Source organism: Streptomyces sp. YGL11-2 (assembly GCF_050054615.1).
Classification (GTDB): Bacteria; Actinomycetota; Actinomycetes; order Streptomycetales; family Streptomycetaceae; genus Streptomyces.
Window position 1 is genome coordinate 1 of record NZ_JBNHIN010000010.1, and the last position, 53,473, is coordinate 53,473.

The window sequence follows — 53,473 nt, forward strand, 5'->3', positions numbered from 1 at the left end:
TGTCCGGACGTCAAGCGAAGCAGTCCGGACACCCTGCCCCGCAGGACCGTCACCGCACCCCGACAGCCCCGCGCAGCGGCCCCGCCCGCCGCAGGCGAAACGGCGCCGCACCCGGCAACGTGGGGCGAGGCAAAGCGAAGCGGAACGGCGGGAAAGCCGACAACGTGGGAAGCAGGCAAAGCGCAGCGGAGGGGCCGACAACGTGGGAAGCAAGCAAAGCGCAGCGAAACGTCACCGACTACGCCGCAGCAAATAAGCCGCCCCGCCCGCCAGGGCCAGGAGGGCCAGTCCGCCGGCCGCCTGGGTCGCGTCGACGCCCTCGGCCCAGCCGCCGCTCACCATGACGGTCTCGGTGTGGCGCGGGCCGCCCGGTGCGCATTCGACGGTGACCCGGTAGCGGCCCGGCGCCGCCCGGCCGGGGACGCGGACGTCTGCGGCCATCCCGTGGGCGCCCGGCCGCAGCGGCACCGTTCCGAACAGCGGGGAGACCGCCCGGACGTCGTGGTCGGTACCGCACCGCCGGCCGTCGCTGATCGTGACGCGCTCGCCGGCCGTCACCGGGTTCGGTGCGACCCGGGCCGCCGCGCCGGGCGCGGCGGCGCCGAGGGCGACGGCACTGATGAGGACGGCGGCGGACAGGCGTGCAGGCTTCACGGTCAGCTCCCGGGCCGGCCGGCCGCGGCCCCTCCGGCCGCCGGGGACGCACACCGGCACACGGCGAGCGAACCACCGGCCGGGACACCCGGCCAGGCGGGCGCGGCCGGTCAGGTGAAACCGGCGAGCCCCGCCACCGACTGCTGCCGGAGCGGGGCTCTGGGCCCAAATGCCCCTGTACCGGGGCTACTTGAGCGGTGTCATGTGGCCGTAGAACTCCGGGAACTCCTTCGGGAAGGTCTTGTTGCGGAGCGTCTTGATCTGGTTGTCGGCGCCTCACGTGCCCTTCGGGTCGGCGAGCTTGGTGAGGTGGCACTTGCTGTGCGCCCAGTGCGGGGACCGCAGGACGACCGCGACGGGCTCCCGCTTGTGGTACGCCCGTTCCGGTTCCGTGCGCATCGCGCTGGTGCGGGCCGTGGTGACCTCGAAGTCGGTCGCGGGGTAGCCGATGCCGGGGACCTTGCCCGCGGGCGTCCTCACGAGCACGAAGCACATCGTCGAACACCACCCGCGCACACCTGAACGCTCTTGCCGGCGCAGCACGCTGAGGCCCATACGGCATCATGCGGGGTGTGAATCGACGCCTGATGCTCCTCGACACCGCCTCCCTGTATTTCCGCGCCTACTTCGGGGTACCGGAATCGGTCAAGGCCCCGGACGGCACCCCGGTGAACGCGGTACGCGGTCTCTTGGACTTCATCGCCCGGCTCGTCCAGGACCACCACCCCGACGACCTGGTCGCCTGCATGGACTTCGACTGGCGCCCCCAGTGGCGGGTCGACCTGATCCCGTCGTACAAGGCGCACCGGGTCGCCGAGGAGGCGCCCGCGGGCTCCGCCGAGCCGGACGAGGAAGAGATTCCGGACACCCTCTCCCCGCAGGTCCCGGTGATCGAGGACGTCCTCGACGCGGTCGGCATCGCCCGGATCGGCGCGGCGGGCTACGAGGCCGACGACGTCATCGGCACCCTGACCGCGCGGGCCAAGGGCCCGGTCGACATCGTCACCGGCGACCGCGACCTCTTCCAGCTCGTCGACGACGCCCGCGGCATCCGCGTCCTGTACCCCCTCAAGGGCGTCGGCACCCTCCAGATCACCGACGGGGCGCTGCTGCGCGAGAAGTACGGGGTGGACGGCCCCGGTTACGCGGATCTGGCGCTGCTGCGCGGCGACCCCAGCGACGGCCTGCCGGGGGTGGTGGGCATCGGCGAGAAGACCGCGGCCAAGCTGCTGGACGCGTACGGCGACCTGGCCGGTATCCGGGCCGCGGCCGCCGACCCGGCCAGCAGGATCACCCCGGCGCAGCGCACCCGGCTCACCGAGGCGGGCCCCTACCTGGACGTCGCGCCGAAGGTGGTCCGGGTGGCCACCGACGTACCGGTTCCGGACATCGACCTGGCGCTGCCCGGCGAGCCGGCGGATCCGGAGCGGCTGGAGGCGCTGGCCGCGCGGTGGGGTCTGGGTGGCGCATTGCAGCGGTTGCTCGGCACACTCCCACGGTGAGCTGTTAGGTTAGGTAAACCTAACAAACGGGGGCACCCAGCGGGTCCACCCGTCGTCGACCGCGTCAGGGGAGATCGCCGTGGCAGCAGAGCGTCCGGCCCGCAGAACACCCATCCTCCACCGCGCCCTGGTGCGGCGCACCGAGCGGCTGAGCCCGCACATGCTGCGGGTGGTGCTGGGCGGCGAGGGACTGGCGGCGTTCGCCGCCGGCGAGTACACCGACCACTACATCAAGCTGGTCTTCCCGCTGCCGCACATCCGCTATCCGGAGCCGTTCGACATGGGCCGGATCCGGGCCGAGCTGCCGCGCAACCAGTGGCCCAGGACGCGTACGTACACGGTGCGCTCCTGGGACCCGGCCGCGCGCGAACTCGCGGTGGACTTCGTCGTGCACGGCGACACGGGCCTGGCCGGGCCGTGGGCGGTGGCCGCGCGGCCCGGCGACGAGATCGGTTTCCTGGGGCCGGGCGGCGCCTACGCCCCGGACGCCGCCGCCGACTGGCATCTGCTGGCCGGCGACGAGAGCGCCCTGCCGGCCATCGCGGCGGCGCTCGCCGGCATGCCCGCGGACGCCGCGGTGCACGCCTTCATCGAGGTCGCCGGCCCCGAGGAGCAGCAGGAGCTGACCGCTCCGGCCGGCGCCGCGATCACCTGGCTGCACCGCGGCGCCGGCCCGGTCGGCCGTGAACTGGTCGCCGCCGTACGGGCGTTGGAGTTCCCGGCGGGACGGGTCCAGGCGTTCGTGCACGGTGAGGCGGGCTTCGTCAGGGAGCTGCGCCGGCTGCTGCGGGTCGAGCACGGCGTCCCGCGCGAGGATCTGTCGATCTCCGGCTACTGGCGCACCGGCCAGGACGAGGACGGCTGGCAGGCCGGCAAGCGCGAGTGGAACCAGCAGGTGGAGGCCGAGCAGGAGACCCCGGCGGCGCTCGCCTCCTGAGCATCTTCCGACCACTTTCCCCTCCCGGATTCCCCTCCCGCGGCGCGGCTCACCTCTGGGCCGCGCCGCTCTCCTTTCCCGGCCGCCTCGGGACCGACCGGATCGCCGCCTCACCGCGACCGCGGCGGTCAGCGGGGCCGCGGCGCCACGATCTCGGCCAGTTCGGCCAGCGTCCGCGCCGCCTCGGGACCCCGGGCGCTGAGCACGATCTCCTCGCCGCAGCGGATGCCGATCGACATCAGCGACAGCACACTGCGCGCCGAGACCTCCCGGGAGTCGTCCCCCGGACCGGACGGCCGGGCGCGGCGGACGGTCACCACCGCCGCGCTCCGGCCCGCGGTCTGCGCGAAGACGGCGGCGGGGCGGGCGTGCAGCCCGGCCGGCTCGGTGACGACCAGGCGGCGTTCCACCGCCTCGTCCGCGGCGTCCGGTCGGGCTCCGGGCGCGGCCCCGGTCAGGATGCCGGTGAGCCGCGCCACCACCTGCTCCTCCTCGTCGGCCGTCAGCGGGCGCGGATCGACGGCCAGCCGCCCGGCGGCCATATGATGCCCCCTCAGGAAGATCGGCGGATCGCCGGCCGCCAGCTCCGCCGCCAGGCCCGCCGCGTCCCGCCCCGCCGCCTCCGGATCGACGGTCAGCTCGGCGCGGTGGATGCCCCGCCCCGCCGGGTCCGGTACGACCCGGGCCGACACCCCCGGAAGCCCGTCCAGCCGCGCCGCCAGCCGCGCCATCCTCGCCCGCTGGTCCGCCGCCCGCCCGGCCCCGTCCGCGCCGCCGGCCCCGTCGTACGCCCGGACCGCCTGGACGAGGCCGAACACGGCCTCCTTGCTCACCTTCATGGGACGGCCGATGCCCCCGTACTGGGCGCGGCAGGCGGCGATCAACTCCGCCCGCCCGCAGATCAGTCCGGAGGTGGGGCCGCCGATGGCCTTGCCGCCGCTGTAGACGACCAGGTCCGCGCCGGTGGCCGGCCAGTACCGGAGGTCCTCCTCGGCCGCCGCGTCCACGATCACCGGCACCCCGTGCGCCCGCCCGATCGCCACCACCCTCTCCAGCGGCACCTCGCCGCTGCGCGCCGCGTGGTGCGACTGGACGTACAGCAGCGCGGCGGTGCGCTCGGTGACGGCGGCCGAAAGGTGCTCGGGACGCACCGCGTTGACGCTGCCGACCTCCACGGGACGGCCGCCGCCCAGCGCGATCATCTGGGTCAGCGGGGCGCCGAAGTGGACCGCGTGCCCCTTCTGGAGCACCACCTCGGCGGGGGCGTCACCGGCGTCCGGCAGCCGCTCGACGCGCGCCGGATCCGTACCGGCGACCAGCGCGGCGACCGCGATGGCGATCCCGGCGGCGGCGCCCGTGGTGGGGCAGGCGTCCTCCGTGCCGGTGGCGCGGGCCAGCTCCCGGCCCGCGGCGACCAGCAGATCGTCCATCACCACATGGTGGCGGGCCGCCTCGCCCATCGCGGCGATCACCGTCTCGTCGAGCCTGCTGCCGCCGAGGACGGTCAGCTTGCCGGCCGCGTTGACGGCGGGGGTGACGCCCAGGTCCTCGCGGAGGGTGCTCATGGTGGGTGCCTTCCGTCAGCGGTGGTGGTCGGTACGCCGGACCGGGGCGGCACGGGCGCGCCGAGGCGGCCGAGCCGGTGCAACTCCGGTGCCTCCTCCCTCACTTCCCCGTGATCGGGAAGAACACCCCGAGGAGCATCGCGCCGAGGATCGCCCCACCGGTGAGCGGCTTGCGCCACCGGTGGAAGAGCGCCGCCCCGAGCGTGGCGCCCAGGCCCACGGGCAGCGACGCGGTGGCCGCGGCGATGATGACGAGCGGGCCGAGGTAGCGCCCCGCGGAGTTGCCGGCGCCCATCATCACGTCGGCCCCGAAGGTCGACCCGCCGCCGCCCGCGGAGTGCACCGTGGCCCGGCGGACGGCGAGGACCACCGCACCGATCAGTGCGCCCAGGACGGCCCCGGTGGGCACCGCCAGCCAGAAGTGCTGCAGCGGGGCGGTGACCCCGGCCGCCAGCAGCATCGCGGGGATCCCGATGCCGACGCCGGTCTGGAGGGAGCCGCCGATGTCCAGGATCCCGACCATCGGCCCCTCGATGACCCGGGCGAAGAGGAAGCCGGCGCCGAAGGCCGCCGCCGCCCCGTAACTCCCGGTGTCCATACCGGCCTTGAGCAGCGCGGTGACCGCGACATCGCTGAAGGTGCCGGTGCGGTGGACGTAGTACAGCTGCGTCCCGGCGAAGATGCCCGCCGCCAGGCACGCCGCGAAGAGCAGAAAGGCCCCTTCGGAGAGCCAGAAGCTCCCCTCGCCGGGGACGTCCCGCGGCCCCTTCCTCATCGTTACGACTCCCTCACTTCGCCGGTCCGCCGCCGACGGCGTCGTGCAGCTGCCGTAGCCACCGCGGCACCTCGGCGTGCATCTGGCGCAGCAGTTGGAGGTCGGCACCGCGCAGCACGGCGCCGGCCGCGAACAGCGCCACCACCGCCGCGCACAGCACCCTGGTGGTCCGGGTCCAGCCCAGTTCGTCGACGCCCCTGCCGACGACGATGCCGAGCACGATGCCGGGCACCGCGTTGCCCATCACCACCTGCGCCAGTCCGCCGAGCGCCGTGCCCCAGCCGCCGGTACGCCGCCCCGCGTCGACCGCCGCCATCCAGAAGACGATCGGCATCACCGGGTTGATCAGCCACTGCGAGGCCGGCCCGAGGACAGCGGCGGCGACCTGCTGCAGCGAGTGCGGAACGGCCGCCGCGGTGGTGTTCAGCACGGTCACCAGGACGAGGCCGACGGCCGCCCCGACCACCGCCATCCGCCGCGGGTTGTGCAGCGTCGCGGCGACCCCCCGGCCGCCGTGCCGGGCCGTCGACAGCGCTGCCGCCCAGTGCGGAACGATCCGGTGGTCCACGTCCGAGGTCAGCGCACCGGTGCCGACGGCGCTCGCCCAGGCGTGGAAGAAGAAGCCGAGCCCGAAGGAGAAGTGCGCGACGGGATCGTTCTCGCAGGCGTTCAGCTCACCCAGGGTGCGGAAGGCGCCCAAGCCCTGGACGGTGGGCGCGTGGAACATCCGAGCCACACCGGCGCCCGCCCCGAAGCCGATCAGCGCGCCGATGACCATCGACTCCAGCGCGACGGTGAGCGTACCGCCCGGCGCGACGGCCACGGTGGTGTCCCCGGCGGCGTACAGAAGGCTGCTCATACGGGTGTCCTCACCTCATACGCAGCGCGTGCTGAAGGGGCGTCAGCCGCTCCTCGCGAACGGTGAAGGCGATGGCGTCCGGATCGAGCGCGGCGACCCGCACCTCGATCCGCAGCGTCAGCTCGTACCGCCGGCACTCCCGGGGGAACAGCAGCCCCAGGAACCGTTCCGTCCACCGGTGTTCGACCGCCGACACCACCTCCACGGCCAGCGGCTCCACCCGGTAGCAGACCCCGTCCACGGCCTCCCCGACCGCCGCGGCGACCTGCCGCAACGCGGCGGCGAACGCCCGCTCCCGGGTCGGCCCGGCGCCGTCGACCCGTACCGTGCGCCGCTCCTCGTTCACGCCGGCTCCCCCAGCTTCCGCAGCAGCGCCCCGGCCACCGCGAAGCCCAGCTCCTCGGTGTCCAGGAACCCGAAGCCGAGCACGGTCCGGCCCTGCTGGACGGCGGTGACCCCGGCCTGTGCCGAGCGCAGCCCGAACGCGATGTCGTGCCCGTAGCGGGTCCGGGCGGTCACCGCCCCCGCGCCGCCGCTCCCGCAGAACGAGATCCCCAGCGCCGCCCCCTCGGCGGCCATCACGTCGCCGACCTTCATGTCCGCACCGGGCCCGGGGATCAGCACCGGTACGGCGCCGGCCGCACGGATGCCGTCGGCGACCGCCTGGCCCCTGCCGAGCCGGTGCCCGATCACGATCTTGACTGTCATGCGGTGCTCCCTTGTGGTGGAGTCGGCCGATCGCCCGGCCGGCCCGGCCGCGCCATCGCGAAGTGCAGTGCCAGCAGCAGGACTTCGGCGTCCCGGGCGCGGAACCCGAGGGGCGCGCAGTACGCGTCGATCGCCGTGCGGGCCGCGGTCAGCAGCCGCGGCGCCAGCTCCTCGGCCAGGGCCGCGTCCAGCGGGTCGAGGTGCGCGCCGGACCGCACCCGCCGGACGAACCCGAGGGCGTGCACGGCCAGCGCCAGCCCGCGCGCGTCGTCGAACGCGAGCCGCTCCGCGGCGGCCCGCTCCGCGATCAGCGGGAGCAGCCGGGCGAGGTCCCGGCGGTCCGCCTCCCGCACCGGGGCACCGCTCGCGGCGACCACGGCGGCCAGCCGCTCGACGAGGCCGGCGGCCCGCTCCGCGCCCGTCACGCGGCGGCCTCGCGCACCGGCACCAGCCGCCCCGCCCGTACGGCCGCGACCGGCACCAGCCACCGCCGCGCCGGCCGGCGCTCCCCCGCGGCGTCGACCAGCCACCGCGGTGCGGCCGCCGCACGCTCCTCCAGCACGGTCAGATCGGCCACCGCCCCGACCCGCAGCGTCCCCAACTCCCCGCGCATCCCGAGCACGTCGGCCGGATGCAGGGTGACGCAGCGGATCACCTCGGGCAGTGGCATGCCCAGCGCGAGCAGCTTGGCCATCGTGGTGGTCAGGTCGTACACGGGCCCCGCCGCGTTCCGCCGGTGCAGGTCGGTGCTGATGGTGTACGGGCGGATGCCCGCCGCCAGCGCCCGCTCCGCCGTGCCGAACGCGAAGCTCGCGCTGCCGTGCCCCACATCGAGGCGCACCCCCCGCTCCAGCGCCGCCCGCAGCTGCGGCAGGGGCTCCGGGCCGCCCCCGAACAGCCCACCGGCCTTCCCGTGGAACGCATGGGTGACCACATCGCCGGGACCGAGCAGGTCCAGCACCGCGCCCAGCTCCGGCGGCGGGTTCCCCACATGCACCATCACCGGCACCCCGCACACCGCCGCCACCTCACGGGCGACCCGCAGCGGCGCCAGGCCGCTGCCGCCGAGCGCCGAGCGGCTCATCCGCACCTTGAGCCCGCGCACCGTCCTCCGTTCGCGGACCAGCACACCGGCGGTGGCCTCAGGGTCCAGATCGACCGCGCCGCCGGCGAGTTCACCACTCCCCCGGACCAGCCCGTGCCGCGCGACATTGAGCCAGGCCAGCACGCGGGTGCCGCCCGGCGCGACGACGGAGGTGGCGAAGTCTGCCCACCGGTCACTGCCGCAACTTCCGGCATCGACAACAGTGGTGACGCCCCGTTCGATCCCCGCCCGGTCGGCCGGAAGCCCCAACTCCGTCGCCCTGTCGTAGACATGGGCGTGCAGATCGATCAGCCCCGGGGTGACCAGCAGCCCGCGCGCGTCGTACACCTCGGCGCCCGGCGCGGACAGCGTCCCGGGCGCGCCGACCGCCGCGATCCGTCCGCCGGCCACGGCCACCTCGCCAGGCGCCGGTATGCCGACCTCCGGGTCGGCCAACACTCCGCCGCGCAGCAGCAGTCGGCGGCGTACGTCGGGACCGGGCGGGGACGGCGGCATGGTTGCGGGCATACCGGCGGCCTTTCGCTGCGAGGCGTCGCGTCGTGCCTTCCGTTGGGGCCTTTCCTGGGGACCTGGCGTGGAGACCTTCCGTAGGGAGAGATTTACGCCGTGCGGCCCCGGCAAACCAGGCCCTGGCCGCCGGGTCCGGCGCCAGGCCCTTGTCCGGTAAACGGTTGACGGCGCATCCGTCCGCCTGTTCCACTGGCCGCATGCGACCTCGGCAACGGCTGGTCACCCGCGACCACATCGACTTCGGTCGGGTGTGGTCCGCCTCCTGTTGCCACTGACTTCTCGACCGCGCCCCACACCCAGGCACTTTTCACGAGAAGACGAGGCCGTACCCATGCCTGTCGAGTTCCTCGGCATCGCCGCGACCAACGACGGATCCGAAGTCACCCCCCGCTCCGGCGCCTCCTTCGACAAGGAGTACACGCTCCGGCTCGCCCGCGCCCACGAGGACCACGGCTGGGACCGGGTCCTGTTCGCGTACGGATCCGGCTCCCCCGACCCCTCCCCGGCCGCCGCCTTTGTCGCCGCCCGGACCGACACCCTCCAGATCCTGGTGGCGCACCGCCCGAACGTCTCCTACCCGACGTTCGCCGCGAAGACCTTCGCCACCCTGGACCACATCAGCGACGGCCGGCTCGCCGTCCACTTCATCACCGGCGGCAACGACCACGAGCAGCGCCGCGAGGGCGACACCCTCACCAAGGACAAGCGCTACGCCCGCACCCGCGAGTACATCCGGATCGTCAAGAAGATCTGGACCACCCGTGAACCCTTCGACCACGAGGGGACGCACTACCGCTTCCACGACTTCGTCAGCGACACCTTCCCCGTCCAACAGCCGCATCCGCAGGTCTCGTTCGGCGGTTCCTCCCCCGCGGCGTACGCGGCGGGCGGTGCCGAGGCGGACATCTACTGCCTGTGGGGCGAGCCGCTGGCGCAGACCGCCGAGCAGATCGCCTCGGTGCAGGCCGCGGCGCAGGCGGCCGGCCGCAGCGACACCCCCCGGATCCAGGTCGCCTTCCGGCCGATCATCGCGCCCACGGAGGAACTGGCCTGGGAGAAGGCGCACCGCACCCTGGGCCGGATCAGGGCGCGCAAGGCGGGCGGCCCGCCGAGCCGCCGCCATCCGCTGACGAACCCTCAGAACGCCGGCTCGCAGCGGCTGCTGGCGGTCGCGGCCGAGGGCGAGCGGCACGACCGAGCGCTGTGGACGCCCACCGCCGCGGAGACCGGCGGCGCCGGCAACTCCACGGCCCTGGTCGGCACGCCGGAGACCGTGGCCCGGGCCCTGCTGGACTACTACGACCTGGGCGTGGGCATCCTCTCCGCCCGCGGCTACGACCTTCTCGACGACGCCGTCGACTTCGGCCGCTACGTCATCCCGCTCGTCCGCGAAGAGGTCGCCAAGCGGGACGCGGAGCGAGCGGCGGCACAACGGGCCTCGTAGGGCCTGTCCGTGGGTCATGGCCGGTCCGTACGGCCCCCGGCCATGACCCCACGGGCGGACTACCCCACCGACGAGTACGCCACGACCCCGCGCAGCACGCCGTCCATGGCCTTGCGCGCGGACCGCGCGACCGTGCCCTCGGGGGGCGCCGCCGCCGCGATCTGCCCGAGGACGTCCACCAGTTGCTTGCACCAGCGGACGAAGTCGCCGGCGGGCATGTCCGCCTCCTGGAGCACCTCGTCGAGGCCGAAGCCGGAGGCCCAGCGGTACGCGGCCCAGGCGAAGCCGAGGTCCGGTTCGCGCTGGCCGACGCCCTCCGCCTGGCTGATCTTGTGGTCCTCCTCCAGGGCGTCCAGCCGGCCCCAGATGTGGACCATCTCCGCCAGCGCGTCCCGCGCCTTGCCGACCGGCAGCTTGGGCGCCACCGCGTCGTCCGCCTGCCGCGCCTCGTACACCAGCGCCGAGGCGCAGGCCGCCAGCTCCGCCGGGGCCAGGCCCTCCCAGACCCCCGCCCGCAGGCACTCGCTGGCCAGCAGGTCCAGCTCGCCGTAGAGCCGGGCCAGCCGGCGGCCCTCGTCGGTGACGGTGTCGCCTTCGAGGTAGTCCAGCTCGGTCAGCAGCGCGCAGATGCGGTCGAAGGTGCGCGCGATGGTGTTCGTACGCCCCTCGATCCGCCGCTCCAGCTGGCGGGTGTCCCGCAGCAGCCGGTGATAGCGCTCCGCCCAGCGGGCGTGGTCCTCCCGCTCGTCGCAGCCATGGCAGGGATGCGCCCGGATCTCCGTCCGCAGCCGACTGATCTCCCGGTCGTCGGCCGCCTCCGCACGCGGCTTGCGGTGCCGCGAGGGCACCAGATGACCGGCCTTGGTGCGCAGCGCGGACGCCAGATCGCGCCGCGACTGCGGGCTGCGGGCGTTGAACGTGCGCGGGATCCGCATCCGGTCCAGCGCCGCCACCGGCACCGGGAAGTCGATCGAGGCCAGCCGCTTGACCTGCCGTTCGGCGGTCAGCACCAGCGGCCGGGGCCCGTCCTGGGCGTCGAAGCCGCGGTGGCCGTTGGTCCGCCCCGAGGGCATGCCCGGGTCCAGCACCAGCGCCAGCCCCGCGTACTTGCCCGTCGGCACATGGATGACGTCGCCGGGCTTCAGCTTCTCCAGCGCCGCCGCTGCCGCCGCCCGGCGCTGCACCGCGCCCTGCTTGGCCAGCTCCGTCTCGCGGTCCTTCAACTCCCGCCGCAGCCGGGAGTATTCCTCGAAGTCGCCGAGGTGGCAGACCATCGAACCGCGGTAGCCGGTCAGCCCCTCCTCGTTCTTCTGCACCTGCCGGGAGATCCCGACCACCGACTTGTCCGCCTGGAACTGCGCGAACGACATCTCCAGCAGCTCCCGCGAACGGTGCCGCCCGAACTGCGAGACGAGATTGACCGCCATGTTGTACGACGGCTTGAACGAGGAGCGCAGCGGATACGTCCGCGTCCCGGCGAGACCGGCCAGCGCGCCCGGATTCATCCCGCGCTGCCACAGCACCACCGCATGGCCCTCGACGTCGATCCCGCGGCGCCCGGCGCGACCGGTCAGCTGGGTGTACTCGCCGGGGGTGATGTCGGCGTGCTGCTCGCCGTTCCACTTGACGAGCTTCTCCAACACCACCGACCGGGCGGGCATGTTGATGCCCAGCGCCAGCGTCTCGGTGGCGAAGACGGCCTTGACCAGGCCCTTGACGAACAGCTCCTCGACGACCTCCTTGAACGTCGGCAGCATGCCGGCGTGGTGCGCCGCGATGCCCCGCTCCAGGCCCTCCAGCCACTCGAAGTAGCCCAGCACGTGCAGGTCGTCGTCCGGGATTCCGGCCGTCCGGGCCTCGACTATCCGGCGGACCTGCTCACGGCCCTCCTGGTCGTTGAGCCGCAGGCCCGAATACAGGCACTGCTGGACGGCCGCCTCGCACCCGGCGCGGCTGAAGATGAAGGTGATGGCGGGCAGCAGCCCTTCGTTGTCGAGCCGCTCGATCACCTCGGGCCGGCTCGGCGTCCAGATCCGGGCCCGCTGGCGGCGCTCCCGCTCCCGGTCCGCCTCGCGCATGTTCCGCCCGCGGCGCTTGTCCCGGCCGAACGTGGGCCGGCTGTTCTCCATCCGCGCCAAGCGCTCCAGGTCGGGGTTGACCTCCCGCCGGCCGCCGACCTGCCCGTCCCGCTCCTCGAAGAGGTCGTAGATCCGGCGGCCCGCGAGGACGTGCTGCCACAGGGGCACCGGGCGGTGCTCGGAGACGATCACCGCGGTGTCACCGCGGACCGTGTCCAGCCAGTCCCCGAACTCCTCGGCGTTGGAGACCGTCGCGGACAGTGACACCAGGGTCACCGACTCGGGAAGATGGATGATCACCTCTTCCCAGACGGCGCCGCGGAACCGGTCGGAGAGGTAGTGCACCTCGTCCATGACCACATGCCCCAGGCCCACCAGCGACTGCGAGCCCGCATAGAGCATGTTCCGCAGGACCTCGGTGGTCATCACGATCACCGGGGCATCGCCGTTGACGCTGTTGTCGCCGGTCAGCAGGCCGACCTTCTCGGGACCGTAACGCTTGACCAGGTCCTGGAACTTCTGGTTGGACAACGCCTTGATGGGCGTGGTGTAGAAGCACTTGCGGCCCTGTGCCAGGGCCAGGTGGACGGCGAATTCGCCGACGATCGTCTTGCCGGATCCGGTGGGAGCCGCGACCAGCACGCTCTTACCTGACTCCAGGGCCTGGCACGCCTCGACCTGATACGGATCCAGCTCGAAGTCGTACAGCTCCCGGAAAGGGGCGAGTGCGGTGGCCTGCTCGGCCGCCCGGAACTTGGCGGCGGCATAGCGCTCAGCAGGGGACATGTCCTCGGTCATCGTGCTTACGAGCCTACCGGCCACCTCTGACAACGACCCGATCTTTATGGCGGGCCTTTACCCGGCCCACCCGGCACCCGCCCCGCTCCCCCGCACACGACTGCGGCCCCCGGCTCGAAGAGCCCGGGGGCCGCAAGGCCGGTCCATGGCGCGTCACTTCACGTGACGCCGCGACTACGCGTCATCTCCCGCGCGCCGCCCGGTCAGCGCCGTCTCACGTCGCGTCGTCGTAGCCGCCGCGCCGGTTGCCGTCCTTCTCGCCGGTCGGCTGCTCCGGCAGCATCCGGCTGGACGAGACCGGCTCGATGGCCTCGACGTCGGACGGCGTCAGATCCAGCTCCGACGCCTCGTCGTCGGACAGGCCCGCGTTCGGGTCGGCGAGCTTGCGGCGGCGGTCGTTGAGGAGGCAGATGCCGACGGCGCCGAAGTACAGCAGGATGATGGGGGCGGCCAGCAGCGACATGGTCAGCGGGTCACCGGTCGGGGTGGCGACGGCCGCGAAGATCGTGATGCCCAGCACCATGAACCGCCACCAGCTCAGGATCCGCTGGCCGGTGAGCACCCCGCCCTTGTTCAGCAGCACCAGCAGCAGCGGCAGCTCGAAGGAGAAGCCGAAGACCAGCACCATGCGCGTGACGATGTCGAAGAAGTCGTCGGCCGGGAAGAGGTTGGACCAGTTCTCGGGGGTCAGCCCGACCAGTGCGGCGGCGGTGGTGGGCAGCACCGCGTAGGCGAGGTAGGCACCGCCGAAGAAGAGCGGCACACCGGCGGCGACGAAGCTCAGTGCGTACTTCTTCTCGTGCTTGTGCAGACCGGGGGCGAGGAAGGCCCAGAGCTGGTAGAGCCACAGCGGGCTGGCGGCGACCAGTCCCACGGTCAGCGACAGCTTGAGCATGATCGTGAACGGGGCGATGAAACCCTGCGCGACGATGTTCGCGCAGGGGTGACCGCCGGCCGCCGCGCCGTTCTTGGGGCAGCCGACGGCCGCGATGGTCGGGCCCGTGATGAAATCGGCGATCGCCCTGTACTTGAGCGCGGCGATGATGGTGACCACGAGGATCGCCAGCACCGACTTCAGCAGCCGGTTGCGCAGCTCACGCAGATGCGCCGCGAGGGGCATCCGCCCCTCGGGGTCCTTCTCCTGCTTGCGGGCAGACTTGGGCAACCCACTTCCTCGTCTCGTGCGTCAGCCGCTCCGACGGGGTCGGGCGGCTGGATCCGGCTCGGTCAGCTCTGGGTGGTGCGGTTCGGCTCGGCCACGGGGCGCGAGCTGGCCACATCACCGGGCGCAGCCTGAATCGTACGAGGTGCCTGGGGTGCCGCGTCGGCAGGAGCCTGAGACGTCTGGGACGCGGTGCCGCTGCCGGCCGCCCGCTCGGCCTCGCTCTCCTGCTTCATCGCCTTGGCCTCGCTCTTGAGGATGCGGGCCGACTTGCCGAGCGAACGCGCCATGTCAGGAAGCTTCTTCGCGCCGAACAGCAGAAAGACCACGGCGAGGATCAGCAGAATCTCGGTGGGCCTCAGGTTGGCTAGCATGTGCGACTACCTTCTCGCCGGGGCGGCGTCTCCTGTGGTGCCTGCCGATGGGGTCGGACTGGTGTCCGGGTGGTGCCACGATCGTAACGTTCGGTGGTGAACGTCCGGCAATCCCCGTGCGTATTCCGGATTGCCCGCACCACCGCACGGCCTGACCCGCTGGTGCAGCCTACCTTTCGCGACCCCGGCGAAGCAGAGCGCAGCCGTCAGTCACGGGTGGCGTCGTGCATCCGGGAGGCGAGCGGGACCGCGGCCCGCTCCAGGTCCTGTGCGGCCCGCTGGATCCGCTCCGTCGCCGTACCGACCTGCCGGGCCAGCCGCCGCACTTCGACGAAGACACGGACGGCGAGGACGCCGAGGACGGCGATCCCCAGGAAGCCGAGGGCGATTGCGATCATGGGCCAAAGCATGGGGCGAGCCTATCGGTCGGGGCAGGGCGAGCCGGCCGCCACCGGAACGGCCCGCACCGGCCCCGCCCGCGCCGGACGTACGCCGCGCCGGAGGCCGACCGGTCGCGCCCAGCCGGTGCGCGACGACTCAGCCGGTGTGCAGCCGCAGCGTCCGCACCCCGCCGCCGGTGAGAAGCTCCACGATGCGCTCCCCGGCCGGCCGGCGCACCGCCCGGTCGCACTCGGGGCAGGTGAAGGAGTAGAAGGTGGTACGGCTGCTGGCACCGATGGCCAGCCGGAAGGCGTCCGAGGCCAGCTCGAAGCGGCCCCGGCAGTCCGGGCAGGCCGCCTTGAAGAACACCGGAGCGGCCATGCTCGCCAGAGTGGTCGTCGCCATCGTGGTCGTCATCCTTCGCTGCCTCGAACGGTCATCGGTGCGCCCGCGCGGTCCGCGGCGGACCGGGCTCACCCGCCGTACGCCGCAAGCGCCTGCCCGGCCGCCTGCCGCGCGCTGTCCGCGAGCACCGCGGGCGAGACGATCCGGCCGTCCCGGCCCAGCCGCAGGGCCAGCCGGCGCAGCGACGCCGGGTCGGGGGTGCGCAGCGTGATCCGCAGCCCGCCGTCGGGGAGTTCGTCGGCCCGGTCGTGCGGGTAGTACTCGGCGACCCAGCGCCCGCCGGGCCCGACCTCGATCACGACCTCGGGATCCTCGGCCGCGGGCTGCACCAGTCCCTCGGACAAGTCGCGCAGCTCGATGGGCGGCGGGTCGGCCGGCGCGTCCAGCAGCTTGATCTCGGCCACCCGGTCGAGCCGGAACGTCCGCCGGGCCTCGGAAAGCCGGCACCACGCCTCCATGTAGGTGTGGCCGACGGCGAACAGCCGGATCGGGTCCACCTCGCGCTCGGTCAGCTCGTCGCGCGCCGGGGAGTAGTAGCGCAGCCACAGCCGGCGCCGCTCGGCGATGGCGCGGTCCACATCGGCGAACACCCCGCCCTCGGACTCGAAGATGACCGACAGCCGGGAGCTGGCCCCGGCCGCCTCGCCCGCCGCCGCCTCCAGCTTGGCAGTGGCCCGCAGCAGCGCCTGCCGGTCGCCCTCGCGCAGCCCCGGCAGGGTCGCCACCGCACGCGCCGCGACCAGCAGCGCGGTGGCCTCGTCGGCGGCCAGCCGCAGCGGCTCGGCGACGTCGTCGGGGTTGTGCCACCAGATGCGGTCGCCGTCGGTGTCGATGTCGAGGAGGTCGCCGCCGCGGAAGCTCGTCCCGCACATCGGCAGCACGTCGAGGTCGCCGATCAGCTCGTCCTCGGTGATGCCGAAGGCGCGGGCGACATCGCCGACCCGGGCGCCGGGGCGCTCGCGCAGATAGGTCACCAGCGACAGCATCCGGCGGGTCTGGTCGATCGCGTTCGTAGCCATGGAGTCCGCTCCCCGTCCCTCTCAGCCCTTGGCCACGGCGCGCAGCCGGTCGATGACGTCGGCGCGCAGCTCCGCGGGTTCCAGTACCACCACATCGGGCCCGAACTCCACGAGCCAGGCGTCGAGTCCGTGCCCGTACGGGATCTCCAACTCGTCCCAGCCGTCGCCCAGCGCGCGGACGCTCAGCGCCCGGGCGCGCAGCGGATAGCCGTGCTCCGCGCGGAGTTTGATCCGGGCGGTGCCGGTGGCGGTCTCCCCGGCCCAGCTCTCGACGGTCTCGCGGACGGTGACGTGGTCGGGCACCGGAGCGGTGAACGCCCCTTGCCGGGAACGGACCTTGCCGGTGATCCGGGACAGCCTGAAGACCCGCTCGGCCTTCCGCTCCCGGTCCCAGCCGGCGACGTACCAGTGGCCGCGCCAGCACTCCAGGATCCACGGCTCGATGTGCCGCTGCTCGGGGCGCGCGGCATTGGACTTGCGGTAGTCGAAGACGACCGGGCGGCGGTCGCGGCAGGCCAGCATCAGCGGCTCGAAGGCGGCTTCATGGGTCGGGATCCGCGGTTCCAGGGCGCTGTGCGGCTGCCCGGCGTCCACCTCCCCAACGTCCCCGGCGAGCGGCATCCCGGCCGCCCGCAGCTTCTGCAGAGCACCGCTGGCCGCGCCGGCGAGCCGGGCCTGCTGCCAGACCTTGGCGGCGAGCCCGAGAGCGGCGGCCTCCTCGGCGTCCAGGGTGATCGGGGGCAGCCGGTTGCTGTCACGGCGGGCGAGATAGCCGACCTCGCCGTCGATCCCGTCGACGGTCTCGATGACCAGGCCGAGTTCGCGCAGATCGTCCTTGTCCCGCTCGAACATCCGGTTGAAGGACTCGTCCCCGCCGGCCGCGGCCGTGCCTCCCGGTCTGCCGACCGCAGCATTTCCCGGTCTACCGACCGCGGCACTCCCCGGTCTACCGACCGCAGCACTCCCCGGTCTACCGACCGCGGCACTCCCCGGTCTACCGACCTCGATGTAAGCCTCGATCGACATCCGCAGCTCGCGCTTGGACAGCGGGCGTCGCGTCCCCAGCAGGCACAGCGCCAGACTCATCAGCCGCTCGGCCTTGGCAATCGCCATCGACGCCCTTTCTCGTTGAGCTCCCGACCGCTGACCGTACCGTTCTGGGTGCGTGCGGCAAAGCCGAGGGCCCATGCCATCCAGCATGGGCCCTCGGAGCGTCGGACGGGGTCTCAGACGGAGACCAGATCGCAGACGAAGATCAGGGTCTCGCCCGGGGCGATCTTGCCGCCGGCACCGCGGTCACCGTAGGCGAGGTGCGCCGGGATGGTCAGGCGGCGCCGGCCGCCCACCTTCATGCCCTCGACACCCTTGTCCCAGCCCGCGATGACCTGGCCGGCACCCAGCTTGAACTCCAGCGGCCTGCCGCGGTTCCAGCTCGCGTCGAACTCCTCGCCCGTGCTGAAGGAGACGCCGACGTAGTGGACGGAGACCATGTCCCCGGCCTTGGCGACCGGCCCGTCACCCTCCCACAGGTCCACGATCTCCAGGTCGGACGGGGCCGGGCCCTCGGGGAAGTCGATCTCGGGCTTGTCGATGTTCACGTATGAGCTCCTACTTGCGAATCTTTTCGATTACCGGCTCAGTCTTGCAGATCTTGCGGCAGCCGCCGTCAGACCGTGCCGACGATGTCGACCACGAAGACCAGGGTGTTCTTCGCCAGCTCGTGCTGCGGACTCCCGCCGTAGCCCAGCTTCGGCGGGATCACGATCTCCACCCGGTCCCCGACGTGCTTGCCGACCAGTGCCTGGTCCCAACCCTGGACGACCTGCCCGGTGCCGATCTGGAACGCGGTCGCGCCCCCGTGGTCCCAGGACGAGTCGAACTTCTTGCCGTCCTCCCACTTCACACCGGTGTACTGGGCGATCAGCCCGTCACCGGCCTTCACCTCGGCGCCCTTGCCCTGGATCAGCACCTGCTGCTTGAGGTCGGTGGGCGCCTTCTCCCCCTCGGGGATGGTGATCGTCGCGGCCTTGGCGTCCTCGGCCTTGACCTCCGGCATCCCGTCCTCCGGCGCCGCCTGGGTGCCCTCGGCCTTCGCCTTCTTGTCCACCTTCTTCGCGCCGACCACATCGACGACCCACACCAGGCCGTCCTCCGGCTTGATGCCGGACTGCGGGTTCAGACCCTCGCCGATCAGCGCCTTCGCGGTGCCCTCGACCTCGAACCGGCTGCCGACCTTCTGCCCGGCCACCGCGGTCATGACCTTGGGCGGCAGCATCTGCTGCGTCATCTGGTCGGTGACCTCACTGACGACCTGGGTCCGCGGCGCACCGGGCTTGGCGCCCGGCTGCGGCGTCCAGCTGCTACCGAGGTCCTGGCCCTTCATCGTCTGAGCGACGAAGTCCAGCCGGACCGTGTCCCCCTTGTTGACGACCGCGCCCTTGCCTTCGACGAGGGTCTTGGTGACAGCCTTGTCGGCGGGCTTGGCGCCCTTGGGCACGGTGATGGTGGGCTTCTTGCCCGCGGTGCCCGTCACCTTGACCACGGCCTCGCCGGAGGTCTTGCCGTCGTCGGACCCGCAGGCGGCGGTGAAGAGCAGAACGGGCACGGCCAGCGCGGCGGCAGCGGCGCGGCGGGTGTGCTTGGTGAACGGGCGGGGGAAGCGTCCCCCGGGAGAATTCAGCATCTGTCCAACTCGGGCTCGTGGGGTAGATGGGCAATGCCCGCCACTCTACGACCTGCACCCGTGGCGGTTTCCCGGCACAACACACGCAATGCGCCGGGAGCATTCCGCTCCCGGCGCACCGCCTCGTGTTCCCGCCGCTCACATGCCGGCGATCAGCTTCTCCACCCGGTCGTCGACGGAACGGAACGGGTCCTTGCACAGGACCGTGCGCTGTGCCTGGTCATTGAGCTTCAGATGCACCCAGTCGACGGTGAAATCACGGCGCTGCTCCTGCGCCCGGCGAATGAAGTCACCGCGCAGCCGCGCACGCGTGGTCTGCGGCGGCACCGACTTACCCTCGAAGATCTTCAAGTCGTTGCAGATCCGCTCCGCTTGCCCCTTCCGCTCCAGGAGGTAGTAAAGCCCCCGGCGGCGGTGGATGTCGTGATACGCGAGGTCTATCTGCGCCACGCGCGGATGGGACATGGTGATGTTGTTCTTCGTGCGGTAGCGCTCGATGAGCTGATGCTTCATCACCCAGTCGATCTCGGTGGAGATACGGTCCAGCTGCTCGTCCCGGATCGCCTCCAGCGTCCGGCCCCACAGCTCCAGGACCCGCTCGACGGTGCCCGTCCGGATTCCCCGGCGGTCGCAGAAGTCGACGGCCTTCTCGTAGTACTCCTGCTGGACCTCCAGCGCCGACGCCTCGCGCCCGCTCGCCAGCCGCACCTTGCGCTGGCCGGTGATGTCGTGACTGACCTCGCGGATCGCCCGGATCGGGTTCTCCAGCGTCAGATCGCGCATGACGGTGCCCGCCTCGATCATGCGCAGGACGAGGTCGGTGGCGCCGACCTTCAGCATCATCGTCGTCTCGGACATGTTCGAGTCGCCGACGATGACGTGCAGCCGGCGGTAGCGCTCGGCGTCCGCGTGCGGCTCGTCGCGGGTGTTGATGATTGGCCGGGAGCGGGTGGTCGCCGAGGAGACGCCCTCCCAGATGTGTTCCGCGCGCTGGCTGACGCAGTACACGGCGCCGCGCGGCGTCTGCAGCACCTTGCCCGCGCCGCACAGCAGCTGCCGGGTGACCAGGAACGGGATGAGGATGTCCGCGAGCCGGGAGAACTCGCCGTGCCGGGCGACGAGATAGTTCTCGTGGCAGCCGTAGGAGTTTCCCGCCGAATCGGTGTTGTTCTTGAAGAGGTAGACGTCGCCCGCGATTCCCTCCTCGTGCAGGCGGCGTTCGGCGTCGACGAGCAGACCTTCGAGAATGCGCTCACCGGCCTTGTCGTGGGTGACCAGCTCGGTCACGTTGTCGCACTCGGGAGTTGCGTATTCCGGATGCGAACCCACGTCCAAGTACAGGCGGGCGCCGTTCCGCAGGAAGACATTGCTGCTGCGGCCCCATGACACGACACGGCGGAAGAGGTACCGCGCCACCTCGTCAGGAGACAGTCGGCGCTGTCCCCTGAACGTGCACGTGACGCCGTACTCGTTCTCCAGCCCGAAAATGCGGCGGTCCATGACTGAACATTACGCCTGATGGCCTGCTCTGAAACCGGGTTCGACAGCCCCGTTTCGATCATTTTCCGCCGGGCGGTCACCCGCTGTACGCTGCACCGGATCACCCAGAAATCGCTTCGTCGACAAAAGGACGAGCAGCGCGGCGATCCCGCCGGCCCCGGCGACCGCGAACCCGCCCGCCGAACCGCCGGCCTCCACCACCGGGCCCACCACCGAGGCGCCCACGGCCGAACCGACCCCGAACGTGGTCACCAGCCAGGAAAACGCCTCCGTCACCGTCCCCTTGGGCGCATGCCGGTCCACCACCACGAACGCGCAGGCCAGCGCGGGTGCCAGAAACACCCCGGCCACTCCCGTCAGCGCCGTCATCCCGGCCACGCCCGGCACCAGCGCCAGCGGCAGATACCCCAGCGCCAGCAGCGCGATGAGCAGTCGCAGCCGCCCCTCCGGTCGCCCGGGCCACTCCCGGGCGCCGTAGACGACGCCGCCGGCCAACGCGCCGGCGCCGAGCGCGGAGAGCAGATAGCTGGAGATCATCCCGCCGCCGTGCTCGTCGGCGTACGCCACCGCCGCCACCCCGATCGACCCCAGCGCCAGCCCGACGAAGAAGAACGCGCCGATCAGCACCAGCATCCCGGACGAGCGCAGCGCCCCCAGCCAGTGCGCCTCGCGCGGCCCGCTGCGCCACTCCCGGGAGGGCCTGGAGACCACGACGGACAGCGCGCCGAGCACCCCGAGCGCGTTGATGACCAGCAGCGCCGCGCCGGCCGACCAAGCCGCCACGCACAGCGTGACCAGCAACGGCCCCACGGCGAACATGACTTCCTGCGCCACCGCGTCCAGCGCGTACGCGGCGTGCACCCGGTCCGCGCGCTGGAGCACCCCCGGCCACAGCGCCCGCAGCCCGCCCTCCAGGGGCGGGGTGAAGAACCCGCCGATCACCACGGCGGCGTAGGCGAGCCACAGCGGATCCACCCCGACGGCCGCGAGCAGCGCCATCCCGAGCGCGGAGAGCACCGAGGCGGGCAGCATCACCCGCGGCTGCCCGTAGACGTCCACCGCCCGCCCGAGGAGCGGCTGGCCGATGGCGTTGCAGAGGCCGTAGACCGCGGATAGCGCTCCGGCCAGTGCGTAGCTGCCGCCCTGGGCGCGGACGAAGAGGATCACCGCCAGGGGCGCGGTGGCGTTCGGCAGCCGGCCGAGCAGGGTCCCCGCCAGCAGCCGGGCCGCATGCCGGGTTCTGAGCAAATCCGCGTATCCGGCGGCCATGCCTGCCCCTCTCCGCCCGGACCGGCCCGGACGTGTTACGTATAACTTCCGGCGTCATACGTACCATGGCGGCAATCCGCGGGTCCACCCCGCAGCGGACACACGCAAGGAGTGACACCCCGGTGACCAGCAACGAGGCCGCGCCGCCTCCCGGTGCGAGCACCGGCTCCACTGGAGCGGCTGACGCCGCGCCCCCTCGTAGCCCGGCCGCCGCCGGCCGCGTCACCAGCCGCGACGTCGCCCGTGCCGCCGGCGTCTCGCAGGCCGCCGTCTCCCTCGTCCTCGGCGACAAGTGGCGCGGCCGGGTCTCCCCGGGCAAGGCCGACGCCGTCCGCGCCGCCGCCCGCGAGCTGGGCTACCGCCCCAACCTCGCCGCCCGGAGCCTGCGCATGGGCCGCACCCGCACGGCGCTGCTGGTCGTCCCCGCCCTGACCACCGAGTTCTTCGCCCGGGTCTACACCGGCGCCGCCCGGGTCGCCGCCGACCACGACTTCGGCGTGGTCCTCTACCCCTCCCCCGAGGGCATCGGCCCCGCCCGCGACCCCTTCGACTCCGCCGCCGCCACCCTCGACGGCGTTATCGCCTCCTCCATGGCCGCCGACGCCCTCACCCCGCTACGCGCCGCCGGCCTCCCCCTCGTGATGCTCGACAGCGACCCCGCCGACCCCCGCGCCACCGCCACCGTCAACCTCGACATCGCCGACGGCGTACGGCAGTTGGCCCGCCACCTCACCGGCCTCGGGCACCGCCGTATCGCCCATCTCGCGGCCGATGTCGACTCCTGGACCTTCGCCGTCCGCGCCCGGACCCTCGCCGACACCCTGGCCGGCGTCCCCGGCGCCGTACTGCACCGGCAGCCGGCCGCCCTCGGCGTCACCGCCGGACTCCACGCCGCGCACACCGCGCTGACCGCCCCCGGCCCCCGCCCCACCGCGCTGCTGTGCGACGACGACATCATCGCCGCCGGCGCCTGCAAGGCCGTCCGCCGCCTCGGTCTGCGCATCCCTGAGGACATCTCGGTCACCGGCTTCGACGACCTGGCCCTGGCCGTCGCCGTGGAACCGGAGCTGACGACCGTACGGCTCCCCGCGGAGGAGTTCGGCGAGGCCGGTATGCGCGCCCTGATGGCCGTGTTGGACGGCGCCCCCGCCGGCGCCCCGACGCTCCCCGTCACGCTCGTCCCGCGCGGTTCCACCGCCCCACCGCCCGAGCGCGCCCCGCACAACAGCGCGCGCCCCGGCGGGTGATGACCCACCAGGGCGCGCGATCCGGGCACGGGGGCCCGTCGGTGATCCTCCGGAATCCTCAGTCCGCGGACCCGGACTCCTCCTCGCTCCCGTCCGCGGCGCCCGCACCGGAGTCGCCCTTGGCGCCGGCTCCGCCCTCGGCGGCCTTGCCGTTGGCGCCCTTCCCCTTGGCGCCCTTGCCGGCCGCGCCGGACGCGCCACCGGCACCCGAGGACTCACCCGCGTCCCCCTCGGCGTCGGCCTTCTCCGCCCCCGAGGCACCGGGCTCGTCCAGCAGCCGGGACAGCTGGCGGCCCAGGATCCGCTTGAACTTCCGCTGCTGCGGGCGCGTACGGTCCAGGGTGGCGACCTCAAGGTGCTCGGAGGTCAGCGTCCGCTCGCCGCCGTTGGTGTCCCGCGACAGCGAGTCCACCGCCAGCCGCAGCGCCTCCCCCAGCGTCATCCCGTCGCGGTGCCGCTGGTCGAGATAGCTGCTGATCTGGTCGGCGTTGCCGCCCACCGCGACCGAGCCGTGCTCGTCCACGATCGAGCCGTCGTGCGGCAGCCGGTAGATCTGGTCGTCCTCGGGGGCGTTGCCCACCTCGGCCACGATCAGCTCGACCTCATAGGGCTTCTCGGCCGCGCTGGAGAAGATCGAGCCGAGCGTCTGGGCGTAGACGTTCGCCAGACCGCGCGCGGTCACATCCTCCCGGTCGTAGGTGTAGCCGCGCAGATCGGCGTAGCGCACCCCGCCGATCCGCAGGCTCTCGAACTCGTTGTACTTGCCGACCGCCGCGAAGGCGATGCGGTCGTAGATCTCGCTGACCTTGTGCAGGGCGCGGGAGGGATTCTCGGCGACGAAGACCACGCCGTCGGTGTACTGCAGCACCACGACGCTGCGGCCGCGCGCGATGCCCTTGCGGGCGTACTCGGCACGGTCGGCCATGGCCTGCTGGGGTGAGACATAGAACGGCGTCGACACCGGCTATCCGTCCCTTCCTGTCAAAAGCTCTCTCGGTGGCTGGGGGCGCATGGCGGAACATCCGTCCCGTCAGAGCAGCGCGGCGCGCGGGCCGTCGGGCTGGTCGAGGCGGCGCTCGTGAACGGCACGGGCGATCTCCGAGACCTCGGCCTCGGTGAGCTTCTTGAAGCCCTCTTCCGTGATCACCGTGACGATCGGGTAGATCCGCCGCGCCATGTCCGGCCCGCCGGTCGCCGAGTCGTCGTCGGCGGCGTCGTACAGCGCCTGGACGACTGCGGTGGCGGCCTGATGCTCCGTGAAGTCCTCGCGGAAGAGCTTCTTCAGCGCACTGCGCGCGAAGACCGAGCCGGAGCCCGTCGCCGCGAAGCCGTGTTCCTCCGAGCGCCCGCCGGTGACGTCGTACGAGAAGATACGGCCCTTCTCGCGGTCGACGTCGTAGCCGGCGAACAGCGGCACCACGGCGAGGCCCTGCATGGCCATCCCGAGGTTGCTCCGAATCATCGTCGAGAGACGGTTCGCCTTGCCCTCCAAGGAGAGTTGGGTCCCCTCGACCTTCTCGAAGTGCTCCAGTTCCAGCTGGAACAGCTTGACCATCTCCACCGCGAGCCCGGCCGTGCCCGCGATGCCGACCGCCGAGTACTCGTCGGCCGGGAAGACCTTCTCGATGTCGCGCTGCGCGATCACATTGCCCATCGTCGCCCGACGGTCACCGGCGAGCACCACACCGCCGGGGAAGGACGTCGCCACGATGGTCGTGCCGTGCGGCGCCTCGATGGCGCCCTGCACCTGTGGCAACGAGCGGCCGCCGGGCAGCAGCTCGGGCGAGTGCGCACCGAGAAAGTCCATGAACGAGGAGGATCCGGGCGTCAGGAAGGCAGCTGGCAGACGCCCTGTGCTCAGAGGGTTGGCTTCCACGAGTTTCCTTCCAGGTATGCGATGGCTCGTCGTATGACGTCGGGATCGTCGCCCAACTTGCCGAGTGCCGAGTTGCAGTTGAAGCAGAGGATGCCTCGGACCTTACCCGTCTTGTGGCAGTGATCCACATGCCCGGGGTCGGGCTTGAGGCAGATCAGGCATAACCCCTTCTGCTGCGCGATCATCGCTTCCCGCTCGGCCACTGTGATGCCGTACTGACGCTTGAGATGCCCCTCGCGCCCCTCGACGGCCCGGCACGCCTTGCAGCGAGTCGACAAGCCGTCGGAAGCCCGCCCGTTCCGATCCCATTCGTGGTGCGGCTTGACTTCACCGCACTTGCGGCAACGCTTGTGTCCTTCTGGAACCGGCGGTCCGCCCTTCAGCGCTCGTCGTTCTGCACGTTTGCGTTTGTCCCAGTCTTTTGTGTATTGCCGAGCACATGGCTTGCAGTAGTCCCGAAGGCCATTCGACCTCCCCATATGCCGTCCGAATGCTGCGCACGGCCGCTCCGTCCGGCACCGTGCGCAGCGCTTCGGACCCCCCAATTCCGGCATGCCCGCTTTGTCCTACTCTCCACCCTTTTGCACGAAACTTCGAACGAAATCCTCGGCGTTCTCCTCGAGGACATCGTCGATTTCGTCCAGCACCGAATCCACGTCGTCCGACAATTTCTCCTGGCGTTCCTTGAGGTCGCCCGACGCCTGCGCGTCCTGCTGCTGCTCCTCGACCTCTTCGGTGGAACGGGTGGCCTTCTGCTGTCCGCCGCCGCTGTCCTTGGTCGCCATATCCCTCACCCCGCTCGGTTCGCCCCGCTCGATGTGACCTTCAAGATCCGACCCTACAAGCAGGGTCCGACATCGGCCCTGCACTTGCTGCAACGCCCGGGAGTCACCTCGATGATTCCCGCGCCGCGGCCTTTTCAGCCGCGGATCAGCTGCCGATCATGGCGAATTTGCCATGAACCTGCCGTTCGTCAGCGGCCGGACAACGTCCTGACCAGCTCTTCCGCCGTCCGGCACCGGTCCAGCAGTTCCTTGACGTGCTTACGGGTCCCGCGCAGCGGCTCCAGCGTGGGCACCCGTTGCAGGGAGTCACGGCCGGGCAGATCGAAAATGACCGAATCCCACGAGGCGGCGGCGACATCGTCCGCGTACTGCTCCAGGCACCTGCCGCGGAAGTAGGCCCTGGTGTCCTCCGGAGGCTTCAGCTCGGCCCGCTCGACCGCGGACTCGTCCAGCAGCCGCTTCATCTTGCCGCGGGCCGCCAGACGGTTGTACAGGCCCTTCTCCGGGCGCACGTCGGCGTACTGGAGGTCGATGAGGTGCAGCCGGGCGGCGTCCCAGTCCAGGCCGTCCCGGCGCCGGTAGCCCTCCATGAGCTCGCGCTTGGCGACCCAGTCCAGCTCGCCGGACAGGCTCATCGGGTCGTTCTCCAGCCGCCCGAGCACGTCCTCCCACCGGGTCAGGACGTCCTTGGTCTGCTCGTCCGCATCCGCTCCGTAGCGGTCCTCCACGTATTTGCGGGCCAGCTCGTAGTACTCCATCTGGAGCTGTACGGCGGTGAGCGTACGGCCGCTGCGGAGCGTGATCAGGTGCTGGAGCGTGGGGTCGTGCGAGACGTGGTGCAGCGTGCGTACGGGCTGCTCGACGGCGAGATCGACGGCGATGAAGCCGTCCTCGATCATGGACAGCACCAGCGAGGTGGTGCCCAGCTTCAGGTACGTCGAGATCTCGGAGAGGTTCGCGTCGCCGATGATCACATGCAGCCGGCGGTACTTCTCCGCGTCGGCGTGCGGTTCGTCGCGGGTGTTGATGATGGGCCGCTTGAGGGTCGTCTCCAGGCCCACCTCCACCTCGAAGTAGTCGGCGCGCTGGCTGATCTGGAAGCCGTGCTCGTGGCCGTCCTGGCCGATGCCGACCCGGCCGGCGCCGGTGACGACCTGCCGGGAGACGAAGAACGGCGTCAGGTGGCGCACGATGTCCGAGAAGGGGGTCTCCCGCTTCATCAGGTAGTTCTCGTGCGTCCCGTAGGAGGCGCCCTTGTTGTCGGTGTTGTTCTTGTAGAGGTGGATCGGCTGGGCGCCGGGGACCTGGGCGGCCCGCTCGGCGGCCTCGGCCATGATCCGCTCGCCGGCCTTGTCCCAGAGGACCGCGTCGCGCGGATTGGTGACCTCGGGGGCGCTGTACTCGGGGTGGGCGTGGTCGACGTAGAGCCGGGCACCGTTGGTGAGGATGACGTTGGCCAGGCCGATGTCCTCGTCGGTGAGCTGGCTGGAGTCGGCGGCCTCACGGGCGAGGTCGAAGCCGCGGGCGTCCCGCAGCGGGTTCTCCTCCTCGAAGTCCCAGCGGGCACGGCGTGCCCGGTGCATCGCTGCCGCGTAGGCGTTGACGACCTGGGACGAGGTGAGCATGGCATTGGCATTCGGGTGGCCGGGGACGGAGATCCCGTACTCCGTCTCGATCCCCATTACTCGCCGTACGGTCATGCGGCCCTCCTTGCCCGGCGGCGCCCCCGGGTGGGGTCGGCGCTCAAGTACCGCTGCGCTTCCGGTCCGTGTGCGTGCCCCGCGTCAGCACAGCGTGACGCAGCGGTACCGAAGAGCCTAGAACGCCTTTGCGGCGCTGGGGAGATCATTACAGTCATTGCTCCAGTCCGGTTTTCCCTGGTTCATCGCTGCCCTCGGGGGCGGTCCGCTCGCCCCCGCAAAAGCATCCGGCTGCGGACGCCCCGTGCAGGACATCCGCAGCCGGAGAGCGGTGTTACAGGTATTGGCCGGTATTGGCCACCGTGTCGATGGAGCGACCGGTGTCCGCGCCCTGCTTTCCGGTGACGAGGGTGCGGATGTACACGATCCGCTCGCCCTTCTTTCCGGAGATCCGGGCCCAGTCGTCCGGGTTGGTGGTGTTGGGCAGGTCCTCGTTCTCCTTGAACTCGTCCACACACGCCTGGAGGAGGTGGGAGACCCGCAGACCCTTCTGGTTGTGCTCGAGGAAAGCCTTGATGGCCATCTTCTTCGCACGTCCGACGATGTTTTCGATCATCGCGCCGGAGTTGAAGTCCTTGAAGTAAAGGACTTCCTTGTCACCATTGGCATAGGTGACCTCCAGGAAACGGTTTTCCTCGGATTCCGCGTACATCTGCTCGACGACCGACTGAATCATCCCGCTGACCGCGGCCTTGCGCGAATCGCCGTGCTCGGCGAGATCGTCGGCGTGCAGCGGGAGGTTTTCCGTGAGGTACTTCGAGAAGATGTCCTTGGCGGCCTCCGCGTCCGGACGCTCGATCTTGATTTTCACGTCGAGGCGGCCGGGGCGCAGGATCGCCGGGTCGATCATGTCCTCGCGGTTCGAGGCACCGATCACGATGACGTTCTCCAGGCCCTCCACGCCGTCGATCTCGGAGAGCAGCTGGGGGACGATGGTGTTCTCCACGTCCGAGCTGACGCCGGATCCCCGGGTGCGGAAGAGGGAGTCCATCTCGTCGAAGAAGACGATGACGGGCGTGCCCTCGCTCGCCTTCTCCCTGGCGCGCTGGAAGACCAGGCGGATGTGCCGCTCGGTCTCGCCGACGTACTTGTTGAGCAGCTCGGGGCCCTTGATGTTCAGGAAGAAGCTCTTCCCGGCCGGCTGCCCGGTGACTTCGGCGACCTTCTTGGCAAGGGAGTTGGCGACCGCCTTGGCGATGAGCGTCTTGCCGCAGCCGGGCGGGCCGTAGAGCAAGACACCCTTGGGCGGGCGGAGTTCGTGTTCCTTGAAGAGGTCGGGGTAGAGGTAGGGGAGCTCGACCGCGTCCCGGATCTGCTCGATCTGGCCGCCCAGACCGCCGATCTTGGTGTAGTCGATGTCCGGAACCTCTTCGAGGACCAGTTCCTCGACCTCGCTCTTGGGGATGACCTCGTAGACATAGCCGGAGCGGGTTTCGAGCAGCAGGGCGTCGCCGGGCCGGATGGTGGTGTCCAGCAGCGGCTCGGCGAGCCGCACCACCCGCTCCTCGTCGGTGTGCCCGATGACCAGCGCGCGCTCGCCGTCCTCAAGGATCTCCTTGAGGGTGACGATGTCGCCGGCGCTCTCGAACTCCATGGCCTCGACCACGTTGAGCGCTTCGTTGAGCATCACCTCTTGGCCGCGCCGGAGGTCGTCGATCTCAACGCTGGGGCTGACGTTCACCCGGAGCTTTCGGCCCCCGGTGAAAATGTCGACCGTGCCGTCCTCGTTCGCCTGCAGGAAGACACCGAAGCCGGCCGGCGGCTGTGCGAGCCGGTCGACCTCCTCCTTGAGCGCGACGATCTGGTCGCGGGCCTCGCGGAGCGTATTGGCGAGCCGCTCGTTCTGAGCGGAAACGCCGGCCAGGTTGGTCTGCAGCTCGACGATCCGCTCTTCGAGAATCCTCGTGTGCCGCGGAGAGTCGGCGAGCTTGCGTCGCAGGACGGCGATCTCCTGCTCAAGATAGGCAACCTGGCCGGCTGGATCTTCAGACCCGCGCCCCGGCCGGATGCCGCGGTTGATGTCGTCGTCGTGGGCTGCCACGGTCCTCACCTCCTCCAAGGAGCTGGACGCTTCCTGACCCTACCTGGGCCGGTGCAGGTTGAAACCCCTAGATCGAAAAGACTGTCGGGGTGTGTCCGATCTTCACCCTTGCGCACGTCCTCACGCCAAGGGAATACCCACCCAACAACATCGGAAAGCGAGCGGTTGTATCGTCGAGTCGGTCAACACCCGTCAGGGCTGGCGCCACTTAGGCAAAAACGGTTCACGTACGCAGGAACGGCAGGCGAGATGACCGCGCAGGACGAAGCACCGGAGCTGGAAGTCTGGATCGACCAGGACCTGTGCACCGGGGACGGCATCTGTGCGCAGTACGCGCCGGAGGTCTTCGAGCTGGACATCGACGGCCTGGCCTATGTCAAGAGCTCGGACGACGAGCTGCTGCAGGAGAAGGGGGCCGTAACGCCCGTCCCCCTGCCGCTGCTCAACGACGTGCGGGACTCCGCCAACGAGTGCCCCGGCGACTGCATCCACGTGCGCCGCATCGCCGACCGGGTCGAGGTCTACGGGCCGGACGCCGACTGAACAGCACGGATCACGCGGTGTGGACGCCGCACGGACACGGCGTAGTCGAGGCGCGGGAAGCCGCCGGACGCGAGCACGTCGCGTGACGAATCAGACACCCTCGGTGGTGCCGCCGGCGGGGAGTTCGCTCTGGACGAACTTCCCGCCCCGCCATTGCCACTTGACGCTCTTGTGGACGTCGGGGCAGCAGCGCGGCACATCGAGCGTGGAGTAACCCAGGAGCGCCGTGGAGACCTCCCGGCCCTGGATGCCGATGTCCTGGACCGTGAGCCGCTGGGCGGGCGCCAGGAGGGTCGCGACGATGCGCGGTGCGGCCTTGGGGTCGGAGGGCTGCGCGAGGACGTAGACGCCGCTGGGCGGGGTCCCGGTCTCGCTGTGGCAGCGGACCACGGCGACGGTCTCCGTACCGCCGGTGCCGTCGAGGTCGCCGGAGACCTTGTCGGTCACGTCGAGGCGGTTGGGTCCGCAGTTGACGGGGAACGCCACCCTGCCCGGGTCGGGGGCCGCCGCGGACCGGGCGGACCGGGGGGTGGCGACCGCCGTGGCCGTGGCGTCGGGCGGCTGGATGAGGGACGAGACCGCGATGACCGCCGAGATGGCGGTCGCGGTGGCGAGCCAGTGCATGGAGTGAGGCTGGGTGTGCAACAGGTCCTGGCCTGCCAAGGGCTGCACGTGGGGTAACTCCTGTGAGGTGCTGTGGCGGTGGGAGTGCCCAGCATCGTTCCACAGGAGGGGTCGGCAAGGAACCGGCGGGGGCGGAGTTTTCCGTGCAGATGCCGAGGTGGAAACGAAACGGCGCCGCCGGCGGTTCCCGGTGGGGGGAACTCGTCGGCGGCGCCTGGTGGTTCGGCGGCCGGAGCGGGAGCGTCAGCCGCGCTCGGCGGAGCCGTCCGGGCGGGCATTCGCCGCCGCCGCGTCGGGCTTCCCGGGGGCGCTCTTCTCCCGCCCGCCCGGCCCGGTGTAGTCCTCCCCGTAAGCGCCCTTGGCCGGCCGGCGGCGGCGCAGCGGGGGCTCGACGCCGTCGGCGAGACGGCGCGCGGTGAGCAGGAAGCCGGTGTGGCCGATCATGCGGTGGTCGGGGCGGACGGCGAGGCCCTCGACGTGCCAGGTGCGGACCATGGTCTCCCAGGCCGACGGCTCGTTGAAGGTGCCGTGTTCGCGGATCGCCTCGACCGTGCGGGCCAGCTGCGTGGTGGTCGCCACGTAGGCGCAGAGGATGCCGCCGGGCACCAGGGCCTTGGAGACGGCCTCCAGGCACTCCCAGGGGGCGAGCATGTCCAGGATGACGCGGTCGACGTCGGTGTCGGAGAGGTTGTCCTGGAGGTCGCCGACGGTGAGCGTCCAGGCGGGGTGCGGGCCGCCGAAGTAGCGCTCCACGTTCTGGGTGGCGATCTCGGCGAAGTCGGCGCGGCGCTCGTAGGAGTGCAGCATGCCGTCGTCGCCGATGGCGCGCAGCAGGAAGCTGCTGAGGGAGCCGGATCCCACCCCCGCCTCGACGACGCGAGCGCCGGGGAAGATGTCGGCCATCGCCAGGATCTGCCCCGCGTCCTTGGGGTAGACCACGGCGGCGCCGCGGGGCATGGACAGGACGTAGTCGGGGAGCAGGGGGCGCAGCGCGAGGTAGGCGACGTTCCCGGTGGTACGGACAACACTGCCCTCGGGAGCACCGATCAGCTCGTCGTGGGGGAAGGCTCCCTTGTGGGTGTGGAAGCTCTTGCCCTCTTCGAGCGTGAAGGTGTAGTGGCGTCCCTTGGGATCGGTGAGCTGGACCTGGTCCCCGACCTTGAAGGGCCCGCGACGGCGGGCGGCACCGGTCGGTTCGGACATGTGACCAGCCTACCGGCCACTCGGCATGCCCCGTACCAGGGCAGCCGCGGGCGGGGGTACCGGCGCCGCGGGGCCGACCGTACTCCGGGCGGGCGGCGGCAGGGACGGGCGGCGGCTTGGCCCGGCGGCAGGGCCCGCCGTTGCCGGTGGGGGTGCGCGCTATCGGGGCGGTCGAACGCCGCCGTCCCCCCGGATGGGGGCTACCCAGGGGTGCACGGCCACAACCGCGGGCTGCTGGACGGGCCGAGGCGGGGTGGGGTGGGGTGGGGTGCGCTCGGAGTGGGCCGGTGGGAGAGCGGGCGGGGCGGGCCCGTCAGGGACGGCGGGGCGCGGCCGGTACCGGCCGGTCGGATCGCCCGGGACGCACGGACGGGGCCGGTCGGGACGGAGGCCGGGCGTGGACCGTGCAGCCTCCGAACGGGCCGGAGCGGGCGGGGCGGCCTCAGGACGGGCGTGCGGGCACCGGGCGGCCTCGGGAACGGCCGGGCGCGGACCGGTTGGTCTCAGGACGGGCGGGCCATGGCGGCGACGAAGGCGCGTTCCACGTCGGCGGTGGAGAGGACGCCGTAGATCTCGCCCGTCTCCTCGACGACCAGGTACTCGGTGGCGGGGGTGGCGCGGAGGTACTCCAGGAGGTCCTCGCCGGCCAGCTCGGCGCCGACGCGCATCCCGTCCCGGAGGTCCTGGGCGAGGGTGCCCACGGGGACCCAGGGGCGGCGGTGGTGGGGGATGCCGACGATGGCGGCCTCGCGGACGAGGGCGGTGGGGGTGCCCTGGCGGTCGACGACGACCAGGGCGCGGGCGCCGGCGTCGTTGGCGCGGCGCAGTGCCTCGGAGAGCGGGGTGTCGGTCTCGACGGGGATGGCGCGCCGGGTGAGCGTACGGGCCGTGAGGTCGGGGAGGCGTTCGCGCAGCCGGGCCATGCGGAGGCTGTTGCCGGCGCCGGTCCAGATGATGGCGGCGAGGATCGCGGCGAGCAGGGCGTCGGTGAGCGAGTCGGCGCCGCCGATCTCCTCGGGGGCGCGGCCGAGGGCGCCGGTGTGGGTGAGCAGCGGCAGGCCGATGAGGACGGTGACGGCGAGCGCGCGGCCGACCCAGGCGGCGGCGATGGTGCCGCTCATGGGCTTGCCGGTGACCTTCCAGACGACGGCGCGCAGCATCCGGCCGCCGTCCAGGGGGAGGCCGGGGAGCAGGTTGAAGATCGCGACGATGAGGTTGGAGATCATCAGGCCGGCGAGCAGGACGCCGGGGACGGTGCCCGGTTCGACCATCTGCATGCCCACGTAGAAGACGCCGGCGAGGACGAGGGAGAGCAGCGGCCCGACGAAGGCGAGGACGAACTCCCGGCCGGGGGTCTCGGTCTCCTTCTCGATCTCGGAGACGCCGCCGAAGAACTGGAGCTGGATGCGGCGTACCGGGAGCCTGAAGCGGAGTGCGGCGACGGTGTGCGCGAGTTCGTGGACGAGCACCGAGGCGTAGAAGGCGACCGCGAAGAAGAGGGAGACCAGGTAGCGGGCGGCGCCGAGTTCGGGCAGCACGCGGTCCAGTTGGCCGCCGAAGACCCAGGTGATCAGGGCGGCCACCAGGAACCAGCTGGGCGCGACGTAGACGGGCACGCCGAAGGGGCGGCCCATGAGGATGCCGCCGCCGGCGCCCCGCTGCCTGCCCGGCACCGGTTCCTTGGTGCCGTCGGTGTGCTCGGGCTGCTGGGGCGGCTGGGCTTGCGCGGACTCCTCGGGGTCCTGCGGCTTCCCGCTCTCGTCCACGGCATCCCCTCGTCGAATACGGCATTGGCGCCTGCTCTGCGTGATAACTCGATCATGCAGGGCAAAGGTGCCCGACGTCGATGGTATGCGGAGCTTCCCACCGTGATCCGACGCGGGTGCCGGGGCCGTCGCCCGGTCCGCGGCGGGCGGTTCGCGGGCCGGGGCGCTCACCGTTCGTGACCCGTCCGCGATTGTCAGTGGCGGGCCGTAGGGTTTTGTGGCATGGGATGGAGCACGGAAGAGACCGAGGCGGCCACGGAGGGCGGCGGGCGTGTGTCCGGTGCGGCGCAGGAGGCGGCCGGGGTGCCGGCGCAGGGCGGGGCGCAGCCGCCGGTGGCGTTGTCGCCGTCGCGGGCCGGCGATTTCATGCAGTGCCCGCTGCTCTACCGCTTCCGCGTGATCGACAAGCTGCCGGAGAAGCCCAGCGCGGCGGCGACCCGGGGCACGGTCGTGCACGCGGTGCTGGAGCGGCTCTTCGACGCCCCGGCGGCGGAGCGTACTGCGGACGGGGCGCGCGCGATGGTGCCCGGCGAGTGGGAGAGGCTGCTGGCGAAGCGCCCGGAGCTGACCGAGCTGTTCGCGGACGACGCGGACGGGACGCGGCTGGGGCGGTGGCTGGCGGAGGCCGAGGCGCTGGTGGAGCGGTGGTTCTCGCTGGAGGACCCGACACGGCTGGAGCCGGCCGACCGCGAGCTGTATGTGGAGACGGTGCTGGATTCGGGGCTGCGGCTGCGGGGGTTCATCGACCGGGTCGACGTGGCGCCGACGGGCGAGGTGCGGCTGGTCGACTACAAGACGGGCAAGGCGCCGCGACCGCAGTTCGCCGAGGGCGCGCTGTTCCAGATGAAGTTCTACGCGCTGGTGGTGTGGCGGCTGCGCGGGGTGCTGCCGCGGCGGCTCCAGTTGGTGTATCTGGGCAGCGGTGAGGTGGTGACGTACGACCCGGGCGAGGCCGATCTGCGGGCCGTGGAGCGGAAGTTGCTGGCGCTGTGGGAGGCGATCCGGCTGGCGACGGAGACCGGGGACTGGCGGCCGCGGCCGACGAAGCTGTGCGGCTGGTGCGACCACCAGGCGCACTGCCCGGAGTTCGGCGGCACTCCCCCGGTATATCCGTTGCCGGTGCGGGTGGCTGAATCGGCCGGGGGTCCGGGGGTTGCCCCCGGAGAGACGCAGCCGTTGCCGGTGCGCCCGGCGGAGGGCGACGGCGGACCGCAGGGCAGAATGGAGCGGATCGAGTAGATCGAGCCCTGTCGAAGGAGAGCTTGTGGCTATCCGCGTCCTGCTGGTCGACGACCAGCCCCTGCTGCGTACGGGTTTCCGGATGATTCTGGAGGCGGAGCAGGATCTGGCTGTCGTCGGTGAGGCGGGCGACGGTCTCCAGGCGCTGGACCAGGTCCGGGCGCTCCAGCCCGATGTGGTGCTGATGGACATCCGGATGCCGCGGATGGACGGTGTCGAGGCGACCCGGCAGATCACCGGTCCGGCGAAGGACGGCCCGGCGAAGGTGCTGGTGCTGACGACGTTCGATCTGGACGAGTACGTCGTCGAGGCGCTGCGGGCCGGGGCGAGCGGCTTTCTGCTGAAGGACGCGCCGGCCAACGAGCTGGTGCAGGCGATCCGGGTGGTGGCGGCCGGCGAGGCGATGCTCGCGCCGAGCATCACCCGCCGGTTGCTGGACAAGTACGCCGGTCATCTGCCGTCGGGTGAGGAGCCGGTGCCGGACACCCTCCACACACTCACGGAGCGCGAGGTGGAGGTGCTGAAGCTGGTGGCACGCGGGCTGTCGAACGCGGAGATCGCGGCGGACCTGTTCGTCAGCGAGACGACGGTGAAGACGCATGTGGGCCATGTGCTGACGAAGCTGGGGCTGCGGGACCGGGTGCAGGCCGCGGTGTACGCGTACGAGAGCGGGCTGGTGCGGCCGGGCGCGCAGTAAGGCCCCCGAAGGCCCGCGGGCGGCCTCAGGGGCGCCGAGCAGGCTCAGGGGCGTCAAGCAGGCGGGGCTGGTCCGGGGAAGTTCCCGGACCGGCCCCGGTGTCGTCTGCGGCGCGGTCAGCCCGCGGCGGACTTGCTGATCTCCCAGAAGCGGAAGACCGTCGACGAGTCGAGCGTCCACTCCAGACCGGAGACCCCCTGGCGGGCCACCGCGTACTGCTTGCCCTGCCAGATCGGGATGACCGGCAGGTCCCTGGCGACGATGTCCTGGAGCTCGCGGAAGGCCGCCTTGGTGGCGCCGCGGTTGGGCTGGTCGGCCGTCTGGGGCAGCAGCTGGCCCGCGATGACCGGCGAGTTGTAGTGGTTGTCCAGCACGTTGTCCTTGCCGAAGAACGGCTGGGTGAAGTTGTCCGGGTCCGGGTAGTCCGGGATCCAGCCCTTCACGTAGGCGCCGAAGCGGCCGGACTCCGTGCCCTGCTCGTATTCCTGGGTGGGGACGCTGCGCACCTGGGCGTTGAACAGCTTGCTGGCGTTGAGCTGTTGGGCGATTTCCCGGACGGCGGGGACGGTGCCGGGGCCGTACCGGTCGGGGGTGGCCCACAGGGTGAGCTGCACCTTGCCCTGGATGCCGGCGTCGCGGAGTGCCGCGGCGGCCTTGTCGGGCTGCGGGCGGTCGCCGTAGGCGTCGAAGAACGGGGTGGTGTGGCCGGTGATGCCGGCCGGGACGACCGAGTAGAGCGGTTCGGCGGTGCGCTGGTAGACGTCCCGTACGAGGGTGGGGCGATCGAGCAGGTAGGCGATGGCCTTGCGGACGCCGAGCTTGCCGGCGACCGGGTCGCCGAGGTTGAAGACCAGGTGCATGACCTCGGCGCTGCCGCCCTCCACGACCTGGGTGCCGTGCTGCCGTTGCAGGGAGGAGTGGTCGAGTAAGGCGATGTCCTTCATGGCGAGACCGCGGTAGGCGACGTCGACGCCGCCGCTCTGTACGGCCTTCTTGAGCTGGTCGGTGCCGCCGAAGAACTTCACGGTCATGCCGGCGTTCTTGACCTTGGCGGGGCCCTTGTAGGACGGGTTGACGGAGAACTTGGCCTGCTGGGACCCGTAGGAGTCGAGGGTGTAGACACCGGAGCCGGTGGCCTTGCCGTCGGTGCGCAGCCGGTCGGCGGGGTAGACGGTGTGGTCGACGATGGAGCCGGCGCCCGAGGCGATCTTCATCGGGAAGGTGGCGTCGGGCGACTTGAGGCGGAAGACGACGGTTCTGGCGTCCGGGGCGTCGATCCCGTCGAGGGCGGAGAACATCACGGCGGGGCCGTTCTTGTCCTTGATGCGCCGGGTGCGGTCGAAGGAGAACTTGACGTCCTGTGAGGTGAGCTTGTCGCCGTTGCTGAAGGCCAGGCCGTCCTTGAGGGTGCAGCGGTAGACCCTGCTGGCGGTGTCGGTGAAGCCGCAGCTCTCGGCGGCCTCCGGCTCCGGGGTCGTACTGCCCTTGGGGAAGCTCAGCAACGACTGGAAGACGTTGTTGAACAGCAGCCAGGAGCCGGGGTCGTAGCCGGCCGCCGGGTCCGTGGCGACGACCTTGTCCGTCATTCCCATGACCACGGGCTCCCCGTGGCCGGCCGCCGGTGAGTTGTCCGTGCCGCACCCGGCGACCGCGAGCAGAGCTGTCGCCAGCCCCGCTCGGATCGGGGCGGCCAGCCACTGGTCACGCTTCACTCGGTGGTTCCTCACGTTCTGGTGGTGCCGGTCGGGCCGCGGCGGGGGTGCCGCGGCGGCAGGTGGATGCGAGGTGAGGGTACGGCCCGCGGTCAGCTGGAGACGCCGCGGCCCAGCTCCCAGATCTGCAGCGCCGAGGAGGAGTTGAGGGCCCATTCGACGCCGGTGACGTTATCGCGCGCCGCAACATACTGCTTGCCCTGCCACAGCGGGAGGATCGGGATGTCGTCGGCGACGATGTCCTGCGCCTCCTTGAAGCCGGCCGCGGCGGCGTTGCGGTCGGTCTGCTGCCGGGTGGCCGGAATCAGATCCGACTCGATCTTGTCGTTGTGGTAGGGCAGGTTGAGGAAGTTCCCCTTGCCGATGAAGGGCGCGATGTAGTTGTCCGCGTCGGGGATGTCGGCGAACCACCCCATGCCGTACGCCGCGTACTTGCCGTTCGACTCGTCGGTGCGGAACTGCTGCCACTTGTCGATGCCCTGGATGCTGACGTCGAAGAGCTTGGTGCTGTTGAGCTGCTTCTGCAGCGCCTGGAACTCCTTGGCCGTGCTGGAGCCGTAGTGGTTCTTGGTGTACGTCAGGGTGAACTTCACCGGGGTGGTGATGTTCGCCTGCGACAGGGTCTGGCGGGCCGCGGCGACATCGGGGTTGCCGTACTTGGTGAAGAAGGAGTTGATGTGGCCGGTGAGGCCGGTGGGCACGAGCGAGTAGAGCGGGTCGCCGGTGTACGCGTAGACGTCGCGCACGAGCTGGGAGCGGTTGACGACCTGTGCCATCGCCTGCCGTACGGCCTTGTTGGAGACCGACGGGTCCTTGGTGTTGAAGGCGATGTAGCGGATCTCCTGGCCGGGCATCTCCTGGAGCATGATGTGCTTGTCCCGGGAGTTCTGCAGGCCCTTGACCTGGTCGGGCGACAGGCCGCGGTTCACCAGGTCGACGTCGCCCTTCTGCAGCGCCGCCTCCATGGCCGTGGAGTCGTCGAAGAACCGCATCTCGACCTTGTCGCTCTTCACCGTCAGCCCGCCCTTGTAGTCGGGGTTCTTGGTGAAGGTGGCCTTGGTGAGGTGGTCGCCGGAGCGCTCGGTCTTGACGGTGTACGGGCCGGAGCCGACCACGTCCCAGCCCTTGTAGAGGCTGTCGTTCGGGTAGACCTGGCTGTCGACGATCGCGGCGGCCGGGGTGGCGAGCTTCTGCGGGAAGGTGGCGTCCGGCTTGGTGAGGTGGAAGACCACCTCGCGGTCGCTCGGCGTCTCGACCCGGTCGATGTCGTTGAGCAGCGACACCGGGCCGTTGGTGTAGTTGATGGTCCGCAGGCGGTCGATGGAGAACTTCACGTCCCGCGACGTGAGCGCATGTCCGTTCGAAAACTTCAGGCCGGTGCGGAGGGTGCATCGGTACTGCTCGTTCTGGGTGTCGCGGAAGCCGCACGACTCGGCGGCCTCCGGCACCGGAGCGGTGCCGGTCCGGGGCTGCCGCATCAGCGTCTGGAGGGTGCTGCGCAACACGTTCCACGCGTCGACGTCGTACGCCTGCGCCGGGTCCAGGGGCGCCGGCGCGTCCTTGGTGGCCTCGATCTGCGAGGCGACGCCGACGACGATCGGCGAGCCGCCCGAGCCCGCGCCGTCCGAGCTTCCGCACGCAGCGAGAGCCGGGGCGAGGAGTCCGGCCAGCGCCGGCAGCACCAAGGTCTTGCGATTCATCGTCGGCAGGTTCCTTATCAGCGCAGAGGTGTTGCTCGCGTCGAGATTAGTAGGCACCGCCAGCCGGTCATCGACGCAATGGAGTTGCAGCGATATGGCGGTGGGATAACGGCGGTGCGGCGATCGATATCCGGACGGGGGAACGTTTCACGCGTTGCTCCACCAATCCGGACACTTACCCCCGTAGAAGCCTCCGGCGAGGCCCTCTGGATCACTCGTCGGGCCCGCTGTCGACGGCCCGGAACGTGAGAAACGTCACGCCTTCAATGAGCCCGCGGACCACAGGAATTCCACAGGTGTATTCGTCACGGAAAATGAGCGCACCACTGCCCTGAGTTCCGCGGCATTCCCCGGGACACGCTCAGTGAACGGCTCAGCGGCTTTCCGTGATGAGTGCCCTCAGAAAAGGGAGATCGACTTCTTCGAGCGAGTCCACGACGGTACGGCCGGGGGCGGGCGGGATGGCGGCCACGGACGGCACCGCGACCACCCGGCAGCCCGCCGCCTCCCCCGCCGTCACCCCGGTCAGGGTGTCCTCGACGACGGCGCACCGGGTCGGGTCCACGCCCAGCCGCGCGGCGGCCGTCAGATACGGGTCCGGGTGCGGCTTCGTACGCTCCAGGTCGTCGCCCGCGAGCGTCAGACGGAAGTTCTCCGGGCCGAGGGAGTGCAGCATCCGCTCGATGACGCTGCGGTGCGCGGCGGAGACCAGGGCGGTGGGGACCTCGTGGGCGGCCAGCTCGGCCAGCAGTCTGCGGGCGCCCGGCATCAGCGGGACACCGCGGCCGATCCGGGCCGTGAACGCCGCGTTGAGCAGCGCGCTCAGCTCCGCCAGGCCGATGTCGGCGCCGGTTTCCCGGAGCAGGTAGCCGGCACTGCGGGTCATCGGCCCGCCCACGACGACCTCGCGGTGGGTGTCGTCGAGGGTGTGGCCGAGCTCGGCGAAGACCTCCGACTCCGCCTCCCACCAGAACCCCTCGGTGTCGACGAGGGTGCCGTCCAGATCGAGGAATACGGCCTGGAGGGTCGCGGCTTCGGCTGTGCGGGTGCCGACTGCGGGGATGCTGCTGGTCATCCATCCACCTCCGTTGGGACGTCCCCGGAGGGACGAAAGGGCCGGCCGCCTCCCCGGGCTGGGGAAACGACCGGCCGCTGCCGGACCGACCAGTGTACGACCGCGCGCGGTGAAACGCGTGGCGAGCGCGGGTCTCCGTGGGGAGGGCGGTCCCGGTGGGGAGGGCGGTCCGGCTACCGTCGGTTACCGCGCGTTGAAGTACTTCGCCTCGGGGTGGTGGATGACGATGGCGTCGGTGGACTGCTCGGGGTGGAGCTGGAACTCCTCGGAGAGCTGGACGCCGATCCGCTCCGGCTGGAGGAGGTCGGCGATCTTGGCGCGGTCCTCCAGGTCGGGGCAGGCGCCGTAGCCGAGGGAGAAGCGCGCGCCGCGGTACTTCAGCGCGAACATGTCCTCGACGTCGGCCGGGTCCTCGCCGGCGAAGCCCAGTTCGCCGCGGACCCGGGCGTGCCAGTACTCGGCCAGCGCCTCGGCCAACTGGACGGACAGGCCGTGCAGTTCGAGGTAGTCGCGGTAGGAGTTGGACGCGAACAGCTCGGCGGTGGCGGCGCCGATCTTCGAGCCGACGGTCACGACCTGGAGGCCGACCACGTCCGTCTCACCGGACTCCTCGGGGCGGAAGAAGTCGGCCAGGCACAGCCGGCGGCCACGGCGCTGGCGCGGGAAGGTGAAGCGGGTGCGCTCGGTGCCGTCCTCGTGGAGCAGGACGAGGTCGTCGCCCTTGGAGTAGCAGGGGAAGTAGCCGTGGACCACGGCGGCTTCCAGCAGGTTCTCGGTCTGCAGCTTGTCCAGCCAGCCGCGCAGGTGGGGCCGGCCCTCGGTCTCCACCAGCTCCTCGTAGGTGGGGCCCTCGCCGGTGCGGGCCTGCTTGAGGCCCCACTGGCCCTTGAACAGGGCGCCCTCGTCCAGCCAGGAGGCGTACTCCTTGAGCTGGATGCCCTTGATGACGCGGGTGCCCCAGAACGGCGGGGTGGGGACGGGGTTGTCGGTGGCCACGTCGGAGCGGACCGCGCCCTGCTCCGGCTCGGGCTCGGCCACCTCCACCGCCGCCTTCCTGGGCACCCGGCGCTGCTTGAGTTCGGGGAGGGTGGCGCCGGGGACGCCGCGCTTGACGGCGATCAGCGCGTCCATCAGGCGCAGGCCCTCGAACGCGTCGCGGGCGTAGCGGACTTCACCCTCGTAGATCTCGTGCAGGTCCTGCTCGACGTACGCGCGGGTGAGGGCCGCGCCGCCGAGGATGACGGGGAAGTCGGCGGCCATCTTGCGCTGGTTGAGCTCCTGAAGGTTCTCCTTCATGATCACCGTGGACTTGACCAGCAGGCCGGACATGCCGATGACGTCGGCGCGGTGCTCCTCGGCGGCTTCCAGGATCGCCGAGACGGGCTGCTTGATGCCGAGGTTGACGACGTTGTAGCCGTTGTTGGACAGGATGATGTCGACCAGGTTCTTGCCGATGTCGTGGACGTCGCCGCGGACGGTGGCCAGGACGATGGTGCCCTTCCCCTCGTCGTCGGACTTGTCCATGTGCGGCTCCAGGTAGGCCACCGCGCTCTTCATGACCTCGGCGGACTGGAGGACGAACGGCAGCTGCATCTGGCCGGAACCGAACAGGTCGCCGACCACCTTCATCCCGTCCAGGAGGGTGTCGTTGACGATGTCGAGGGCCGGGCGGTCCTTCAGGGCCGCGTCCAGGTCGTCCTCCAGGCCGTTCTTCTCGCCGTCGATGATGCGCCGCTTGAGCCGCTCCTCCAGCGGGAGCGCCGCCAGCTCCTCGGCCTTGCCCGCCTTCAGGGACTTCGCCGTGGCGCCCTCGAAGAGCTGCATCAGCTTCTGGAGCGGGTCGTAGCCGTCGGCGCGCCGGTCGTGGATCAGGTCCCGCGCCACCGTGACCTGCTCCTCTTCGAAGCGGGCGATCGGCAGGATCTTGGAGGCGTGCACGATCGCGGAGTCCAGACCGGCCTTGACGCACTCGTCGAGGAACACCGAGTTCAGCACGATGCGGGCGGCCGGGTTGAGGCCGAAGGAGATGTTCGACAGGCCCAGGGTCGTCTGCACCTCGGGGTGGCGGCGCTTGAGTTCGCGGATCGCCTCGATGGTGGCGATGCCGTCCTTGCGAGACTCCTCCTGGCCGGTGCAGATGGTGAAGGTCAGGCAGTCGATGAGGATGTCCGGCTCCCGCACCCCCCAGTTGCCGGTCAGGTCGGCGATCAGCCGCTCGGCGATCTCCACCTTCTTCTCGACGGTGCGGGCCTGGCCCTCCTCGTCGATGGTCAGCGCGATCAGCGCCGCGCCGTGCTCGGCGGCCAGCGCGGTGACCTTGGCGAAGCGGGACTCGGAGCCGTCACCGTCCTCGTAGTTGACGGAGTTGATCACCGCCCGGCCGCCCAGCTTCTCCAGGCCGGCGCGCAGCACGTCGAGTTCGGTGGAGTCCAGCACGATGGGCAGGGTGGAGGCGGTGGCGAACCGGCCGGCCAGCTCCTCCATGTCCGCCACGCCGTCCCGGCCCACGTAGTCGACGCACAGGTCGAGCATGTGGGCGCCCTCGCGGATCTGGTCGCGGGCCATCTCCACGCAGTCGTCCCAGCGGCCCTCCAGCATCGCCTCGCGGAACTTCTTCGATCCGTTGGCGTTGGTCCGCTCACCGATGGCCAGGTACGCGGTGTCCTGGCGGAACGGGACGGTCTGGTAGAGGGAGGCGGCGCCGGGCTCGGGGCGCGGTTCGCGCGCGGGCGGCGTCAGGCCGCGGACCCGCTCGACGACCTGCCGCAGATGCTCCGGCGTCGTACCGCAGCAGCCGCCGACCAGGGAGAGGCCGTACTCGCCGACGAAGGTCTCCTGGGCGTCGGCCAGCTCGGTGGCGGACAGCGGGTAGTGCGCACCGTCCTTGCCCAGCACCGGCAGGCCCGCGTTCGGCATACAGGACAGCGGGATGCGGGAGTGCCGGGCCAGGTAGCGCAGGTGCTCGCTCATCTCGGCAGGGCCCGTGGCGCAGTTCAGGCCGATCATGTCGATGCCCAGCGGCTCCAGGGCGCACAGCGCCGCGCCGATCTCCGAGCCGAGCAGCATCGTGCCGGTGGTCTCCACCGTCACGGAGCAGATGACGGGCAGGTCGGTGCCGGTCGCCTTCAGGGCGCGGCGGGCGCCGAGCACGGCGGCCTTCGTCTGCAGCAGGTCCTGGGTGGTCTCCACCAGCAGGGCGTCCGCACCGCCGGCGATCATGCCCTCGGCGTTCTGCTGGTAGGCGTCGCGCAGGGTGAGGTACGGGGCGTGGCCGAGGGTGGGCAGCTTGGTGCCGGGGCCCATGGAGCCCAGGACGTAGCGCTGCTGGCCGGTGGCGGCGGTGAACTCGTCGGCGACCTCGCGGGCGATCCGGGCGCCGGACTCGGACAGCTCGAAGACCCGCCCGGGGATGTCGTACTCGGCCAGCGCGGCGTGGTTCGCGCCGAAGGTGTTGGTCTCCACGCAGTCGACACCGACGGCGAAGTACTCCTCGTGGACCGAGCGCACGATGTCGGGGCGGGTGACGTTGAGGATCTCGTTGCAGCCCTCCAGCTGCTGGAAGTCCTCCAGGGTCGGATCCTGCGCCTGCAGCATCGTGCCCATGGCCCCATCGGCGACCACCACGCGCGAGGCGAGGGCTTCGCGGAGTGAGGTCACGCGGGACGGGCTGGTGGACGATGGCGTCTTCGAGGCCATGGAGATGCTCCCGTGGTTGCGACGGCTGTCGGCTTTGCACCCTCCTGGAGAGGGCGCACCCGGCCAGCGTAGCTGCCGGGCACGGGACAGGTGTTCCCCGTTCCACGCCGTGGACAGCGGCACCCGGGTGAGGCTCCGTCGACTATCCATGATCGTTGTTGGCCCGAATCGCTCCCCAAGAGTCGGCATGGGCCGATATCGTTCAGCATTGTCGAACCGCTTACTTCGGAGGTCGCCCGATGGCACGCACCATCCAGTCGTTGGAGCGGGCAGCCGCAATGCTGCGGCTGCTCGCGGGGGGAGAACGGCGGCTGGGGCTCTCCGACATCTCCTCCTCACTGGGCCTGGCCAAGGGCACCGCGCACGGCATCCTGCGCACGCTCCAGCAGGAGGGCTTCGTCGAGCAGGACGCGGCATCGGGCCGCTACCAGCTCGGCGCCGAGCTGCTGCGCCTGGGCAACAGCTATCTCGACGTCCACGAACTGCGCGCCCGCGCCCTGGTGTGGACCGACGACCTGGCCCGCTCCAGCGGGGAGAGCGTCTATCTGGGCGTGCTGCACCAGCAGGGCGTCCTGATCGTGCACCACGTCTTCCGGCCGGACGACAGCCGGCAGGTGCTGGAGGTCGGCGCGATGCAGCCGCTGCACAGCACGGCGCTGGGCAAGGTGCTGTCGGCGTACGACCCGGTGGCGCACAGCGAGGTCGTGGAGGCGGAGCGGGAGCCGTTCACGCCGCGGACGGTGACCGGGCTGACGGACTTCGAGGGGCTGCTGGACCTGACGCGGGCGCGCGGCTGGGCCGCGGACGTGGAGGAGACCTGGGACGGGGTGGCCTCCGTCGCCGCGCCGATCCACGACCGGCGGCGGATGCCGGTGGGCGCCGTGGGGGTCACCGGAGCCGTGGAGCGGGTGTGCCGGGACGGCGAACTGCGGCCGGAAATCGTCGCTGCGGTGAGGGATTGCGCACGTGCGGTGTCCAGGGATCTTGGCGCAGGGCGATTTTGACCGGTTTCGCGGCAAATGTTCACCTAAGTTTTTCGCCACAGCGCTCTTGACGGGGTCTGGGAGGTGAACAAAACTGCCGTTCGTCGGTCGGCATTGTCGAACACCTAACGGCAATATTCGCTATGGTGTGGACTGCCGCGGGCCGACCAACGCCCTCTCGGAGGGTGCGGACCACCGGAGGGACCCGGGGTTCGCCTTCCCCTGGACGAAGGACAAAGGAGTCGCCGGTGTCCAGCTCCGACATCTTCATCAGCGAGACCATCGGTACCGCTGTACTGATCTTGATGGGTGGCGGCGTCTGCGCCGCCGTCACGTTCAAGCGCTCCAAGGCGTTCAACGCCGGATGGGTCGCCATCGCCTTCGGGTGGGGCTTCGCCGTCCTCACGGGTGCCTACATCGCCGCGAAGTCCGGCGCACACCTCAACCCCGCCGTCACCATCGGCCTCGCCATCAAGGGCGCCATCCAGTGGAGCCAGGTGCCGGTGTACTTCGCCGGCGAGATGCTCGGCGCCATGATCGGCGCGGTGCTGGTGTGGGTCGTGTACTACGGGCAGTTCCAGGCCCACCTCACCGACCCCGAGGTGCTGGCCAACCACACCAGTGAAGAGGGCATGGTCGACCCGACCTCCGCGCCGCAGGCCGGCCCGGTGCTCGGCATCTTCTCCACCGGTCCGGAGATCCGGAACGTCGTGCAGAACCTGGCCACCGAGATCATCGCCACCACCGTGCTCGTGCTGTCGATCCTCACTCTCGGTCTGAGCGACAACGGCAAGGGCGTCGGCACCATCGGCACCCTGCTGGTCGCCCTCGTCGTCGTCGGTATCGGTCTGTCGCTCGGCGGCCCGACCGGGTACGCCATCAACCCGGTCCGCGACCTCGGTCCGCGCATCGTGCATGCGCTGCTGCCGCTGCCGAACAAGGGCGGTTCAGACTGGGGTTACGCCTGGATCCCGGTCGTCGGCCCGGTCATCGGCGGCGTCATCGCCGGCGGCATCTACCAGGTGGCGTTCGCCTGAGCCGTCCGACCGCCCGCCTCCCGCACAGACTTCTTGGAGCACACACCATGAGCGACACCCACAGCACCTCCTCCCACGGGCACGGCACTTCCTCCCACGGGCATGGCCCGTTCATTGCGGCCATCGACCAGGGCACCACGTCCAGCCGCTGCATCGTCTTCGACAAGGACGGCCGGATCGTCTCGGTCGACCAGAAGGAGCACGAGCAGATCTTCCCGAAGCCGGGCTGGGTCGAGCACGACGCGTCCGAGATCTGGACCAACGTGCAGCAGGTCGTCGACAACGCCGTCCAGAAGGCCGGGATCACCTCCGCCGACGTCAAGGCGATCGGCATCACCAACCAGCGCGAGACCACCGTCCTTTGGGACAAGAACACCGGTGAGCCGGTCCACAACGCCATCGTCTGGCAGGACACCCGCACCGACTCGCTGTGCAAGGAACTCGGCCGCAACGTCGGCCAGGACCGCTTCCGCCGGGAGACCGGGCTGCCGCTCGCCTCGTACTTCGCCGGACCGAAGATCCGCTGGCTGCTGGACAACGTCGAGGGCCTGCGCGAGCGCGCCGAGCGCGGCGAGATCCTCTTCGGCACCATGGACTCCTGGGTCATCTGGAACCTCACCGGCGGCGTCGACGGCGGCCACCACGTCACCGACGTCACCAACGCCTCGCGCACCCTCCTGATGAACCTGCACACCCTGGAGTGGGACGAGAAGATCCTCGCGTCGATCGACATCCCGGCGGCCGTGCTGCCCGAGATCCGCTCCTCCGCCGAGGTCTACGGCACCAGTGCCTCGGGTGCGCTCGCCGGCGTCCCGGTCGCCTCGGCGCTCGGCGACCAGCAGGCCGCGCTCTTCGGCCAGACCTGCTTCGACCAGGGCGAGGCCAAGTCCACGTACGGCACCGGCACCTTCATGCTGATGAACACCGGCCACGAGCCGGTCAACTCGTACAACGGGCTGCTCACCACTGTCGGTTACCGCATCGGCGACCAGCAGCCGGTCTACGCGCTGGAAGGCTCCATCGCCGTCACCGGCTCGCTCGTCCAGTGGATGCGCGACCAGATGGGGCTCATCAACAGCGCGGCCGAGATCGAGACCCTGGCCAGCACGGTCGAGGACAACGGCGGCGCGTACTTCGTGCCGGCCTTCTCCGGCCTGTTCGCCCCCTACTGGCGCTCGGACGCGCGCGGTGTCATCGCGGGCCTGACCCGCTACGTCACCAAGGCGCACATCGCCCGAGCCGTCCTTGAAGCCACCGCCTGGCAGACCCGCGAGATCACCGACGCCATGACCAAGGACTCCGGCGTCGACCTGACCGCGCTCAAGGTCGACGGCGGTATGACCTCCAACAACCTGCTGATGCAGACCATCTCGGACTTCCTGGACGCACCCGTGGTGCGCCCGATGGTCGCCGAGACCACCTGCCTCGGCGCTGCCTATGCGGCCGGACTGGCCGTCGGCTTCTGGTCCAGCACCGACGAACTGCGCGCCAACTGGCGCCGGGCCGCCGAATGGACCCCCCGCATGGACGCGGCCACCCGTGACCGCGAGTACAAGAACTGGCTCAAGGCCGTCGAGCGGACCATGGGCTGGATCGACGACGAGAGCTGACGAGGAGCACATCATGAGCACCCTGCAGAGCGTCCCGGCCCTCGGGACGCACCCGGCCGACGGTTCCACCCCGAGCCGCGCCGAAACCCGGGAGCAGCTGTCCAAGGCGACCTACGACCTCCTGGTGATCGGCGGCGGCATCCTGGGCATCTCCACCGCCTGGCATGCCGCGCAGGCCGGGCTGCGGGTGGCCTTGGTGGACGCCGGCGACTTCGCCGGCGCCACCTCCTCCGCTTCCTCCAAGCTGCTGCACGGCGGGCTGCGCTACCTGCAGACCGGTGCGGTCAAGCTGGTCGCGGAGAACCACTTCGAGCGGCGTGCGGTCTCCCGCCAGGTCGCCCCGCACCTCGCCAACCCCCTCACCTTCTACCTGCCCGTCTACAAGGGCGGCCCGCACGGCGCGGCCAAGCTCGGCGCCGGTGTCTTCGCCTACTCCGCGCTGTCCGCGTTCGGCGACGGCGTCGGCCACGTCATAAGCCCGGCCAAGGCCCAGCGCGACGTGCCGGAGCTGCGCACCGACAACCTCAAGGCCGTGGCCGTGTACGGCGACGACCAGATGAACGACTCCCGGATGGCCCTGATGACCGTCCGCGCAGCCGTCGCGGCCGGCACCACGGTCCTCAACCACGCCGAGGTCACCGGCCTCCGCTTCACCCAGGGCCGGGTCACCGGAGCCGAGCTCAAGGACCGCATGGACGGCGGGGAGTTCGGCGTCAACGCGCGCCTGGTGCTCAACGCGACCGGCCCGTGGGTCGACCACCTGCGCACGATGGAGGACCCGAACGCGGCTCCCTCCATCCGCCTCTCCAAGGGCGCCCACCTGGTCCTCAAGCGGACCGCCCCCTGGAAGGCCGCGCTGGCCACCCCGATCGACAAGTACCGGATCACCTTCGCCCTCCCCTGGGAGGACATGCTGCTCCTCGGCACCACGGACGAGGAGTACGAGGGCGACCCCGCGGACCTCACGGTCACCGAGAAGGACACCGCCCAGATCCTGGACGAGGCCGCGTTCTCCATCCGCGACCAGCAGCTGTCCCGCGACCTGATCACCTACTCCTTCGCGGGCCTGCGGGTGCTGCCCGGCGGCCCCGGCGACACCTCCAAGGCCAAGCGCGAGACGGTGGTCACCGAGGGCAGCGGCGGCATGCTGTCGGTCGCCGGCGGCAAGTGGACGACCTTCCGGCACATCGGCCGCACCGTCATGAACAAGCTCGCCGCGCTGCCCGGCCACCCGCTGGCCGACGACATGGAGCCGATCTCGCAGCTGCCGAAGAAGCTCCCGCTGCCCGGTATCGCCAACCCCAACGCGGTCGCCCACCGGCTGCTCGTCGACGGCGGCACCCCCGGACCGCGGATGGCTCCCGAGACCGCGCGGCACCTCGCCACCCACTACGGCTCGCTGTCCTTCGACATCGCCCGGCTGGCGAACGACGACCCGGCGCTGGCCGAGCGGATCCACCCGGACGCGCCGGAGATCTGGGCGCAGGTCGCCTACGCGCGCGACCACGAGTGGGCCGAGACGGTCGACGACGTGCTGCGCCGCCGCACCACGCTGACCATCCGCGGGCTGGACACGGAGGACGTGCGGGCCCGGGTCAAGGGGATGCTGGAAGGCTGACACCGTTAGCTGACGGTGCGTCAGAGCGCCGTGGGTGAACGGCGATGGGGCGGTCACAGGGCCGCCCCATCGTCGTGTCCGGGTACGCAGGTCAGCGCCCGCGGCCGGATCGAGCTGGTCGTCGGCAAGGGCGCGGAAGCCGGCCACTTCGGGCTCTTCGGGCTCGACGAGGCGCGGCAGTGGGACCTCCAGGCCGAGAAGTACGCGCTGCTGCGCCGCCTGTGGAGCGAGGAAGGCGTGGACTGGGAGGGCGAGTTCCGGCCGCCGCTGAAGAACGTGACGACGGTGCCGCGCCCCTACGGCGGGCCGCCGCGCATCTGGCACGGCTCCGCCACCAGCCGCAACTCCCCCGAACTGGCCGCGCGACACGGCGATCCGCTGTTCACCGCGAACGCGATCCAGCCGCGCGCCGCCTACGCCGAACTCATCGCGTACTACCGGGAGCGGTTCGCCGCGTACGGCCACGACCCGGCGCGGGCGCGGGTCGCCGCGGGCTCCGGCGGGCTGCTCGTCGCGGACAGCGAGCGGCAGGCCGTGGCGCGCTACAAGGACCTCTACGAGGCAAAGGTCGCCCAGACCTTCCAGCCGCACCTGGCGGGCCGGGCCGGCTACAACACCCCCTTCCGCACCATCGAGGACGCCATCGCCGACGGCCCCCAGCTGATCGGCTCCCCGCAGCAGATCATCGACAAGATCCTGGGCTACCACGAGGCGTACGGGCACGATCTCCAGTCGATCACCGTCGACGGCTTCGGCCTGGAGCACGCCGAACAGCTGGAAACCCTCCAGCGGTTCGCCGAGGAGATCGCGCCCGTGGTGCGCCGGGAGGCACCCAGCACGCTGTGGGAGGAGGCGGGGCCGTAGCGCCTCGGAGCCTGTCCGGTGGGGGGCCGGCGGGTCATAATGGGCCAGACATCGGATGTCTGTGCCGGCCGGTGCGGAGGTCCGGACAGGTCCGAGCGGGAGGGCGGCCATGGCGGTCACCGACGAGGCCATCGAGAAGATCAAGGGAATGATCGTCTCCGGGGCACTGCGGCCGGGCGACCGGCTGCCGAAGGAGAGCGAGCTGGCGGCCGAACTCGGGCTGTCCCGCAACTCCCTCCGGGAGGCGGTGCGGGCGCTCTCGCTCATCCGGATCCTGGACGTCCGCCAGGGCGACGGCACCTACGTCACCAGCCTGGACCCGCAACTCCTCCTGGAGGCCATGAGCTTCGTGGTGGACTTCCACCGCGACGACACGGTCCTGGAGTTCCTGGCCGTCCGCCGGATCCTGGAACCGGCCGCCACCGGCATGGCCGCCGGCCGCATCCAGCCGGCCGAACTGGACGGGCTGGAGGCGAAGTTGGACGCGCTGGGCCCGCAGCCCGCGGTGGAGGACCTGGTCGCCGGCGACCTGGAGTTCCACCGGAGGATCGTGGCCGCGTCCGGCAACTCCGTGCTCTGCTCGCTGCTGGACGGCCTGTCCGGGCCGACCACCCGCGCCAGGATCTGGCGCGGGCTGACCCAGAAGGACGCGGTGGCCCGCACCCTCACCGAGCACCGGGCGATCCTCGGCGCGCTCCGCGACGGGGACGCGGAGGCGGCGCGGGCCTGGGCGACGGTGCACATCGCGAGCGTGGAGCAGTGGTTGCGGGCCTCGCTGTGACCGCCACGGTGCGCTGAGCGCCGCGCCGTCGACCGCGGGACCGGCGCTCAGACCGCGAAGCCGCCGTCGACTGCGATCGCCGCCCCCGTGATGTACCGGCCGCCGTCGCCCGCCAGATGGGCCACGGTGGCCGCCACGTCCGCGGGCCGCCCGTAGGAGCCGAGGGAGGTCAGCCTGGCCTGCAGCTCCGCGCTGGTGCCGTCGGCCGGGTTCATGTCGGTGTCGACGGGGCCGGGGTGGACGAGGTTGACGGTGATGCCGCGCGGGCCCAGCTCCCGGGCGAGCGTCTTGGTGAGGCCGATGAGCGCGGTTTTGCTGGTGGCGTAGAGGGAGCCGCCGGGGAAGGCGGCCCGCTCGGCCATGCAGCTGCCGATGGAGATGATCCTGCCCCCCTCGGGCAGATGTCCGGCCGCGGCCTGCGCCGCGAGGAACGGCGCCCGGACGTTGGTGTGCAGCACCCGGTCGACATCGGCGAGACAGATCCCCTCGAAGGGCCCGAGCACGCCGACCCCGGCGTTGTTGACCAGGATGTCGAGCCGCCCGAACCGCGCCACGGTCCCGGCGACCGAGGCCCACACCGCCTCCGGGTCGGCGCCGTCGGCCCGCACCGCCCAGCCCGTGCCGCCCGCCTGCTCGATCCGCCCGACGACCTGCCCGGCCCGGCCTTCGCGGCTGTGGTACGTCAGCGCCACCGCCGCACCGTCGGCCGCCAGCCGTTCGGCGATCGCCGCGCCGATGCCGCGGCTGCCGCCGGTCACCAGGGCCACCTTGCCAGCGAGGGGGCGGGCGTCGGGGGCCGTCGCCGTCGTCTCCGTCATCGCAGTCCCCACAGTCGTCGGAGTCACCGCAGTCCCCACAGTCGTTGGAGTCGTTGGAGTCGTTGGAGTCGCTGGAGTCGTTGGAGTCGCTGGAGTCGTGTGGGTCATCTTCGTTGCCTTTGCGTCGAGTTCGTCGGGTGCGTCGAGGACGGCCGCTGGAGGGCGCCGGTGTGCGCTTCCTCCGCGGCGTGACTCGATCCTCCGGCGCGGCACCGCCCCGGGCTGGCGGAATCCGGACGCCGCGTCCGGGCGCCGCGTCCGCGCCCCGGCGGGTCCCGTTACGCCCCGATCCCGTACACCCGCCCCGCCGTCCTCCCGAACACCGCGGCCCGCTCCCCCGCGGTGAGGTGGCCGGTGGCGGACTCGGCGAGCGCGGGGCTGGCCCCGTCCTCGCCCTCGATCCAGTACGGGGTGTACGGCGCCGGCGCGGTCATCCAGCGGACTGCCTCGGCCACGTCCCAGCGCTGGTTGGCGTCGACCGCGATCCGGACGGCGGCGGCCATGACGTCGTTGCTGCGCCCGATCGTGCGGCACGAGCCGTACCCCCGCGGCCCGCCGGAGGCGCTCAGGACCACATAGGCGGCGGAGTGGTCGGGGTCCGGGTGCATGGCGTCCGAGCCGTCGAGCTGCTCCGAGGTGGGGAAGCGGACGTCGTGGACCTCCAGCCCGGTGACGGTGTCGGTTACGGCCATGGGCACGCTCCCTGGGATGTCGCGCGGATGTCGGACGAACATCGGACCTTTCTCGGTCCTCCGATGTATAGACCTCGCCTCTCGGCCCCGTCCTGACCCCGTACGGAAGTTGGCCGGACAACTCCCTGCACCACCCGAAACAGATCGGATGTATCTGCACCTCTTCCTGCACAGGGGCTGCGGAACGCCACCGCGGAAGCCGTAGTCTTGGGAACGCACGCACAGGAACTGCAGCCGGCGGCCGTCCCCCACGGCCGGACCGGCCGGAAGGAGGCGCTGGGTGATCGAGCTGGAGGGGGTGCCCGAGCTGATCGACCCGGTCATGGTGGCTGCGTTCGAAGGCTGGAACGACGCCGGCGACGCCGCCTCCGCCGCGGTCGCCCATCTCGACCGCGAGTGGAAGGGCGAGGTCTTCGCCGCGCTCGACGCCGAGGACTACTACGACTTCCAGGTCAACCGCCCGACGGTCTTCCTGGAGAACGGCGTCCGCAAGATCACCTGGCCCACGACCCGGCTCTCCGTCGTCCGGGTCGGCGACACCGACGGCAAGGGCCGCACCCGCGACCTCGTCCTGGTCCGGGGGATCGAGCCGAGCATGCGCTGGCGCTCGTTCTGCAACGAACTCCTCGGCTTCGCCCATGAGTTGGGCGTCGAGATGGTGGTGGTGCTGGGTTCCCTGCTCGGCGACACCCCGCACACCCGCCCGGTCCCGGTCAGCGGCGTCACCTCCGACGCGGACCTGGCCGGCCGGCTGGACCTGGAGGAGTCGCGATACGAAGGCCCGACCGGCATCGTCGGCATCCTCCAGGAGGCGTGCACGCACGCGGGCATCCCGGCGGTCAGCCTGTGGGCGGCGGTGCCGCACTACGTCTCCCAACCGCCCAACCCCAAGGCCAGCCTCGCCCTCCTCAACCGCCTGGAGGACCTGCTCGACGTACGGATCCCGCTGGGCGAGCTGACCGAGGACGCCCGCGCCTGGCAGCTGGGCGTGGACCAACTCGCCGCGGAGGACAGCGAGGTGGCCGAGTACGTCCAGTCGCTGGAGGAGGCCCGGGACACCGCCGAACTGCCCGAGGCGTCCGGCGAGGCCATCGCCCGCGAGTTCGAGCGCTATCTCCGCCGCCGCGACCCGCAGGCCGGCCCTGGCGTGGCGACCGAGGGCGGGCTCACCGACGGCCGCGACGGCTCCTACCTCCGCGACGCCGCCAGCGGCCGCACCCGCTCCCCGCGTTCCGCGCCCAAGGAGCCGCGCGAACCCCGCCCGTCGGACGCCCCGGAGGGACCGGAGGCCGGCGGCGGCCCCGGCACCGGCGGGAAGCCCGGCGACGGCCCGGACGACACCGGCACCGAGCACTGAACCGGTAACCGGACGCACGGAACCGGACGCACGGAAAAGGGGTGCCCCCGCCACTCGGCGGGGGCACCCCCGACGTATGGG

The 53,473-nt window shown here is 71.3% G+C and carries 48 protein-coding genes and 1 pseudogene; 14 read left to right on the forward strand and 35 right to left on the reverse strand.

Annotation, left to right across the window (positions count from 1 at the left end):
• Window positions 1-231: 231 nt before the first annotated feature.
• The gene (locus ACO1BR_RS13600) at window positions 232-654 is read right to left on the reverse strand and encodes a hypothetical protein (protein WP_426795316.1); all 423 of its coding nucleotides are present in this window, start codon (window positions 652-654) and stop codon (window positions 232-234) included.
• Between the two features lie 276 nt (window positions 655-930).
• Window positions 931-1,140, reverse strand: coding sequence for a glycine betaine ABC transporter substrate-binding protein (locus tag ACO1BR_RS13605; RefSeq protein WP_426795317.1), 210 nt, complete (start codon window positions 1,138-1,140; stop codon window positions 931-933).
• A gap of 101 nt (window positions 1,141-1,241) precedes the next feature.
• Here ACO1BR_RS13605 and ACO1BR_RS13610 point away from each other — a divergent pair, with 101 nt between their 5' ends.
• Together ACO1BR_RS13610 and ACO1BR_RS13615 are read left to right on the forward strand one after the other, a co-directional pair.
• A complete protein-coding gene (locus ACO1BR_RS13610; RefSeq protein WP_426795492.1) occupies window positions 1,242-2,156 on the forward strand; it encodes a 5'-3' exonuclease in 915 nt (304 codons plus the stop codon).
• Window positions 2,157-2,235: 79 nt separating this feature from the next.
• Window positions 2,236-3,093 carry a siderophore-interacting protein gene (locus tag ACO1BR_RS13615; RefSeq protein WP_426795318.1) on the forward strand — a complete coding sequence of 286 codons (858 nt, stop codon included), beginning with the start codon at window positions 2,236-2,238 and terminating at the stop codon, window positions 3,091-3,093.
• Window positions 3,094-3,221: 128 nt separating this feature from the next.
• On the opposite strand, the gene ACO1BR_RS13620 is transcribed toward ACO1BR_RS13615, so the two are convergent.
• The 7 genes from ACO1BR_RS13620 to ACO1BR_RS13650 form a co-directional block, all read right to left on the reverse strand.
• Window positions 3,222-4,658, reverse strand: coding sequence for a DgaE family pyridoxal phosphate-dependent ammonia lyase (locus ACO1BR_RS13620; protein ID WP_426795319.1), 1,437 nt, complete (start codon window positions 4,656-4,658; stop codon window positions 3,222-3,224).
• Between the two features lie 100 nt (window positions 4,659-4,758).
• Window positions 4,759-5,433 (reverse strand): DUF4310 family protein, encoded by a 675-nt coding sequence (locus ACO1BR_RS13625; RefSeq protein ID WP_426795320.1) that lies wholly within the window; start codon window positions 5,431-5,433, stop codon window positions 4,759-4,761.
• Window positions 5,434-5,446: 13 nt separating this feature from the next.
• Window positions 5,447-6,292 (reverse strand): DUF4311 domain-containing protein, encoded by an 846-nt coding sequence (locus ACO1BR_RS13630; protein ID WP_426795321.1) that lies wholly within the window; start codon window positions 6,290-6,292, stop codon window positions 5,447-5,449.
• Window positions 6,293-6,302: 10 nt separating this feature from the next.
• Window positions 6,303-6,638, reverse strand: a complete 336-nt coding sequence (locus ACO1BR_RS13635) for a DUF4312 family protein (RefSeq protein WP_426795322.1) — start codon at window positions 6,636-6,638, stop codon at window positions 6,303-6,305.
• Window positions 6,635-7,000 carry an SFCGS family glycine-rich protein gene (locus ACO1BR_RS13640; protein WP_426795323.1) on the reverse strand — a complete coding sequence of 122 codons (366 nt, stop codon included), beginning with the start codon at window positions 6,998-7,000 and terminating at the stop codon, window positions 6,635-6,637. Before ACO1BR_RS13640 ends, ACO1BR_RS13635 begins: the two co-directional genes overlap by 4 nt.
• A complete protein-coding gene (locus tag ACO1BR_RS13645; protein WP_426795324.1) occupies window positions 6,997-7,425 on the reverse strand; it encodes a hypothetical protein in 429 nt (142 codons plus the stop codon). Before ACO1BR_RS13645 ends, ACO1BR_RS13640 begins: the two co-directional genes overlap by 4 nt.
• Window positions 7,422-8,612 carry an amidohydrolase/deacetylase family metallohydrolase gene (locus ACO1BR_RS13650; protein ID WP_426795325.1) on the reverse strand — a complete coding sequence of 397 codons (1,191 nt, stop codon included), beginning with the start codon at window positions 8,610-8,612 and terminating at the stop codon, window positions 7,422-7,424. The genes ACO1BR_RS13645 and ACO1BR_RS13650 overlap by 4 nt, the downstream gene beginning before the upstream one ends.
• Window positions 8,613-8,946: 334 nt before the next feature.
• Between ACO1BR_RS13650 and ACO1BR_RS13655 the strand changes: the two genes are divergently transcribed.
• Entirely contained in the window at window positions 8,947-10,059 is a 1,113-nt protein-coding gene (locus ACO1BR_RS13655) for an LLM class flavin-dependent oxidoreductase (RefSeq protein ID WP_426795326.1), read from the forward strand.
• 59 nt (window positions 10,060-10,118) lie between these two features.
• Here the strand turns inward: ACO1BR_RS13655 and ACO1BR_RS13660 are convergent, their stop codons facing one another.
• The 11 genes from ACO1BR_RS13660 to ACO1BR_RS13710 form a co-directional block, all read right to left on the reverse strand.
• On the reverse strand, window positions 10,119-12,935 hold the full coding sequence (locus tag ACO1BR_RS13660) for a DEAD/DEAH box helicase (protein WP_426795327.1): 2,817 nt from the start codon (window positions 12,933-12,935) through the stop codon (window positions 10,119-10,121).
• 214 nt (window positions 12,936-13,149) lie between these two features.
• Entirely contained in the window at window positions 13,150-14,100 is a 951-nt protein-coding gene (gene tatC / locus ACO1BR_RS13665; protein WP_426795328.1) for a twin-arginine translocase subunit TatC, read from the reverse strand.
• A 62-nt stretch (window positions 14,101-14,162) separates the two neighbouring features.
• On the reverse strand, window positions 14,163-14,471 hold the full coding sequence (gene tatA / locus ACO1BR_RS13670) for a Sec-independent protein translocase subunit TatA (protein ID WP_159504699.1): 309 nt from the start codon (window positions 14,469-14,471) through the stop codon (window positions 14,163-14,165).
• Between the two features lie 206 nt (window positions 14,472-14,677).
• Window positions 14,678-14,881, reverse strand: coding sequence for a hypothetical protein (locus ACO1BR_RS13675; protein WP_159504698.1), 204 nt, complete (start codon window positions 14,879-14,881; stop codon window positions 14,678-14,680).
• A gap of 127 nt (window positions 14,882-15,008) precedes the next feature.
• Window positions 15,009-15,257: a hypothetical protein gene (locus ACO1BR_RS13680; protein WP_043263617.1), complete on the reverse strand. Its 249-nt coding sequence runs from the start codon at window positions 15,255-15,257 to the stop codon at window positions 15,009-15,011.
• Window positions 15,258-15,325: 68 nt separating this feature from the next.
• Window positions 15,326-16,276: a helix-turn-helix transcriptional regulator gene (locus tag ACO1BR_RS13685; protein ID WP_426795329.1), complete on the reverse strand. Its 951-nt coding sequence runs from the start codon at window positions 16,274-16,276 to the stop codon at window positions 15,326-15,328.
• 21 nt (window positions 16,277-16,297) lie between these two features.
• Window positions 16,298-17,389 carry a helix-turn-helix transcriptional regulator gene (locus ACO1BR_RS13690; protein WP_426795330.1) on the reverse strand — a complete coding sequence of 364 codons (1,092 nt, stop codon included), beginning with the start codon at window positions 17,387-17,389 and terminating at the stop codon, window positions 16,298-16,300.
• Window positions 17,390-17,502: 113 nt separating this feature from the next.
• Window positions 17,503-17,874 carry an FKBP-type peptidyl-prolyl cis-trans isomerase gene (locus ACO1BR_RS13695; protein ID WP_426795331.1) on the reverse strand — a complete coding sequence of 124 codons (372 nt, stop codon included), beginning with the start codon at window positions 17,872-17,874 and terminating at the stop codon, window positions 17,503-17,505.
• Window positions 17,875-17,942: 68 nt separating this feature from the next.
• The gene (locus ACO1BR_RS13700; protein ID WP_426795332.1) at window positions 17,943-18,959 is read right to left on the reverse strand and encodes an FKBP-type peptidyl-prolyl cis-trans isomerase; all 1,017 of its coding nucleotides are present in this window, start codon (window positions 18,957-18,959) and stop codon (window positions 17,943-17,945) included.
• 138 nt (window positions 18,960-19,097) lie between these two features.
• Window positions 19,098-20,459 (reverse strand): Pup--protein ligase, encoded by a 1,362-nt coding sequence (gene pafA, locus ACO1BR_RS13705; RefSeq protein ID WP_426795333.1) that lies wholly within the window; start codon window positions 20,457-20,459, stop codon window positions 19,098-19,100.
• Between the two features lie 9 nt (window positions 20,460-20,468).
• Entirely contained in the window at window positions 20,469-21,728 is a 1,260-nt protein-coding gene (locus ACO1BR_RS13710) for an MFS transporter (protein WP_426795334.1), read from the reverse strand.
• 122 nt (window positions 21,729-21,850) lie between these two features.
• Between ACO1BR_RS13710 and ACO1BR_RS13715 the strand changes: the two genes are divergently transcribed.
• Entirely contained in the window at window positions 21,851-22,975 is a 1,125-nt protein-coding gene (locus ACO1BR_RS13715) for a LacI family DNA-binding transcriptional regulator (RefSeq protein WP_426795335.1), read from the forward strand.
• A 58-nt stretch (window positions 22,976-23,033) separates the two neighbouring features.
• Here the strand turns inward: ACO1BR_RS13715 and prcA are convergent, their stop codons facing one another.
• The 6 genes from prcA to arc all read right to left on the reverse strand — a co-directional run bounded on the left by prcA (window position 23,034) and on the right by arc (window position 29,377).
• Window positions 23,034-23,936 (reverse strand): proteasome subunit alpha, encoded by a 903-nt coding sequence (gene prcA / locus ACO1BR_RS13720; RefSeq protein WP_426795336.1) that lies wholly within the window; start codon window positions 23,934-23,936, stop codon window positions 23,034-23,036.
• 69 nt (window positions 23,937-24,005) lie between these two features.
• Window positions 24,006-24,851: a proteasome subunit beta gene (prcB, locus tag ACO1BR_RS13725; protein WP_426795337.1), complete on the reverse strand. Its 846-nt coding sequence runs from the start codon at window positions 24,849-24,851 to the stop codon at window positions 24,006-24,008.
• Complete coding sequence (locus ACO1BR_RS13730; protein ID WP_426795338.1) at window positions 24,833-25,405, reverse strand: endonuclease VII domain-containing protein; 573 nt, start codon at window positions 25,403-25,405, stop codon at window positions 24,833-24,835. Before ACO1BR_RS13730 ends, prcB begins: the two co-directional genes overlap by 19 nt.
• A 12-nt stretch (window positions 25,406-25,417) precedes the next feature.
• Window positions 25,418-25,636 carry a ubiquitin-like protein Pup gene (locus tag ACO1BR_RS13735; RefSeq protein ID WP_159504689.1) on the reverse strand — a complete coding sequence of 73 codons (219 nt, stop codon included), beginning with the start codon at window positions 25,634-25,636 and terminating at the stop codon, window positions 25,418-25,420.
• 188 nt (window positions 25,637-25,824) lie between these two features.
• Window positions 25,825-27,336 (reverse strand): depupylase/deamidase Dop, encoded by a 1,512-nt coding sequence (gene dop, locus ACO1BR_RS13740; protein WP_426795339.1) that lies wholly within the window; start codon window positions 27,334-27,336, stop codon window positions 25,825-25,827.
• Between the two features lie 274 nt (window positions 27,337-27,610).
• On the reverse strand, window positions 27,611-29,377 hold the full coding sequence (gene arc, locus ACO1BR_RS13745; RefSeq protein WP_159504688.1) for a proteasome ATPase: 1,767 nt from the start codon (window positions 29,375-29,377) through the stop codon (window positions 27,611-27,613).
• Window positions 29,378-29,626: 249 nt separating this feature from the next.
• Between arc and ACO1BR_RS13750 the strand changes: the two genes are divergently transcribed.
• A complete protein-coding gene (locus ACO1BR_RS13750) occupies window positions 29,627-29,920 on the forward strand; it encodes a ferredoxin (RefSeq protein ID WP_426795340.1) in 294 nt (97 codons plus the stop codon).
• A 90-nt stretch (window positions 29,921-30,010) separates the two neighbouring features.
• On the opposite strand, the gene ACO1BR_RS13755 is transcribed toward ACO1BR_RS13750, so the two are convergent.
• From ACO1BR_RS13755 to ACO1BR_RS13765, 3 genes are all read right to left on the reverse strand, one after another.
• Window positions 30,011-30,592, reverse strand: a complete 582-nt coding sequence (locus ACO1BR_RS13755) for a hypothetical protein (RefSeq protein WP_426795341.1) — start codon at window positions 30,590-30,592, stop codon at window positions 30,011-30,013.
• A 195-nt stretch (window positions 30,593-30,787) separates the two neighbouring features.
• On the reverse strand, window positions 30,788-31,747 hold the full coding sequence (locus tag ACO1BR_RS13760) for a tRNA (adenine-N1)-methyltransferase (protein WP_426795342.1): 960 nt from the start codon (window positions 31,745-31,747) through the stop codon (window positions 30,788-30,790).
• Window positions 31,748-32,250: 503 nt separating this feature from the next.
• Window positions 32,251-33,513: a site-2 protease family protein gene (locus ACO1BR_RS13765; protein ID WP_426795343.1), complete on the reverse strand. Its 1,263-nt coding sequence runs from the start codon at window positions 33,511-33,513 to the stop codon at window positions 32,251-32,253.
• 222 nt (window positions 33,514-33,735) lie between these two features.
• Between ACO1BR_RS13765 and ACO1BR_RS13770 the strand changes: the two genes are divergently transcribed.
• Both ACO1BR_RS13770 and ACO1BR_RS13775 read left to right on the forward strand, forming a co-directional pair.
• Window positions 33,736-34,752 carry a RecB family exonuclease gene (locus ACO1BR_RS13770; RefSeq protein ID WP_426795344.1) on the forward strand — a complete coding sequence of 339 codons (1,017 nt, stop codon included), beginning with the start codon at window positions 33,736-33,738 and terminating at the stop codon, window positions 34,750-34,752.
• A 25-nt stretch (window positions 34,753-34,777) separates the two neighbouring features.
• Window positions 34,778-35,449 carry a response regulator gene (locus ACO1BR_RS13775; RefSeq protein ID WP_136743828.1) on the forward strand — a complete coding sequence of 224 codons (672 nt, stop codon included), beginning with the start codon at window positions 34,778-34,780 and terminating at the stop codon, window positions 35,447-35,449.
• Between the two features lie 116 nt (window positions 35,450-35,565).
• On the opposite strand, the gene ACO1BR_RS13780 is transcribed toward ACO1BR_RS13775, so the two are convergent.
• The 4 genes from ACO1BR_RS13780 to metH all read right to left on the reverse strand — a co-directional run bounded on the left by ACO1BR_RS13780 (window position 35,566) and on the right by metH (window position 43,632).
• On the reverse strand, window positions 35,566-37,161 hold the full coding sequence (locus ACO1BR_RS13780) for an ABC transporter substrate-binding protein (RefSeq protein ID WP_426795345.1): 1,596 nt from the start codon (window positions 37,159-37,161) through the stop codon (window positions 35,566-35,568).
• 92 nt (window positions 37,162-37,253) lie between these two features.
• Complete coding sequence (locus ACO1BR_RS13785; protein WP_426795346.1) at window positions 37,254-38,861, reverse strand: ABC transporter substrate-binding protein; 1,608 nt, start codon at window positions 38,859-38,861, stop codon at window positions 37,254-37,256.
• Between the two features lie 373 nt (window positions 38,862-39,234).
• Window positions 39,235-39,936, reverse strand: a complete 702-nt coding sequence (locus tag ACO1BR_RS13790) for an HAD family hydrolase (protein WP_426795347.1) — start codon at window positions 39,934-39,936, stop codon at window positions 39,235-39,237.
• Between the two features lie 183 nt (window positions 39,937-40,119).
• Complete coding sequence (metH, locus tag ACO1BR_RS13795; protein ID WP_426795348.1) at window positions 40,120-43,632, reverse strand: methionine synthase; 3,513 nt, start codon at window positions 43,630-43,632, stop codon at window positions 40,120-40,122.
• Window positions 43,633-43,871: 239 nt separating this feature from the next.
• Between metH and ACO1BR_RS13800 the strand changes: the two genes are divergently transcribed.
• The 6 genes from ACO1BR_RS13800 to ACO1BR_RS13825 all read left to right on the forward strand — a co-directional run bounded on the left by ACO1BR_RS13800 (window position 43,872) and on the right by ACO1BR_RS13825 (window position 50,525).
• Window positions 43,872-44,636: an IclR family transcriptional regulator gene (locus ACO1BR_RS13800; protein ID WP_426795349.1), complete on the forward strand. Its 765-nt coding sequence runs from the start codon at window positions 43,872-43,874 to the stop codon at window positions 44,634-44,636.
• A gap of 227 nt (window positions 44,637-44,863) precedes the next feature.
• Window positions 44,864-45,652, forward strand: coding sequence for an MIP/aquaporin family protein (locus ACO1BR_RS13805; RefSeq protein ID WP_426795350.1), 789 nt, complete (start codon window positions 44,864-44,866; stop codon window positions 45,650-45,652).
• A 47-nt stretch (window positions 45,653-45,699) separates the two neighbouring features.
• Window positions 45,700-47,262, forward strand: a complete 1,563-nt coding sequence (glpK, locus tag ACO1BR_RS13810) for a glycerol kinase GlpK (protein WP_426795351.1) — start codon at window positions 45,700-45,702, stop codon at window positions 47,260-47,262.
• A gap of 13 nt (window positions 47,263-47,275) precedes the next feature.
• A complete protein-coding gene (locus tag ACO1BR_RS13815) occupies window positions 47,276-48,880 on the forward strand; it encodes an FAD-dependent oxidoreductase (RefSeq protein WP_426795352.1) in 1,605 nt (534 codons plus the stop codon).
• 30 nt (window positions 48,881-48,910) lie between these two features.
• Window positions 48,911-49,744 (forward strand): LLM class flavin-dependent oxidoreductase, encoded by an 834-nt coding sequence (locus tag ACO1BR_RS13820; RefSeq protein WP_426795353.1) that lies wholly within the window; start codon window positions 48,911-48,913, stop codon window positions 49,742-49,744.
• A gap of 109 nt (window positions 49,745-49,853) precedes the next feature.
• Window positions 49,854-50,525 carry a FadR/GntR family transcriptional regulator gene (locus ACO1BR_RS13825; protein WP_426795354.1) on the forward strand — a complete coding sequence of 224 codons (672 nt, stop codon included), beginning with the start codon at window positions 49,854-49,856 and terminating at the stop codon, window positions 50,523-50,525.
• A gap of 47 nt (window positions 50,526-50,572) precedes the next feature.
• On the opposite strand, the gene ACO1BR_RS13830 is transcribed toward ACO1BR_RS13825, so the two are convergent.
• The gene (locus tag ACO1BR_RS13830) at window positions 50,573-51,343 is read right to left on the reverse strand and encodes an SDR family NAD(P)-dependent oxidoreductase (RefSeq protein WP_426795355.1); all 771 of its coding nucleotides are present in this window, start codon (window positions 51,341-51,343) and stop codon (window positions 50,573-50,575) included.
• 395 nt (window positions 51,344-51,738) lie between these two features.
• Window positions 51,739-52,035, reverse strand: a pseudogene (locus ACO1BR_RS13835) (enolase C-terminal domain-like protein); the annotation flags it as partial.
• Between the two features lie 280 nt (window positions 52,036-52,315).
• Between ACO1BR_RS13835 and ACO1BR_RS13840 the strand changes: the two are divergent.
• Complete coding sequence (locus tag ACO1BR_RS13840) at window positions 52,316-53,392, forward strand: PAC2 family protein (RefSeq protein ID WP_426795356.1); 1,077 nt, start codon at window positions 52,316-52,318, stop codon at window positions 53,390-53,392.
• The last annotated feature ends 81 nt before the right edge of the window (window positions 53,393-53,473 follow it).

Coding starts and splice junctions, on each gene's coding strand:
- ACO1BR_RS13610 (WP_426795492.1), top strand. CDS start 1,242: ATGCTCCTCGACACCGCCTCCCTGTATTTCCGCGCCTACTTCGGGGTA.
- ACO1BR_RS13620 (WP_426795319.1), bottom strand. CDS start 4,658: ATGAGCACCCTCCGCGAGGACCTGGGCGTCACCCCCGCCGTCAACGCG.
- ACO1BR_RS13625 (WP_426795320.1), bottom strand. CDS start 5,433: ATGAGGAAGGGGCCGCGGGACGTCCCCGGCGAGGGGAGCTTCTGGCTC.
- ACO1BR_RS13630 (WP_426795321.1), bottom strand. CDS start 6,292: ATGAGCAGCCTTCTGTACGCCGCCGGGGACACCACCGTGGCCGTCGCG.
- ACO1BR_RS13640 (WP_426795323.1), bottom strand. CDS start 7,000: ATGACAGTCAAGATCGTGATCGGGCACCGGCTCGGCAGGGGCCAGGCG.
- ACO1BR_RS13650 (WP_426795325.1), bottom strand. CDS start 8,612: ATGCCCGCAACCATGCCGCCGTCCCCGCCCGGTCCCGACGTACGCCGC.
- ACO1BR_RS13655 (WP_426795326.1), top strand. CDS start 8,947: ATGCCTGTCGAGTTCCTCGGCATCGCCGCGACCAACGACGGATCCGAA.
- ACO1BR_RS13660 (WP_426795327.1), bottom strand. CDS start 12,935: ATGACCGAGGACATGTCCCCTGCTGAGCGCTATGCCGCCGCCAAGTTC.
- tatA (WP_159504699.1), bottom strand. CDS start 14,471: ATGCTAGCCAACCTGAGGCCCACCGAGATTCTGCTGATCCTCGCCGTG.
- ACO1BR_RS13675 (WP_159504698.1), bottom strand. CDS start 14,881: ATGCTTTGGCCCATGATCGCAATCGCCCTCGGCTTCCTGGGGATCGCC.
- ACO1BR_RS13680 (WP_043263617.1), bottom strand. CDS start 15,257: ATGGCGACGACCACTCTGGCGAGCATGGCCGCTCCGGTGTTCTTCAAG.
- ACO1BR_RS13685 (WP_426795329.1), bottom strand. CDS start 16,276: ATGGCTACGAACGCGATCGACCAGACCCGCCGGATGCTGTCGCTGGTG.
- ACO1BR_RS13690 (WP_426795330.1), bottom strand. CDS start 17,389: ATGGCGATTGCCAAGGCCGAGCGGCTGATGAGTCTGGCGCTGTGCCTG.
- ACO1BR_RS13700 (WP_426795332.1), bottom strand. CDS start 18,959: ATGCTGAATTCTCCCGGGGGACGCTTCCCCCGCCCGTTCACCAAGCAC.
- pafA (WP_426795333.1), bottom strand. CDS start 20,459: ATGGACCGCCGCATTTTCGGGCTGGAGAACGAGTACGGCGTCACGTGC.
- ACO1BR_RS13710 (WP_426795334.1), bottom strand. CDS start 21,728: ATGGCCGCCGGATACGCGGATTTGCTCAGAACCCGGCATGCGGCCCGG.
- ACO1BR_RS13730 (WP_426795338.1), bottom strand. CDS start 25,405: ATGCCGGAATTGGGGGGTCCGAAGCGCTGCGCACGGTGCCGGACGGAG.
- ACO1BR_RS13735 (WP_159504689.1), bottom strand. CDS start 25,636: ATGGCGACCAAGGACAGCGGCGGCGGACAGCAGAAGGCCACCCGTTCC.
- dop (WP_426795339.1), bottom strand. CDS start 27,336: ATGACCGTACGGCGAGTAATGGGGATCGAGACGGAGTACGGGATCTCC.
- ACO1BR_RS13750 (WP_426795340.1), top strand. CDS start 29,627: ATGACCGCGCAGGACGAAGCACCGGAGCTGGAAGTCTGGATCGACCAG.
- ACO1BR_RS13760 (WP_426795342.1), bottom strand. CDS start 31,747: ATGTCCGAACCGACCGGTGCCGCCCGCCGTCGCGGGCCCTTCAAGGTC.
- ACO1BR_RS13770 (WP_426795344.1), top strand. CDS start 33,736: ATGGGATGGAGCACGGAAGAGACCGAGGCGGCCACGGAGGGCGGCGGG.
- ACO1BR_RS13785 (WP_426795346.1), bottom strand. CDS start 38,861: ATGAATCGCAAGACCTTGGTGCTGCCGGCGCTGGCCGGACTCCTCGCC.
- ACO1BR_RS13790 (WP_426795347.1), bottom strand. CDS start 39,936: ATGACCAGCAGCATCCCCGCAGTCGGCACCCGCACAGCCGAAGCCGCG.
- metH (WP_426795348.1), bottom strand. CDS start 43,632: ATGGCCTCGAAGACGCCATCGTCCACCAGCCCGTCCCGCGTGACCTCA.
- ACO1BR_RS13800 (WP_426795349.1), top strand. CDS start 43,872: ATGGCACGCACCATCCAGTCGTTGGAGCGGGCAGCCGCAATGCTGCGG.
- glpK (WP_426795351.1), top strand. CDS start 45,700: ATGAGCGACACCCACAGCACCTCCTCCCACGGGCACGGCACTTCCTCC.
- ACO1BR_RS13815 (WP_426795352.1), top strand. CDS start 47,276: ATGAGCACCCTGCAGAGCGTCCCGGCCCTCGGGACGCACCCGGCCGAC.
- ACO1BR_RS13825 (WP_426795354.1), top strand. CDS start 49,854: ATGGCGGTCACCGACGAGGCCATCGAGAAGATCAAGGGAATGATCGTC.
- ACO1BR_RS13830 (WP_426795355.1), bottom strand. CDS start 51,343: ATGACGGAGACGACGGCGACGGCCCCCGACGCCCGCCCCCTCGCTGGC.